Origin of the sequence: Halomonas ventosae, assembly GCF_004361885.1 — a bacterium.
In the GTDB taxonomy this organism is placed as follows: Bacteria; Pseudomonadota; Gammaproteobacteria; order Pseudomonadales; family Halomonadaceae; genus Halomonas; species Halomonas ventosae_C.
Genome location: NZ_SNWH01000017.1, coordinates 1 through 54,254, shown reverse-complemented (window position 1 = coordinate 54,254; position 54,254 = coordinate 1). Strand labels below are relative to the sequence as shown.

Genomic DNA, 54,254 nt, shown 5'->3' with positions numbered 1-54,254 from the left:
GCGGTCAGCGAGGTCTGATGATGGCAGCGATGGCACTGGTAGAGCCCCCGCGACAGCTGGCAGCCGGTGGTGTTGCCGCAGTCGGGGCAGACGAACCCCTTGGGCCAGCGATACTGATAGAGCGCCGCCCGACATTGCGCTTCTGTGCCGTACTGCTCGAGGAAGGCCGGCAGCGACAGGCCGGGCTGAAACTGGATCGGGTTGCATGCCATGACGTTACCTCCTCTACTGGATATAACCTCAGTATAGGACAAGCTGGCGGAATGGTGGCTGATCAACATGAGTAATCAAATTCCGCAAAGACCCTATTATCGGGACCAGAGGCGAGAATGCCAACGGCTGTGCTCCCGGACCGGACCGCAGAGACGCGCTCACCACCATGCCCAGCCTGCTCGGGGGGTGCCAGACCGCAGGCCCCTCACCGGCTCGTGCCTGGCCATCCAGGGCGCGCCGGCTTGGCCACAACGCTCGCTTGGCGTATGTTCGCCGCCAGATACCCACCCGCGAGGAACGCCATGAAAGGCCGCAACATGACGCGCTGGCGGGATCCTGCCAAGGATCCGCGCCAGGAACCCAAGAGCAACCTGATCACCGCCGAGGGGGCCGAACGGCTACGCGGCATCCTCGACCACCTCTCACGGGTCAAGCGCCCGGTCCTCTCGACCAAGGTGGGCGAGGCGGCGGCACTGGGCGACCGCAGCGAGAACGCCGACTACACCTACAACAAGAAGGAGCTCAACCGCGTCATCGCGCGCATCCGCTACCTGACCAAGCGCCTCGACGAGCTCACCGTGGTGGACCGCCTGCCAGCGGATACCGACAAGGTCTACTTCGGCGCCTTCGTCACCCTGGAGGACGAGGAAGGCGAGCAGATGCGCATCCGCCTGGTCGGCCACGACGAGACCGACACCACGAAGCGCTGGATCAGCGTCGACGCGCCGCTGGCGAAGGCCCTGCTCGGCAGGGCGCTGGACGACGAGGTGACGGTGGCCGCCCCGGGCGGCGAGACCACCTACGTGATCACCGAGATCGCCTATCGCGACCCGCAGGCCTGATCAGCCCGTCGATCGAACCTTGACCGCTCGATAGACCCGGAAGCGCCGATCGTCGGCCAGGATTTCGAAGGTGCCGAAGGCGCGCTCCAGCAGGTCCGGGTAGGGCAGGAAGGCGTTGGCCACCAGGAGCAGCTGGCCGCCGGGTCGCAGGTGCTCAGGGGCCTCGAGGATCAGCCGCCCCGCCGGGCCATAGTCGATCGCCCGCTCCTGGTGGAAGGGCGGGTTGCTAACGATGGCGTCGAAACGTCGCCCCCCCAGCGCCGAGTAGACGTCGCTGGCCACGACCTCGCTCTCGAGACCATTGGCTGCCAAGGTGCGCCGGGTCGCCTCCACCGCGAAGTGATTGACGTCCACTGCCGTGCCCCTTGCTCCATGCCCTGCCAGCCAGGCGGCCAGAATGCCGTCGCCGCAGCCCATATCTACAACATCGCCGAGCGCCGAGCGCCCTTCCACAAGAACCCTGAGCTGTTGCAGCAGCAGCCAGGTGCCGTCATCCAGCTTGCCATGGCCGAACACGCCCGGGTGGCTGATCAGGCGCAGTTTCTCGTCGCCCAGTTCGGCCTCGAAGGTGGTCCAGGCGTCGTCCGGGTCGATGCCCACCCGGTCCAGGCGGGTCGCGTAGAGGGCACAGCGTCGGGCGCTGTCCCGCTTGCGGCAGCCCAGCCCCAGGGCCGCCAGCGTCTTGAGAACGCGCCTGATGCCCCCCTGGTTTTCGCCCACCAGCTGCAGCGGGATGCCCGGCGGCAAGTGAGCACACAGCCACAGCAGCCACCATTCTCCCAGGGCGTGGCTCTTGGGCCAGAACAGCACCGCCCCCGGCGGGATCGGCTCGACATCCTCGAAGGGCGAGTGCGCCGGCCTACCCCGGGTCCGCCAGGCGGCGAGCACGGCCTCGTCGGCCGAGAGCAGGCTCCCCTGCCCGGCCTCCAGCCAGGCATCCCGGGGCGGCGCCACCCACAGCCAGCCGCGGTAGTCGACACCCTGGCGTTCCAGCAGTTGGCAGACGGGGGTCTCGGCACTCATGCGACGGCCTCCTCAGGAGGGTGTGTCGGGCACTCCAGGGTATACAGCAGGTAGCGGCCCAACCGCCAATGAGGATCGACGCGGCAATAACACTGCTCCAGCGCCAACAGGCGCTCCCGGTCGGCCTTGTTTGCGGGCGGTGCGCGCAGGTAGTCGGCGAAGACCCGGATGCCCGCCACCTCGCGAATCGCCAGGCCATTCTCGGCACTCCAGGCCACGACCTGGCCATGGGTCAGCGGTGAGATCGGCGTCAGGCGCTTGCGCAGCCCCCTGCCCTCGAGTCGGTCGGCCAGGGCCTTCTCCAGGTTACCCTTGACCACGTTGGAGAACCTGAGGGCATCGCGGTTAAAGACCATCAGCGAGAGCTGCCCGCCCGGCGCCAGCAGGCTGGCCAGAGTCGCCAGGGCAAGGCGCGGGTCCGCCAGCCACTCCAGCACGGCATGGCAGGCGATCAGCGACCAGGGGCCGGGCGCGAGCTCGGGCAGCGCCTGGAGCGGCGCCTGCAGAAGGTTTACCTCATGCTCGGCCAGCGCTTCCCGCGCCCGAGCTAGCATTTCGCCGGAGGGCTCGGCCAGGGTCACCGCGTGGCCGCGAGCGGCGAACCAGCCGGCCAGCTGGCCCAGGCCACCGCCCACATCGAGCAGCGGCTGTGTTCGCAGCTCGAGCATCTCGGGCAGCAGGTGGTCAAGCAGTGCCAGGCGCAGCTCACCGCGGACCCCGCCATAGAGGCTCGCGGCGAACTTGTCGGCCAGGCCATCGAAGTGACGGTCACCAGCCGGAGAAAGAGGAGAAGCGGAGTCTGACATGCCGGCCACCGGTCGCGGGTTTGCCGCGAATTCTACCTGGGAATCCCGCCGGACTCATCGCCCACGGCAGGGCCGCGAGCCACAGCGGGTTTATCTCGACGGTTCAGGCGCTTATAATGCGGCCCCGTCGCGCCCCCATAGCTCAGCTGGATAGAGCGTCCCCCTCCTAAGGGGAAGGTCTCAGGTTCGAATCCTGATGGGGGCACCAGTTCTTTGATATCAATGATTTACACTTACATCCCCGCCCGAGTACGAGGGTTAACGCGGATTTTGCTGAAAGCCCTATACGCGAGACGATCAGAAATCAGCCGCAATAAAAAAGTGAAACGACGAGCCCCGAGCCGAAAGACGTCACCAAAGGCGAGATCGCCGATTATTGCGCGCGCATCGCGGTGCCCTCCCGCGAACCCGGCAGGAAAGCCGCGCTGATGTCCAGCGCTCGGGAGGCGGCGGCCCGCCGAGAGGAACACGACCTATCCACGGCCCTGCCACACAACGATCTAGATCTAGATGATCCTCGAGGAAGAGGATGCCAGATAGCAACACATCTTGAGCACCCCTCCAGTACCCAACTGCAAGGCCCCCGGTATTCGCACCGAGAGCCTTGTCATGTCGTGGCGCAGGAAAGGGTTAACGACGATCCAACTTCTGCACCTTGAGCTCATAGTTGTTGACGCCGGTCATCGCGGAGCCGAACTTCTGGCCATCCACACGGATGCGATAGCGACCGGGTGCCAGCTCGGTGGTCAGGTCGACGTCGCCATCGAAGCCCTTGCCGGCATCCTTGGCAACCACACGACCCTGCTCATCGAGCACCTCGAGTTCGATCCGGTAGGTGTCTTCGTAGCCGGTCGGGTAAGTCGAGGTGGTGATGGCGACGGTGCCGCGATCAGCCACCTCGAAGGTCAGCACCTCACCACGCGTAAGTATCTTGACGTCGGTAACGATGGTTTCGAAGTGGCGCTGTGAGGCGCTCTGTTGCTGGGATGCAGGCGCTTGCGCTGTCTGGGCTGCAGAGGGTGATTCCCCGCTTCGCTCATCGGCGGCCTGCGGCGTGTCGGTTGACGACGCCTGGTTCGATGCGCCAAGGGTCGCCACGCTATCGGTATTACGAACGAAGACGCTGCGGCTGCCTTCCCGTCCGTTGCCGATGAAGACCAGCCCCTGGCCCTCGCTGATAGCATCCTCAATGGGTCGCCCCTGATCGTTCAAGCCAGCGACGGTGATATAGAAGCTGTTTCCCCTCCTGCTGCGAGTGCCGAACTTTCGGCCCTCCACGCGCAGTGTGTAGTCGCCAGGCTCAAGGTATTGACGCATGGCCAGGCCTCCGTTCTGGCCCAGCGCCTCGCTACGGGCAATCTCACGCCCCTGATCGTCCAGCAACACGGCGGCCACGCGGTAGTCACTTGACTCAGCAGCAGGCACGCTGCTCTCGAACAGGTAGGTGCCGGCCTTGTTGACTGTGAAGTCGTGTTCATGGGGCGTGCCGTAGAGAAAGCTGCGGCTACGGGCATCGTTTTCAGCCTGCAGGAAGCCCGTCAGGTCGAGCTGCTTGCCCTCCTCACGGAAACGCTCCTCCTTCTCGCTAGCTAGCGCCGACGTACTCGACAGCGCCAGGCCTACGATCAACACACTGACGGTGATAATCGGCTGTTTCATGAAACCTCACTTGGCTGCGTTAGCATTCAATGAAAAAGCCGACCCCGGAGGATCGGCTTTCGGTATCGAAACCCAGGGGGCAGGGTCAGGCCCTGCGACCACGAGGTTTAGAAGAGGTAGACGGCACCCACGGAAACACCATCGTCCAGGTTGTTTTCGCGATCGTACCAGGCGCCTTCGACGAAGGTATACATGGCCGAGGAGATGTTGTAGGTAGCACCGACAACAACTTCGTTGTAGCTCTCGTCCTCACTCTCGGTCGGCCAGTCATTGTTGGAAACAATGTTATCGGTGGTATCGAGGAAGTTGTCACCACCCACATCGACGTACTGGTAGGCGCCGTAGATGTCACCCATGCCGTAGCCGTAGCGGGCACCCAGGCCATAGAAGTTGGTGTCGGCAACATAATCGTTGTCGGACTGGAAGCGCTCCAGCTTCAAGGCCACGCGCAGGGTATCGATGGTGTACTGACCGGTGATACCGTACTGCTCACCTGAATCGAATTTACCAGAGATGGGGTTACCATCAGCATCCACACCGCTGTAGCTACCCTCGTTGTTGTCCAGGTTGTCGTAGACTGCGGCGATGGAGAAGGCGCCGGCGGTATACTTCACGCCACCGAAGAAGGAGGCGTTGCTACCGGTATCCTGATCGACATTCACGCTACCGCCATTAGCAATGTCAACATCCGCAGAACCATTGGACTCACCATCGCCCTCGTACTGGGTACCCACGGCGAACTGGAAGCCACTGAAGGACGGCGACATGTACTGCAGCTTGTTGCCTTCGCGCGAATCTTCAATGCCCACGATGCGGCCAGTGGAGTCGCTGGCGTCGAAGTATTCGTTGTTGGTGAGCGGATCCTGGATCCAGTCGTCGATCAGCGCATCCCAGGAGCCCAGACGCGCATCACCGAAGTTGCCCTTCAGACCCATGTAGGCCTGATCGCCGCGGTTGACGCCACGGCCGTTTCCCTTGGCTTCATCGGCGGTGAACTCCCACTCGCCCTTGAAGTAGCCGGTCAGGCCCTCGGAGATGGCGTGCTCACCGGTCACACCGATGGTTGAGCCGTTGTCGAAGATCTCGTCTTCGGTCTCGACTCTGCCATCATCCTGAAGTCTCTTCTCGCTCAAGTAGGCAATCTGGAGGTTGCCGTAGAGGTCGAGCTTGGTGCCGTCCTGGTTGTAGACGGTGGCGGCCTGAGCGCCGGAGGCAGCCAGGGCACCAGCGATAGCAGTCGCTAACAGTGTCTTTTTCATTGCGATGGTTCCTTATTGACTAGCTTGCTGTTTCGATCGTGGCTGCCCGTTCTTGGTGAGCGGGTCAGCGGGTTTGGCCGGTCTTGGTGCCGGTTCTCGTGCCTGCGAGGCTCCCTCACGGGAGGTGGCAGGACGCGAGCCAGACCTCGGCGAAACCTTGTTATAGTCCGATGCTCGCAGGAAGAACTCTATACCGGGATTTTCAGGAACGCAACAAGAAAAAACACTGTTTTCCTTCGCTGCGCCCCGCCTTTCCTGGGCACCTCTTGCTGCCCTTTGCTGCCCTGGAAAGTGTTGCGCCATTCCGGCGAGGCCCTTGCCCGGCCGGCCTGCCGAGACGATCCGACAAGCGAATCAGGCACCTGGCTCGATGAGCGCTTGCATCATGCCGCGCGAACATGACAAAGACAAGTCAGGCGATCAACGGGGGGTGTGCTTGGCGAGCAGCGCGGAGAGCTTCTCCTCCAGGGTGGCGGGCTCGCGGCCCGGCGTGGCGGTCTCCCCGGCACCGCCGGGCGGCGCCGGCGCGGGGTCCGGCCGCGACGAGTCTACCCTCTCGCCAGCAGGGCGGCTCGCCGCGTGCGAGGGCTTGTCTGCCTTGGCCGGATCACGCCCCTTGCCGCGCGGCCGGGCCGGGCGGCCCTTCTGCCGCCGGTCGGCCTGCAATCGCTCGAGCTTCTTGCGGGCATGCTCGGCGGCCGCGGCATCCACCCGCCCGGCCGGCTCGCCGGCCAGATCGAGGCGCTCGGCGCCCTCGCGCACCGACTTGAGGTAGCGCGGCAGATTCACATAGCAGGCCAGCGCCCGGCGCACCAGCTTCTCGGGCCAGGGCTCGCGCGCGGCCAGCTCCGCGTGAATGCCGACCTTGAGCGGCCGAGTGTGGCCCTTGAAGAAGGTCGAGGCGTAGCGCTGGTACCACTGGTCGAGCAGCGCCTGGGGGGAAGGCACCTCCTCGGAGGACGCCTCGCCCGCAGGCTTCGCTTCAACGGCGGGCTCGGGATCGGCCTGTGGCGGTTGCAGCGCTGCCGGGGCGGGCTTCTCGTGGGTAGCAGGCGGTTCGCTAGCGGTCTCGCCGGCGTCAGGCTGTCGGGGACGGTGGCCGATCAGCGCGGAGAGCCCTTGGGCGCGGCGCGCCTGGCGATGGAAGAGCGGCGTAGAGGCCTCGACGGGCTCGCGCTCGAGCAGGCGATGATTGTGCGCCTCGAGTTCGCGGTTCTGCTCCTCGAGTTCGCGGTTCTCCTCGGCGAGCTCCCGGCGGATGGCCTCCAGCTCGACAAGCCGCGCCTCCAGCTCACCGCAGCGCGTCGCCAGGGCGTCCTGCTGGAGGCGGGATTCCCGCAAGTCGCCCAGCAAGGCCGCGGCGCGGCTCTCCAGCTGTTCCAGCAGGCGGATTGAGCGTTCCTCGTTCACGTCCTGGTCCTCCAGCAGTGCGCCTTCCCGGTGATTCTTCGGGCCACGGCCGACTGTGGCCGGCCTCGGCACTTGCTGCTCAGTCTGTGCCAGGCGTGGCGCGGTGACAAATGTCGCCAGCCGGCGACGTCGTCAGTGACGATCCCTTCGATATCGACGGTACTGCACGAAATCGTAGGCCGGCTGGCCCTCGGTGGGCTTACCGGGCAGGCGCTGCACCTCCTGCCACTCGGCCATGTCGAGCGCGGGGAAGCGGGCATCGCCCTGCACCTCGATATCCACCTCGGTGAGGTAGAGCCGGCTGGCGAAGGGCAGCATTTGTTCATAGACCTGCGCGCCGCCCATCACCATGATCTCCTCGACGCCATCGATAGTGGCCTGCTGGTCGGCCAGCGCCAGCGCGGAGGGGAGGTCATGACAGACCCGCACGCCCTCGGGCTGGACGTCGGGGTCGCGGGTCAAAACGATGTTGAGCCGCCCGGGCAGCGGCCGGCCGATAGAATCAAAGGTCTTGTGTCCCATGATAATCGGCTTGGCCTGGGTCATGCGCTTGAAGAACCTGAGATCCTCGGGCAGGTACCAGGGCAGCTGGTTGTCCACGCCGATCACCCGGTTGCGGGCCATGGCAGCGATCATCGCCACCGGCACCAGGGTCGCGTCGATCAGGCCATGGGGCTGGCTCATACCGCCACCTCGGCCTTGATAGGCGGATGCGGGTCGTAGCCCTCGATGGCGATATGCTCGAAGCGGAAGGCGAAGAGCTCGTCGACGCTCGGATCGAGCACCAGGCGCGGCGCGGCGCGCGGCGTGCGCGAGAGCTGCTCCTCGGCCTGCTCGAGGTGATTGAGATAGAGATGGGCATCGCCCAGGGTATGCACGAAGTCGCCAGGGGCAAGCCCCGAGACCTGAGCGATCATCCGGGTGAGCAGCGCGTAGCTGGCGATATTGAAGGGCACGCCCAGGAAGATGTCGGCGCTGCGCTGGTACAGCTGGCAGGAGAGCCGCCCCTCGGCGACGTAGAACTGGAACAGGCAGTGGCACGGCGGCAGGGCCATCTCGTCGACCAGCGCCGGGTTCCAGGCCGAGACGATCAGCCGCCGAGAGTGCCGGTTGTCGCGGATCTGCTCGAGGAGCCGGGCGATCTGATCGACGTGGCCGCCGCGGGGATCGGGCCAGCTGCGCCACTGGTAGCCGTAGACCGGGCCAAGATCGCCGTGCTCGTCGGCCCATTCGTCCCAGATACGCACCCCGTGCGCCTTCAAGTAGGCGATGTTGGTGTCGCCGGCCAGGAACCACAGCAGCTCATGAATGATCGAGCGCAGGTGCAGCTTCTTGGTGGTCACCAGCGGGAAGCCGCGAGACAGATCGAAGCGCATCTGGTGGCCGAACAGCGAGCGGGTGCCGACCCCGGTGCGGTCGTCACGCTCCACGCCGCGGTCGAGCACCTGGCGCATCAGGTCGAGATAGGGCTGTTCAAGGGCGGGCAAGGTATCGTAGGTCACGGGGCATCGAGGCTGGAAAATGGGCAGAGGATTCTACAGGAACTCACTGAGGATGTTGATCCGGGAGAACCAACGGTTCAGGCAGCGAGGCATTCAGCGACATGCGCTGTTGCGCATAATCCCGGAGATGGTTATAGGTCGCCATCAGCATCATCGCGAAGCGACTGGCTGAATCCAGCGCTTCCGAGAAGGCAACCGGGTCTTGCATATATTCGTGAATCAACTGATTGCGGAGCTTGCGCGCCACCAGCCACGCTTCTGTGCTTTCCAGGACGCCCAGCCGCTCGGCACGGTCGAGGTTTTCGATCTGGCTCCCGGTCCGCTCCGCCAGGCTTTGCAGCCAGCGAGGAATCAACTTGTCGGCGATGGTGTCCTGCATGCGGCCAAAGCGCGACACGAACGCCTCAAGCCTGACGGCCTCCTCCGGATGCTGGTCGAGGCCAGCGACCCAGTCACTGTCCAGAACGTTACCACCGCCGAACAATGTCTCCCAGCTGTAGCGGAGATGACGTCCCTCGCGCTCGACGATATCCAGAGACCAGAGAAACCGATCGATAGGCAGCAGCTGTTTCTTGTCGTGGATCATAACCGTTGCCCTGTCTGTATGGCGTGGCGATGAACGGGATTCAAGGCGGTAGAGGGGTCGATCACCAGAATGTCTATCGGCCGATCCCCGATACGCCGTTGCAGTCGAGCCGTCAGGGTCAACATCTTGTCCACCTTGCTCTCGATCTCGCAAGGGCTTTCCACCAGGAGATCGATGTCCCCTCCCCTGGCGTCATCATCCAGTCGGGAGCCGAAGACTCTGACGTTCACTTCATCGCCAAATACCTCGGCAGTAGTCTGCTTGATGATCGCGATCTGCTCGGCAGAAAGCCGCATGCTCAACCCCCATTTCCATCATCGACATGCCGGGCCACCCTTACACCATGTGGCTAACACGTTGTATCCACCGGTTGGCCACGCGACCAGGCGATCAGCGCGATGCCCACGGCAATCATCGGCAGCGTCAGCAGCATGCCCATGGTCAGCCAGCCGAAGGCGATGAAGCCGAGCTGGGGATCCGGCAGGCGCACGAACTCCACCAGGAAGCGGAACACCCCATAGAGCAGCAGGAAGAGGCCGGAGACCAGGCCGCGGCGCCGCGGCCGGGCCGAGACCCACCACAGCACCACGAAGAGCACCGCGCCCTCCAGCAGCGCCTCGTAGAGCGACGAGGGATGACGCGGTGCCGAGTCCATCCCCGGGAAGGGCATGCCCCAGGGCAGCGTGGTGACGCGGCCGGGCAGTTCGTGGTTGATGAAATTGCCGATGCGCCCCGCCCCCAGGCCGATGGGCACCAGCGGGGCGACGAAGTCGGTGAGGGTGAAGAAGGCCAGCCGCTTCTTCCTGGCGAACCATAGCGAGGCGAGCAACACCCCGACCAGGCCGCCGTGGAAGCTCATGCCGCCGTCCCAGACGCGGAAGATCCACAGCGGGTCGGCGAGCCACTGGGGCAGGCCGTAGAAGAGCGCGTAGCCGAGCCGGCCGCCGACCACCACGCCGATGGCGGCATAGAAGAGCAGATCGCCCACGTCGTCCTGGCTCAGGCCAATGCGCTCGGCCCGCCGGCGTCCCAGCAACCAGGCGGCGATGAAGCCGACGACGTACATCAGGCCGTACCAGTGGACCTGGAAGGGGCCCAGCGAGATGGCCACGGGGTCGATGTCGGGATAGCTCAGCATGCAAGGCCCTTGTGTGGATCAGCGGTCAGAGGAGAAACTTGAGGCCCACCGCCGTCAGCAGCACGGCGAAGGAGAGGCGCAGCGTGCGCGCCGAGAAGCGATGGGCGAGCAGCACGCCGAGGCGTGCGAAGGGCACGCTGGCCAGCACGATGCACAGGAAGGCCGGCAGCATCACGAAGCCGATGGCCCCGGCGGGCAGCCGCGGGTTGCCCCACCCTACTGCCATGAAGGTGCCCGCGCCGAACAGCGCGATGGGCAGCCCGCAGGCCGAGGAGGTGCCCACGGCCTGGATCATGGTGGCCCCGCAGCGCGATAGCCAAGGCACACTGAGGGTACCACCGCCGATGCCGAACAGCGCCGAGACACCACCGATCACCGCGCCCGCCAGGCCCATTACGGCACGGCCGGGCGCCATACTGCCGGGCTTGGGGCCACGCCCCAGCGCCATCTTCACGGCGACCAGCAGCACGAACAGGCCGAACAGCGTTCCCAGCCGCCCGCCGGAGAGGCTGCCGGCGACGAAGACCCCGGCGATCGCGCCGAACATCAGTCCTGGCAGTAGGGCCAGCAACCAGTCGCGGCGGATGCTGCCGCGACGGTAATGCCCCCAGGCCGAGGAGGCTGAGGTGACCGCGATGGTGGCCAGTGAGGTGCCCACGGCCAGATGCATGGTCACCTCCGGGGCGACCCCCTGCAGCCCGAAGACAAAGGCCAGGGACGGCACGATGATCAGGCCGCCGCCCACGCCATAGAGCCCGGCCATGGTGCCGGCCAGCATGCCCAACATCAAGTAGCCTGCCAGGCTTTCCAGCAGGCTCATGCCGGCCGCTGCTCCGACGTACCCATCAGCCAGCGCTGCACCATGTCAACCAACGCCCGGGGACGATAGGGCTTGGTCAGGTAGTCGTCCATGCCGGCCTGGCGAAAGCGCTGGCAATCCTCGTCACTGGCGTTGGCGGTCAGCGCCACCAGAATGCTGTGCCGACCGGCAGCGTCCTCGGCCTCCCGTTCGCGCCAGTGGCGGCTGGTTTCCATGCCATCCATACCTGGCATGAAGATGTCCATCAGCACCAGGTCGAAGGGGGCCCCCTTCCGCCGCGACAGGGCCTGCTCGCCGCTGGTCGCCGTCTCGACATCAAACCCCTGACGCTCCAACACCTGGCGTGCCAGGATCAGGTTCACCGGGCCGTCGTCGACGATCAGCACCCGACCCTTGCCGGAAACAAGTGGCAGCGAGGTCACGGACGTGGCGCGGGACTCGTCGAGATTCTCCAGCAGCACCACGGCATCGGCGAGGTGTTCGCGTAGCATCAGCAGCGTGGCATGCTCACGAGCGCCGCGACACTGGCGCAGGGTCTCGCTCTCGAGCACCTCCGAGAGCGTGCTCATCAGCGGGGCCAGCGACTGCTGCAGGTGGCAGAGATAGCCGGACTTGAGGCGCGACTCCTCGCGGGCGCGCATCCGGCCGGCCTCCAGCCGTTCGAGCTGATCGCGCCGGGCCTGCAGGTCGCCGACCAGGCGCTGTTCAGTCGATCGGCGCACCTCGAGTTCGCGCTTCCAGCCCTCGAGCAACGACTCGCAGACCTCCGACAGGGCCGCCAGGCGCCTGGGGAGCGGCACCGCCTCGGCGGAGATGGAGCACTGATGGCGGGCCAGCCAGCCCTCGATACTGGCCAGGGCGTCATCGACCTCGCGCTGCATCCTGCGCAGGCGTGGTTTCAGTAGCGCCAGGAAGACCACCCCATTGAGGCTGCTGCCCACCAGCAGCGCCAGTAACAACCCGAAGGTTGCCCTCCAGGAGGCGTAGGAAGGCACCATCGACCCCAGCATGCCGGCAACCACCAGACACAGCACCACCAAGGCACCCTGGGCGAGCAGCACCGGCCAGAGGACCGGCCAGACTAGGCGCGACCAGAGGCGGTCGAGACGAGTGTGGTCCTGCATGGTCATCCCTGTGAGATCATGATGGTGAACAGAGTGTACGCGGCGATGCCGAGCCTGTCATGGCGATGCCTTCCCTCCGGCCGGCGGGCCGGCTAAGCTGGTGCCATGTGCCTGATTGCCTTCGACCATCGCCCTGGCAGTGCCTATCCGCTGCGCCTGGTGGCCAACCGTGACGAGTTCCATGCCCGCCCGACCGCCCCGCTGGGCGTCTGGCAGGATGCCCCCGAGATCCTCGGTGGCCGCGACCTGGAGGCCGGCGGCTCCTGGCTGGCGGTGCATCGCCGTGGCCGCGTTGCCGCCGTCACCAATGTGCGCGACCCGCGCCTCAAGGTTCCAGCGACGGCCCCCAGTCGCGGCACCCTAGTACGCGAAGCCCTGGAGTGCCATGACCTGCCGGCCTGGCTGGAGCAGCTGGCCGGAGGAGATGCCGGCCGCTATGCGGGCTTCAATCTGCTGGCGGGCGACGACGAGACGCTCTGGCACCTCCATCGGGGCCTCGACGGCATCTGGATCAAGCGCGTTCCACCGGGCCTGCACGGGCTCTCCAATGCCAGCTTGGATACCCCCTGGCCCAAATTGGTCGCCGCCCGACAGGGGTTGGCCGCCAGCCTGCGCCATGTCCGCTGGCCCGAGGATGCGCTGGCCGTGCTCGCCGAGACGCGTCCCGCCGATGACTCGCAGTTGCCGGACACCGGCGTGGGGCTCGAGATCGAGCGCCGGTTGTCGCCGCCCTTCATCCTCGGGCAGGACTACGGCACCCGCGCCACCACCTGGCTAACCTGGCACGACGACGGGCGGATCGAGATCGGCGAGCGACGCTTCGGGCCGGAAGGAGTCAGACTGGGGGAGACCCAGCTTTGCTTGGCGCCATAAGTTGCAACCGACGAAGCCGGGTCAATCGCGGGGGGGCAGCAAATGGGCGAGATCCCAGCCGGCAAGGCGCTCTGCCAGGTGACGGCGCACCTCAGCGGGTGAGTCGAATCTAAGGGTCTCGGCGACCAGCTCGCGGGCGCTATCGAGGGGCACCCGGCGAATCGCCGCCCTTACCCGCGGCAGGTTGGGGGCATTCATCGACAAGGCATCGAAGCCCATGCCCATCAGCAGCAGCGCGCCGGCGGGGTCACCGGCCATCTCGCCACACACCGAAGTGGGCATGTCCAGGCGTCGGGCATCCTCGGCAAGCTGGGCCATGGCCGAGAGTACGGCAGGGTGGCAGGCGTCATAGAGGTCAGCAACCCGCGGGTTATTTCGGTCCACGGCCAGCAGGTACTGGGTCAGATCATTGCTGCCCACCGAGAAGAAATCGACCCGCCGGGCCAGGGCATCGAGCTGGTAGAGGGTCGCAGGCACCTCCAGCATCACCCCCACCCGGGGCCGGTTGACCGGCACGCCCTCCTCGCCGAGCTCGAGGATGGCGCGGTCGAGCAGGCGCAGCGCATCGTCGACCTCGTCGACGTTGGTGACCATCGGCAGCAGCACCCGGAGGTTTTCCAACCCCTGGGAGGCCCGCAGCATGGCGCGCAGCTGCACCATCAGCACTTCGGGGTGGTCGAGAGTGACGCGAATGCCGCGCCAGCCCAGGAAGGGATTGGCCTCCTCGATGGGGAAGTAGGGCAGGTCCTTGTCGCCGCCGATATCCAGGGTCCGCATCACCACCGGCAAGGGCGCGAAGCTCTCGAGCTGGTCACGGTACAACCGCGTCTGCTCCTGCTCGCCGGGGAAGCGCTCGGTGATCATGAAGGGCACCTCGGTACGATACAGCCCCACCCCGCCGATCCGCGACTTGAGCGAGGCCACGGCATCCACCGACAGGCCGGTATTGACCATCAGCGGCATATCGTGACCATCCGGGGTGCGACTGGGCAAGTCCTGTTCGTGTTCCAGCACCGCCATCAACGCCCGCTCCTCGTCGATCAGGCTCTGATAGTAGCTCTCGAGCTCGGGGCTGGGATGCACGAAGAGGCGACCACGGTGGCCGTCTAGCACCACCCGGCTGCCGCCGAGGCGCGGCAGCGGCAGGTCAACCATGCCCGAGACGGTGGGGATGCCCATGGCCCGGGCGACGATGCCCAGATGGGAGGTGCTGGAGCCGCGCACCGAAACTAGGCCGGCGAGCTTCTCGCGAGGCACCTCGCCGAGCATCGCCACGCTGATCTCGTCGCCGATCAGGATGGTACTCTCGGGGTAGACCGCCGGGGTCTGGGGGGTCTCCTCCTGCAGGTGGGCCAGCACCCGTCGTCCCAGGTCGCGGACGTCGGCCGCCCGCTCGCGCAGGTAGTTGTCGTCGACCCGCTCCAGGTACTGGACGTGGCGACGCACCACGTCAGCCAGGGCGCCGGGCGCCCACTGGCCCTCACGGATGCGCTTCTCAACCTCCCGGGAGAGCGCTGCCTCACCGAGCATCTGCTGGTAGACATCGAACAGCGCCAGCTCCTGGGCGGAGATGCGGCTAGCCAAGCGCTCGCCGGCGGCACGGATCTCGTCGCGCACCCGGCCGATGGCCTCCTTGAGACGGGTGATCTCGTACTCCACATCGGTGGGGATGAGATCAGGCACGCTATTGAGATCTGCCGGCGCGGCGATCACCACCGCCTCGCCGATGGCCATGCCCGGCGAGGCCGCCACGCCGGTGAAGCGCGCCTGTTCGCCGGACATGCTCGACCGGTTGAGCCCGCCCGTTGCCAGAGCGTGGGCCAGCACCCCGGCCAGCTGGGCGGCCATGGTGACCAGAAACGCCTCGTCTTCCTCGTCAAAGCGCCGCTTGTCGGCCTGCTGCACCACCAGCACGCCCAGCATGCGCCGCTGGTGGATGATCGGCACGCCGAGAAAACTCGAGTAGCGCTCCTCGCCGGTGGCCTCGAAATACAGAAACTGGGGATGGGACTGGGCGTCTTCGAGGTTGAGTGGCTCCTCACGCTTGGCCACCAGCCCCACCAGGCCCTCGCCCACCTCCACGCTGACCCGCCCCACGGCCTGGGTTCGCAGGCCGATGGTTTCCATCAGCACCAGCCGTTCGATGGTCCTGTCGAAGAGGTAGAAGGAGCACACGTCGGTGCGCATCGCCTTGCGGATGCGCCGCACCATGGTGGCCAGGGCCGCATCCAGGTTACGTGCCCCGTTAACCTCCTGAATGATGCGTCGCAACACCTCGAGCATCGGCGTCTTGTTTTCCATTGTGGTGGTCTCTCGCCTTGCTGAGGAATGGCGCGGCCGTTAGACCCGCGGCTTATCCATGGCCAAGGGCCAGCCGCTGGGCCCGGGGGGAGAGCTCGCGCAGGGCGCGACGGTAAACCTCCCGCTTGAAGGGCACGACTTGCCCCAAAGGATACCAGTAACTGACCCACCGCCAGCCGTCGAATTCCGGCTTGCCAGACATGTCCATGCAGATCCGGCTCTCCTGGCAGCGAATTCTCAGCAGGAACCACTTCTGTTTCTGGCCAATACATACCGGCCGGGAGTGGGTACGAACCATGCGTCGCGGCAGGCGGTAGCGCAGCCAGCCCCGGGTGCAGGCAAGGAGCTCGACGTCCTCGGCGGTAAGGCCGATCTCCTCGTGCAGCTCGCGAAAAAGTGCCTGTTGCGGAGTCTCGTTCGCCTTGATGCCTCCCTGGGGAAACTGCCACGCGTTCTGTCCTACCCGACGCGCCCAGAGCAGCTGCCCCTGCTCGTTGGCAATAATGATGCCAACATTGGGGCGAAAGCCGTCAGCGTCGATCACGGACTTCACCTTATGAATTGAGTATTAACGCCATTCTTCCACAAGGCCACGAAGGGCATCAATACGACCAAGCTGTTAGCTCGCCGCTGGCTCGAAGCGCCACGCCACTTCTGCCATACTCCCCGACCGTGTATCGACCTTGAATCACGCTTGATCGCCATTACAGAGGTAACTTCAGTGAGCCTGGCCATCTTCGACCTGGACAACACCCTGCTGTCGACCGACAGCGACCATGCCTGGGGCGAGTTCCTGCTGGAACAGGGCGCCGTGGACCCGCTGGCCTACCGCGAAGCCAATGACCGCTTCCTGGCCGACTATCAGGCCGGCACCCTGGATATCCAGGCCTTCCTGGACGTGGCGCTGCGCCCGCTTGCCGAGCACAGCCCCGAGCAGCTCGCCGCCTGGCACCAGCAGTTCATGGCCAGCAAGATCGAGCCGCACATCCTGGTCAAGGGCGAGGAACTGGTGGCCCGTCATCGCGCCCGCGGCGACACCCTGCTGATGATCACCGCCACCAACCGCTTCATCACCGGCCCCATCGCCGAGCGCCTGGGCATCGACGAGCTGATCGCCGTGGAGCCCGAGATGGTCGACGGCCGCTACACCGGGCGCTCCACCGGCATCCCCAGCTACCGCGAAGGCAAGGTTCAGCGCCTGGAAGAATGGCTTGCCGACAAGGAGCTGACTCTGGACGACAGCTGGTTCTACAGCGACTCCCATAACGACCTGGCGCTGCTGGAGCAGGTTGACCATCCGGTAGCGGTGGACCCTGACCCTAGCCTGCGCGAGGTGGCCGAGGCACGCGGCTGGAAGATCATCAGTTTGAGGGACTGAGCGACAAGAGGCCAAGTCGTGTAGGCCGGACAGGCCGGAGGCGCATCCGGCGTGACGATAGTGCCCTCGCCATGCCCGGTGCGCTGGCGCTTATTGAGCCTACGACGAAGGCCTCCCAACAACAGCAACCCCCGGAGACCACGGCCCCCGGGGTTAGCTTTCACCTTGGTGCTTTCAGCTCTTTCAGCTCGGCGCTTGGTGCTGAGGTTCAGCCCAGCAGATGCTCGACGGCGGCGCGCTCCTCGCGCAGCTCGTCTTCGGTGGCTTTCATGCGGTCGCGGCTGAAGTCGTCGACCTCGAGGTCCTGGACGATCTCGTAGCCGCCGTTCTTGCACACTACCGGGTAGGAATACATGATGCCGGGCTCGACGCCGTAGCTGCCGTCGGCGGCAATGCCCATGCTCACCACCTCGTCGGTGCCCAGCGCCCAGTCACGCATGTGGTCGATGGCCGCGGAGGCCGCGGAGGCCGCGGAGGAGGCGCCACGCGCCTTGATGATGGCGGCGCCGCGCTGCTGCACGGTGGGGATGAAGTCGTTCTCGTACCAGTCGCGCTCGACCAGCTCGAAGGCCGGGGTACCGGCGACCTTGCAGTGAGACAGATCAGGATACTGAGTGGCGCTGTGGTTGCCCCAGACGATCATCGACTCGACGTCGGTGACGTGCTTGCCGGTCTTCTGGGCCAGCTGGGTCTTGGCGCGATTATGGTCCAGGCGCATCATCGCGGTGAACTGGCCGGCGTCCAGGTCCGGCGCGTTACAGGAGGCGATCAGCGCATTGGTGTTGGCCGGGTTACCCACCACCAGCACGCGCACGTCGCGGCTGGCGTTGTCGTTGATGGCCTTGCCCTGCACGGAGAAGATCGCCGCGTTGGCCTCCAGCAGGTCCTTGCGCTCCATGCCCGGACCGCGCGGGCGGGCGCCCACCAGCAAGGCGAAGTCGACATCCTTGAAGGCGGCATTGGCGTCGTCGGTGGCGACGATGTCATGCAGCAGCGGGAAGGCGCAGTCGTTGAGCTCCATCACCACGCCGTTGAGGGCGTCCATGGCCGGCGGGATCTCGAGCAACTGGAGAATGACCGGCTGATCCTTGCCCAGCATGTCGCCGGAGGCGATACGAAAGGCGAGCGAGTAGCTGATCTGGCCGGCAGCACCGGTGATGGCAATACGGACGGGATCTTTCATGGTGGCTCCTTGGGTTTGCAACGCGCGGGTTGTCGCCGTGAGGCTCTGCCGGGCGGCGTGCCGCCTGCCCTGGCCATAATCCGAATCGCCAAGATGGTAGGCCTGCACTGCACAAAACTCAATTCGACCTCAGGCTACCCCGGCGACACCACAGCCCACCCTGGGCTATGCTGGCCGCCTGCCGACCCGGCTTACCCAGCTCCACTCTCGAACCTCGCACTACACCAGGGAAGGTCCGAATGTCTCGTCGTCTGCCGCCGTTCCCCGTCCTGCTCGCTATTGGGCTGGCCTGCCTGCTGCTGGTCTGGCTGGTACTCGGTGATATCCAGGGCTTCCGCGATACTCCGCCCGAGGGCGACGAGGCCGAGGGGCCGGCACCGACCCGGGTCGAGGTGGTCGAGCGCCAGGCGCAGGCCCACGCGCCCCGGCTGGTGCTGCAGGGCCAGCTCGAGGCCTATCGCGAGGTGGCGCTACGCGCTCGGCAGATGGGCAGGGTGGAGGCCTTGCCCGTTGCGCTGGGCGAGCGGGTCAGCCGCGGGCAGACACTACTGGCGCTGGCCCGCGAGGAACTCCCCGCGCGGCTGGCACAGGCCGAGGCCGAGCTGGCCCTGGCACGAAGCGAGCTGGAAGGCGCCGAGCGACTGCGCCGTCGCGAGCTGATCTCCAACCCCGACTACCTGCGCCTGAAGAGCAGCGTCAACCAGGCCCTGGCCGAGGTTGCCAGCCTACACCGCCAGCTCGACGACACCCGCCCCGAAGCGCCCTTCGACGGCGTGCTCGACCGCCTCGATGTGGAGCTCGGCGACCTGGTCCAGGTCGGCGAGACCTGGGGCAGCCTGGTCGACGACTCGCGGCTCACGGCCATCGCCGCCGCACCCCAGCGGGAGGCGCTGGGGCTGGTGCCGGGGCTAGCTGCCAAGATCCGGCTGCTCGATGGCAGCCAGCTCGACGGAGTGCTGAGCTACGTAGCCAGCCGCGCCGACGACAGCACCCGCAGCTTCCCCGTCGAGGTGACCGCGGCCAACCCCGAACGCCGTCGCCTGGCCGGTGCCAGTGCCAGCCTGATGATCCAGCTGCCCAAACGCCAGGTGCATCGGCTCTCCCCGGCACTACTCGAGCTTAATGAGGATAACCAACTGGCGGTTAAGCACCTGAACGACGACGACCGGGTTCTGCTCACTCCGGTCGAGCTGGTCAGCGCCGATGCCGACGTCGCCCGGGTAGCCGGGCTGCCCGACCGCGTCAGGCTGATCACCCTGGGGGGTGGCTTCGTCGACCCCGGCGAGCGGGTGACGGCGGTCAGCGCCCCGTCGACTCCGGCGCAGAGCATACCGGGCGAGCAGCGGGACGCCCTCTGAGATGCGCACCTTAATCGAAGCGGCACTGGATCGCTCCCGCACAACCCTGCTGCTGCTCGTCGCGCTGCTGCTGGCGGGGCTCGCCGCCTGGCAGGCGATCCCCAAAGAGGCCAACCCCGACGTCACCATTCCCATCATCTATGTGTCGATGTCGCTGGAAGGGGTCAGCCCCGAGGATGGCGAACGCCTGCTGGTGCGCCCCATGGAACAGGAACTGCGCAGCATCGAGGGGCTGCGCAAGATGACCGCGCAGTCAAGCGAAGGCCATGCCGCCGTGACCCTGGAGTTCGATGCCGGCTTTGACCCCGACCAGGCGCTGACCGACGTGCGCGAGAAGGTCGACATCGCCCGCGCCGAACTGCCGTCCGAAGCCGAGGAGCCGCGGGTCATGGAAGTCAACGTGTCGCTTTTCCCGGTGCTCTCGATCGGCCTGGCCGGCCCCCTGGCGGAACGCCAGCGCCTGGCCGTGGCGAGCCGCCTGCAACAGGAGATCGAGGGCATCCCTGAGGTGCTGGAGGTAGAGATCGGTGGCGACCGCGAGCATCTGCTGGAGATCGTCGTCGACCCTCTGGTACTCGACAGCTACGAGATCGACTTCGATACCCTATTCAACCTGGTCAGCCGCAACAACCGCCTGGTAGCGGCGGGCAGCCTGGATACCGGGGCCGGACGCCAGCCGCTCAAGGTGCCGGGGGTGATCGAGCGACTCGAGGACGTGATGGCGATGCCGGTGAAGATCGACGGCGATCGGGTGGTGACCTTTAGTGACGTGGCCTGGATCCGCCCCACCTTCAAGGACCCGCAGGGCTTCGCCCGCATCGATGGCCAACCGGCGCTGGTGCTGGAGATCTCCAAGCGGGCCGGGGCCAACATCATCGCCACCGTGACTCAGGTGCAGGCGCTGCTCGACGAGGCGGCCGAGCGGATACCCGAGGAGCTGGAGATCACCACCATCCTCGACCAGTCCGAGACCGTGCGCGACATCCTCTCGGAGCTTCTCAACAACGTGGTCACCGCGGTGGTGCTGGTGCTGGTGCTGATACTCGCCGCCATGGGCCTGCGCCCGGCGTTGATGGTGGGACTGACCATTCCCGGGGCTTTTCTCACCGGCATCCTGCTGATCTGGGCGCTGGGTTACACGCTGAACATCGTGGTGATGTTCGCGCTGATCCTGGTCGCCGGGATGCTGGTGGATGGCGCCATCGTGGTCAGCGAGCTGGCCGACCGCCAGCTGCGCCAGGGACAGCCACCCCGGGAGGCCTGGATCCACGCCGCCACGCGCATGAGCTGGCCGGTGATCGCCTCCACCGCCACCACCCTGGCGGTCTTCTTGCCGCTGCTGTTCTGGCCGGGGGTGGTAGGCCAGTTCATGAAGTACCTGCCGATCACGGTGATCCTCTGCCTGCTGGCCTCGCTGGCCATGGCACTGGTGTTTCTGCCCACCCTGGGCGGCGTGTTCGGCGTGCAAAGCGCCGCGGCCAGCCACGACAGCGAGCTGATCACCGCCGGCGGACGGCTTTACCGGGGCGTGCTGGCGCGCCTGCTGGCCTGGCCGGGCCTGACCCTGCTGCTCACGCTGCTGCTGATGGCACTGATCTATACCGCCTATGCCCGCTTCAATCACGGCGTCGAGTTCTTCCCCAGCGTCGAGCCCGATACCGCGCAAGTGCTGGTGCATGCGCGGGGCGATTACTCCGCCCGCGAGATTGACGCCATCGTGCGCCGGGTGGAGGCGCGCCTTGCCGGCATGAGCGAGGTTCAGGCGCTCTATGCACGCTCCTTCGCGATGCCCGACCAGCAGCTCGGCGACGACGTGGTAGGGGTGCTGCAGTTCCAGCTGATCGACTGGCAGCAGCGTCGCCATGCCAGCGCGATCCTCGCCGAGATGGCCGCGCGCACCGCTGACCTGGCGGGCATCCGGCTGGAATTCCGCGAGCAGGATAAGGGACCCAGCGGCGGCAAGCCGATCGTGCTGGAAATCAGTGCCGAGGACCCGGCCCTCGCCGATCAGACCGTCGACGCGCTGCGCCGGGCCATGAGTGAGCTCGGCGGCTTTCGCGATATCGAGGATGACCGCAGCCTGCCGGGCGTGGAGTGGCGCGTGAAGGTAGATCGCGAAGAGGCTGCACGCTTCGGTACCGACGTGGCCAGCATCGGCAGTGCCGTACAGCTGATCACCACCGGTCTGCAGGTGGCCACCTATCGCCCTGCCGGCGTCGACGACGAGGTGGATATCCGTGTGCGACTACCGCGGGGCGCCCGGTCGCTGGACCAGCTGGGCCGGCTGACGCTGAACACTCAGCGCGGGCAGGTGCCGATCTCGCACTTCGTCTCGTTGGAACCGGCCCCCAAGGTGGGCACCCTGCACCGTATCGACGGGCGCCGGGCGATCACCCTGGAGGCCGATGTCACCGCCGAGCAGCGTCCCGATGAGCGCCTGGCAGCATTGAGGGCCGCCATGCCGGCGCCACCCGAGGGTGTGAGGATCAAGGTGGCCGGCGAGCAGGAGGACCAGCAGGAGGCGATGCGCTTTTTGGCCATGGCCTTCCTGGTGGCGATCGGCCTGATGACGCTGATCCTGGTCACCCAGTTCAACAGCCTCTACCAGGCGGCGTTGGTGCTCTCCGCCATCGTCTTCTCCACCGCCGGCGTGCTGCTCGGCCTGCTCATCAATGCCCAGCCCTTCGGCATCGTCATGGTGGGGATGGGCATCATCGCCCTGGCGGGCATCGTGGTGAACAACAATATCGTATTGATCGACACCTACAACCAGCTGCGCGGCGAGGGGCTCCCCCCCGGCGCGGCGGCGCTGGAAGCCGGCGGACTGCGCCTGCGCCCGGTGCTGCTCACCGCCGTGACCACGGTGCTCGGCCTCACTCCCATGGTGCTGGGGGTCAACGTCGACCTGATCACTCCGAGCCTGGGCATCGGCGCACCCTCGACCCAGTGGTGGACCCAGCTCTCCAGTGCCATCGCCGGCGGCCTGACCTTCGCCACCGGCCTGACCCTGCTGCTCACGCCCTGCATGCTGGTGCTCGGGTCACGGCTGGACCGCCGGCTCTAGCGCCGTCATGCCTCGCACCAGGCGGATACGGCACCCGCAACGACAACGCCCCATCGACCTCGGCAGCCGATGGGGCGTTGTCTTGCGGGAGGGCGTTGCGCTCAGGCCCGGGTATCGGCCTCGGCGCGAGCGGCAGCCGGCGAATGGGCCGCATGCAGGCGGGCGATCAGCTGATCCTCGAGGTTGAAGCGCTTGCTGAGCCCGCGGCTCAGGCGCTCAAGCCAGGCGGGGAGACGACGCATATGGTGCTGGGCGCGGGCGGGGCTGTCGTAGTCGCGGTCGAAGGAGAGCACCAGTTCGGTGGACATCTCCAGGCGCTCAAGCAAGCGTTCGGCGAGTTCCAGGGCCTGGTGGTCGCCAAAGGCCTTGGCTTCCTCCCGTAACTGCGGATAGATCTCGAAGTGCCCGGCACTGATGTAATCCATCAGCCGCTCGCCAAAGGCATCGACGCGCTTGGGGCTCACCGTTTCAAGCTCGGCGTCACAGGTCTGCTTCAGCGTGGCGAACTGGATCAACAGCTCACGGCGCTCGTGCAGCCAGCGATCGATCAACTCGTGTACGCCACCCCAGCGCTCCAGGGCATTGTTGCAATCTTCCAGCATGGATGCCTCCCTTGCTCGCTCGACATGGCCAGCCACTCGGGGCACTCGACCCCGGGAGGTGACAGACTCGCGTCTGCCGGGCCTGCTGTCAATCCACTCCTGCCGTCAGCTCGGCGGGCTCGGTCCTGCTGGGTTGATGGCCGGCTCACTGGCGGCGGGCGCTGACGAAACGAGCATTGCGTGCGTGTGCGCCCCGCCTCGAGCAACGCCGTAGGGCCTAGCCCTGCCAGCGATAGCCGCGGCGCGGGCGATTGGCCGCCAGCAGCAGGCCCACCGGGGCCAGGGCGAGTATCAGGAAGCCGGCCAGGGTCCAGCCGGGCAGCGAGATACCCAGCAGCCGAAAGCTGATCTCGGCACACTCACCCGAGCCGGAGAGCACCTGGGCCAGCACCTGCTGCAGGGGCAGGATCTCCAGCATGTAGCCGAGCCCCGGGCCGCAGCTCGGCACCTGGTCGGCAGGCAGCGACTGCAGCCACAGATGGCGCCCCGCCACGACGATGCCGCTGCCCACGGCGGCCAGCGACAGCAGGGCGTAGATCACCGCCCCCGCGCGACCGGCAGGATCATGGAGTGCTGCGACCAAAAACACCCCGGCGGCGGCCAGCACGGCCACCCGCTGGAAGATGCACAGCGGACAGGGCGCCAGCCCGACGACATGCTCGAGCCCCAGGGCCACGGCCATCATCAGCACGCAGAAGGCAAGGCCCGCGAGGCTCCATTCGCGGACCGAGAGGCGTCGAAGGTCGTCGATCATGACACCTCACCGGTGGGCAACGGAGAGAGGGTGCGCACCTCGCGGGCATGCGCGAAGTAGCGCGCCAGGAAGGCCTCGAAGTCCTCGGTCTCCCCCGCCTCGAGCTCGCGCTGCTGGGCCAGCGAGGTCGCCACCAGCTCGTCGAAAAGCGCCTCCCGGGAGGGGTCCATGGGGGTATCGCGGAACTCCTGCGCCTGTTCCCGGGCAAGGCCCAGCATGGCCTCGAGGAAGGATTCTCCGCTCGACTCGAGACGCGCCAACAACCGCGCAGAGGGGGTCAGAGCGGGGTCGTCGAGACGCGGCGTCAGCGCGGCCAGCGCCTCGGCATGGGGGCTGCCCGCCTCCAGACGGTCGAGCAACTCGGCCACCGCGCTCATCTCGGCAACGATCTCGCCGCCCCAGTCGGCGATGGAGCGATGCCGACCATCCTGCAGCAGCCGCAGCGCCGGGTCGCGACCACGCTCCACCACCAGGCGGCGGTTGTCGTCCAGCCGGTCACACTCGTCGTCGGGAATCCAGGGGCTCTCGCTGAGCAGGCACCACATCAGAAAGGTATCGATGAAGCGGATCTGCGGCTCGTCCAGCCCCAGCGGCAGGAAGGGGTTGAGATCCAGGCAGCGCACCTCGATGTACTCCACGCCGCGGGCCTCCAGCGCTTGGCTGGGGGTCTCGCCATGGTGCGTCACCCGCTTGGGACGAATGTCGCTGTAGTACTCGTTCTCGATCTGCAGGATATTGGCGTTGAGCTGGCGCCACTCGCCGTCCACCTTCACCCCCAGCCGCTGATAGTCCCGCCAGGGCGTGGCGATGGCGTGGCGCAGGGTATTAACGTAGTTGGAGAGCGAGTTGAAGCAGATCTTGAGCTGTTCCTGAACCTTGTTCTGGTAACCCAGGTCCGACATGCGCAGGCTGGTGGCATAACGCGACACCAGGGTCTGCTCGCCATGGCGCTGCAGCTTGTCGGGCAGCTCGCCGTCGGGCAGGAAGCTGCGATCCAGCGCCGGCGAGGCGCCGAACAGGTAGAGCAGCAGCCAGCTGTGACGGCGGAAGTTGCGGATCAGACCGAAGTAGCGCGCCGAGCGGTAGTCCTGCAAGGGGGTGTCGAAGTCACCCTCGAGCTCGCGCAACAGCTGCCAGAGCTCCTCGGGGAGCGAGACGTTGTAATGCACCCCGGCGATGGATTGCATGATTCGCCCGTAGCGCAGGTCCAGGCCCTTACGATAGACGGTCTTCATGGTGCCCACGTTGGAAGACCCGTAGTCGGCGATGGGCACGCTGTCGTTGCCGTGCAGGCGCGCCGGCATGCTGGCCGGCCAGATCAGCTCCTCGCCCAGGTGGCGATAGCTGAAGCGATGCAGGTCGGCAAGGAAGTCCATGGCATCGACCGGTCGACAATAGACCGGCGTGATGTACTCCAGCAGCGCCTCGGAGTAGTCGGTGGTGATGTGCGGGTGGGTCAGCTTGGAGCCCAGTGCGGCGGGATGCGGGGTGGCGGCGATGCGCCCCTCGCCGTCGACCCGCAGCCCCTCCTTCTCGATGCCGCGACGCAGGCGCCCGACCCGCCCCTGGTCGGCCAGGGAAATGAGTCGATCGACGCGGCTGGTGAACGATTCGGACAAGATGGTCACCCCATATGTGAAAAGGCGGGCGCCAAGGCGCCCGGTAATCGTCAGATTATGCTGCCGTCAGGCGACGCTTCAAGCTCAGCGTTGCTTCCTTTGTCAGCCTTTGTCAGCGACCCTTCTTTGCCTGGAGCAGGGCCGTGCCCAGGGCGCCCATCTGGCTGGCCGTCTCGGTTACCTTGCCGGCCGCTTGCCCCCGGCCCTTGTCATCACGACCGCGACGCGGTGCTTTCCCACCACCCGGCTCCCCGTGGTCGTCCGGCTGGTCGTCAAGGCGCATGGTGAGGCCGATACGCGAGCGCGCGAGATCCACGCTCATCACCTTGACCCGCACGATGTCGCCGGCCTTGACCACCGTGCGCGGGTCCTCGATGAAGCGATCGGAGAGCGCCGAGATATGCACCAGGCCATCCTGGTGGACGCCAATATCAACGAAGGCGCCGAAGTGGGTGACGTTGGTCACGCTACCCTCGAGGATCATGCCCGGCTCGAGGTCCTTGAGGGACTCGACCCCCTCGCGGAATTCTGCCGCCTTGAACTCGGGGCGCGGATCGCGGCCCGGCTTGTCGAGCTCGGCGAGGATATCGACGATCGTGGGTACGCCGAAGCGCTCATCGGCGAACTCGGCCGGCTTGAGTGACTTGAGGGTGGCGCTGTCGCCAATCAGCCCCGCCAGGTCGCGTCCACTGCGCTGGGCGATGCGCTCCACCAGCGGATAGGCCTCGGGATGCACGGCACTGGCGTCCAGCGGGTTGTCACCGCTCATGATACGCAGGAAGCCGGCGCACTGCTCGAAGGTCTTGGGCCCCAGGCGGCTGACCTCGAGCAGCGCCCGGCGGCTGGTAAAGGGTCCTTGCGCGTTGCGACGTGCGACGATGTTGTCGGCCAGCGCCGCATTGAGGCCGGCGACCCGCGAGAGCAGCGCGCTCGAGGCGGTGTTGAGGTCCACCCCCACGGCGTTCACGCAGTCCTCGATCACCGCCTCCAGGCTCCGGGAGAGCTGCAGCTGCGAGACATCATGCTGGTACTGGCCCACGCCGATGGACTTGGGCTCGATCTTGACCAGCTCGGCCAGCGGGTCCTGGAGGCGCCGAGCGATGGAGACCGCGCCGCGGATGGTGACATCAAGCTCCGGTAACTCCCGGGAGGCATACTCCGAGGCGGAGTAGACCGAGGCGCCCGCCTCGCTGACCATCACCTTGGAGAGCGCGCGCTTGCCCGCGAACCCTTTCACCAGCTCACCGGCTAGGCGGTCGGTCTCGCGGCTGGCGGTGCCGTTGCCCACGGCGACTAGCGCCACGTCGTGCTTCTCCACCAGCCTGGAAAGCTCGGCAAGCGACGCCTCCCAAGCATGGCGCGGGGCGTGGGGATAGATCGTGGCGTGCTCGAGGAACTGGCCGGTGGCATCCACTACCGCCACCTTGCAGCCGGTGCGCAGGCCCGGGTCGATGGCCAGCGTGGCCTTCTGGCCCGCCGGAGCGGCCAGCAGCAGATCCTTGAGGTTGGCGGCGAACACCTCGATGGCCTCGCGCTCGGCGCGCTCGCGCAGCCGGCCCATCAGTTCGGTCTCCAGGTGAGTGTAGAGCTTAACCCGCCAGGTCCAGCGCACCACCTCGGCGAGCCAGCGATCGGCGGGGCGGCCCTGGTCGCCGCTCCCGTTGAAAATATCGAAGTGCCGGGCGATGGCCACCTGGGCTGGATGCAGCGGTGCCTCGTCCTCGCCGGGCAGGCGCAGGGAGAGCGCCAGCACGCCCTCGTTGCGGCCGCGGAACATCGCCAGCGCACGGTGCGAGGGCACCTTAGAGAGCTGCTCGTTGTGCTCGAAGTAGTCGGAGAACTTGGCGCCCTCCTGCTGCTTGCCGGCGATCACCCGGGAGGAGAGCTCACCCTCGCGCCACAGCCGCTCGCGCAGCTGGCCGACCAGCTCGGGGTCCTCGGCGAAACGCTCCATGAGAATCTGCTTGGCGCCATCCAGGGCCGCCTTGGCGTCCTCGACGGCGGGGATGTCGCCCTCGGCGGCGCGAAGGTACTTGGCCGCCTCATCCTCGGGGACCAGGGTCGGGTCGGCCAGCAGGGTTTTAGACAGCGGCTCGAGCCCCGCCTCTCGGGCGATCTGCGCCTTGGTGCGCCGCTTCTTCTTGTAGGGCAGATAGAGGTCTTCCAGGCGCTGCTTGGTGTCCGCGGCCTGGATCTGGGCGGCCAGCGCGTCACTGAGCTTGCCCTGCTCGTCGATGGCGGAAAGCACCGCCGCGCGGCGCTCCTCCAGCTCACGCAGATAGGCGAGACGCTCGTGGAGCGCTCGCAGCTGGATGTCATCGAGCCCGCCGGTGAGCTCCTTGCGGTAGCGGGCGATGAAGGGCACAGTAGCTCCGCCGTCGAGCAGCTCCACCGTCGCCTTGACCTGCGGCGGGCGAACGGTGAGCTCCTCGGCGAGGCGACGGATGATCTTGTCGTGTGCGTCCATGAAATCCTTGGCCATCAAACGTCCAGATGATCGCGAAAATGTACCACAAACGCCATCGAGGCGCCGCCAGGGCTATTACAGATAGTTCTATCGCTCGAGGCTGATCCGGCGGCAAGCCTGCGAGGAGGCGCTGTGAATACTTCCCTGTACGCTACCGATGCCATCCATGGCATAGGACCTCTTCTTCGGCTTGCCTCCAGCGCCTCTCTCTATGCGTAACTGAGAGCCTTGGGGGTGCCCGTCTAGGCCGGCACGAAGGTCAGCGCCAGGCCATTATTGCACCAGCGCAGCCCGGTGGGCTCGGGTCCGTCGTCGAAGACGTGGCCCTGGTGGCCGCCGCAGCGCGCACAGTGGTATTCGGTGCGGGGAATGAGCAGCACGAAATCGCGCTCGGTCAGCAGGTGCCCCTCGACGTGGTCGAAGAAGCTCGGCCAGCCGGTCCCGGAGTCGTACTTCATGTCACTGGTGAACAGCAGCAGATCACAGCCGGCACAGCGGTACTCGCCTTCGCGGGTCTCCTTGTCCAACGGGCTGGAGAAGGCCGGCTCGGTGCCTCCCTCGCGCAGGATCTCGAACTGCTTATCGCTCAGGCGCTCCCGCCACTCGGCCTCGGAGAGCTTGAGTACCTCGAGCCCCTCGGCACGCGAAAGATCCAGCTTGGGTCGTGCTGCAGCCAGCCCCGGCAGCAGGCCAGCCAGGCTGCCGCCCCCCAGCACACCGAGAAAATGCCGTCGCTTCATGTCTCTCTCCGTTGGTGGTCAGATTCAGACGCTCCCCCCATGGCGCAGGACGCCAACGGGGGAAGGACGTGCGTCCTTCCCCCGCTCAGACCGCCGCTTTTAGCGCCGGTTCGCCTTGTCTCTCCTCCGCTGCTCGCCTCAGGTCAGGCTGGGGCCCGCCTTGATGATCGCCTCGTTGACACCCTCGAACTTCTTGAAGTTGTCGACGAACTTGGCTACCAGTTCGCCCAGATGACGATCATAGGCGGCCTTGTCTTCCCAGGTCTGGCGCGGATCGAGCAGGCGGGAGTCGACACCCGGCACGGCGGTGGGCACCGCCAGGTTCAGACCCTCGACCTGGCGCGTCTCGACATCGCGCAGCACTCCCGCCTGGATGGCACTGATGATGGCGCGAGTGGTGGGAATCGAGAAGCGCGCGCCGCCCTCGCCGTAGGCGCCACCGGTCCAACCGGTATTGACCAGATAGACCTGGGCATCTTGCTCGGCCACGCGCTTGATCAGCAGGTCAGCGTATTCACGCGCCGGGCGCGGGAAGAAGGGCGCGCCGAAACAAGTAGAAAAGGTTGCCTCGAGGCCGGCGGAAGAGCCCACCTCGGTGGAGCCCACCTTGGCGGTGTAGCCGGAAAGGAAATGGTAGGCGGCGGCTTCCTTGGAAAGCACGGAAACCGGGGGCAGCACGCCGGACATGTCGCAGGTCAGGAAGACGATGGCGCTCGGCTCGCCGGCACGATTCTCGGGCACGCGCTTCTCGACGTGCTCCAGCGGATAGGCGGCACGCGAGTTCTGGGTCAGGCTGTCATCGGCGTAGTCAGGCTCACGGCGATCGTCGAGGACCACGTTCTCCAGCACGGTGCCAAACTTGATGGCCCGCCAGATGATCGGCTCGTTCTTCTCGGAGAGGTCGATGCACTTGGCGTAGCAGCCGCCCTCGATGTTAAACACGGTGCCAGGCCCCCAGCCGTGCTCGTCGTCGCCGATCAGGTAGCGTGCCGGGTCGGCGGAGAGGGTGGTCTTGCCGGTACCCGAGAGGCCGAAGAATAGCGTGGTCTCGCCATCCTCGCCGACGTTGGCGCTACAGTGCATGGGTAGCACGCCGACGCTTGGCAGTAGGAAGTTTTGTACCGAGAACATCGCCTTTTTCATCTCGCCGGCATAGTGCATGCCGGCGATCAGCACTTTCTTCTGGGCGAAGTTGAGGATCACGCAGCCATCAGCATTGGTGCCGTCGCGGGCCGGGTCACAGGTGAAATACGGCGCATTGAGGAGGGTCCACTCCTCCTTGACGGCCGGATTGTAGGCCTCGGGACGCACGAACATGGTACGGCCGAACAGACTGTGCCAGGCGGTCTCGGTGGTGACGCGCACCGGCAGGTAGTGTTGCGGATCACTGCCCACGTGGAGCTCGGACAGGTAGTGCTCAGCGCCAGCCAGATAGGCATCGACGCGGGCCCACAACGCATCGAACCTTTCGGCATCGAACGGGCGATTGACGCTGCCCCAATCGATCTGACCGCTGGTGCTCGGCTCGTCGACAATGAAACGATCCTTGGGCGAGCGGCCGGTGCGTGCGCCGGTGTTCACCACCAACGCGCCATTGGCGGCCAGACGCCCTTCCCCATTGGTCACTGCCCGCTCGATCAGCTCGGCACTGCAGAGGTTGACGTGGGAAATGGCGGTTTGCTGGGGGACGGCTTGGGTCGTGGTCATGTCGTATCCTGGGCCTTGCGGCCGCTTTTCTTTCGTGTGCAGGGGCGTCTGTGACGCAACATGGTCATTGCCGTCTAGCTAGGAAGTGGGCGGTCGACCGATGATAAACGACACCATTATGACAAAAACGCCGCTGCCGGGAAACGCCGCTAATGGGCGAAGTTCTTGTAGTTTTTCTACAACATCGCAGCCGTTGGTCATCGCACTTCCGCGGCATCTGCTGCGCTGCGGCCTTAGTACATCACGCCTTCAGTGCAGGATCGGGGGCGAGCCCTCGCCGTCGTTGAGCATCGCCTCAACGTCGGCCACCGTGAAATGGTAGCGGGTGTGGCAGAAGTGGCACTGGGTCTCGATACCGCCCTGCTCGGCCAGCACCTCGCGCAGCTCCTGTGAACCCAGGGTCATCAACGCCGAGGCGATACGCTCACGCGAACAGGTACAGCCGAAGCGCAGCGGCTTGGGGGCGAAGACCCGCACCGTCTCCTGATGATAGAGCCGTCGCAGCACCTCGAGGGGGGCGAGATCGAGCAGTTCCGCATCCTTCAAGGTGTCGGCCAGCAACACGGTGCGCTCCCAGGCGTCGGCATCCTGGTTACGCGAATCGTCGGGTAGACGCTGGAGCAGCAGACCGCCGGCACGCTGCCCGTCGGCGGCCAGCCACAGTCGTGTCGGCAGCTGCTCTGACTGGGCGAAGTAGGCGGCCAGGCAGCCGGCCAGGCTGTCGTGCTCGAGGGCCACGATACCCTGATAGCGGTGGCCATCGGTGGGGTCCAGGGTGATCATGATCTGCCCGTTGCCCACCAGTTCCCGGAAGCCGGCATGCTCGCCGGGGATCGGCGCATCCTCGGCCAGGCGGGCGATGGCGCGCAGCTCGCCGCCGGGATTGGATTCGGCCATCAGCAGGGCCAGGGCCCCCTGGCCGCGCACCTCGATGCTCAGGGTGCCGTCGAGCTTCACGGTATCGGTGAGCAGCGCCACCGCGGCGAGCAGTTCGCCGAGCAGATGGTTCACCGCGGGGGGATAGTCATGGCGCTCGAGCACCTCGCCGTAGGCGTGCTCCAGGCTGACGATTTCGCCACGCACGTTGGTGCCATCAAAAAGAAAACGCTGGATCTGATCGGTCATGAAAACATTACTCCTCGCCGCTTTCCTTGAAGCGTCGAATATCCCGCCGCTGCTTCTTGTCGGGACGCTTGAGGGGGTGCTGCATCGCCTGGTGGGTGAGCCGCCGTGCCTCGGCCTCGCGCTCGCGGCGCGCCACGCTCTCCTCGGTCTCGCGGTAGAGCGCACGGGCCTCGGGGGCACCGCGACGCTGGTCGGAGAGCGCCAGCACCTCTACCTCCAGGATGTCCCAGCCCTGGGGCACACGGATCAGCGCGCCGACCTCGACGGCCTTGCTGGTCTTGGCGCGCCCGCCCTGGTAGTGGACCTTGCCGCCCTCGATGGCCTTCTTGGCCAGCGCCCGGGTCTTGAAGAAGCGCGCCGCCCACAGCCACTTGTCGAGCCTGACGCTATCCATGGCTATCTCCTTCGCCCGCCGCGGGCGGCAGGTTATCGGGCAGGATGCTGGCGAAGCGGTCCAGGGCGATGAATTCCTCGAGCTCCCGCTCCGGCCGGCGGCTGTCGGGCTGCTTGATGCCCAGCAGGTGGCGGATGCCGAACTCCCGGGCACTCTGGAGCACTGCGGCGTTGTCGTCGATGAAAAGTGTCCGTGTGGGGTCGAAGGGTTCGACCTCCTGCAGGGCGAACCAGAAGCCCTGTTCCTCCTTGGGCACACCGAGGTCCTCCGAGGAGACGATGGCATCCAGATACGCCTCCAGCCCGGTCAGCGGCAGCTTGAGCGCCAGGCTCGCGCGGTCGGCGTTGGTGGCCAACACCACCCGGGGGTGGGCCGCCTTGAGCCAGCGCAGGAAATCCAACGCATCGCCGCGCAGGCCGATCAAGTGCTGTACCTCGCGCTTGAGTGCCACCACGTCGATCCCCAGCTCGCGACTCCAGTAGGCCAGGCTGTACCAGTTGAGGGTACCCTGCTCGCGGATGATCCGGGCGCGCAGCGCCTCCTGGGTCGTCTCGTCGAGGCGATGCAGTTCCATATAGCGTCGCGGCAGATGCTCGAGCCAGAAATGGCTGTCGAAATGCAGGTCCAGCAAGGTGCCGTCCATGTCCAGCAGGACGGTATCGATGGCGCGCCAGTCGATCATCGCTACTCCAAGGGTGAGTCGAGAGCGTTTGAAACGTAGTATTGTAGCGAATCACCAACACGGAATCCCGCCCATGTCCGACAAGCAAGACGCCTCCCAGCCCTGGCCCGTCAAGCCGCACATCCTCGACCGGCGCAGCGTGGCGAGAAGCCGCCTGTTCCACGTCGAGGAACTGGACCTGCGCTTTGCCAACGGCGCTGAACGCACCTTCGAGCGGCTCACCGGCACCGGCCAGGGCATCGGCGCGGTGATGATGGTGGCCATGCCCGACCCAGAGCATGTGCTGCTCATCCGTGAATATGCCGCCGGCTTCGAGGACTATGTGCTGACCTTGCCCAAGGGGCTCGTCGATCCGGGTGAGGATCTCGTCACCGCGGCCAATCGCGAGCTGATGGAGGAGTGCGGCTTCGGTGCCAACCGCATCGAGCCGCTGGTGGAGTTGTCGTTGGCCCCCAACTACATGCGCCACCGCATGCAGGTCGTGCTGGCCAGCGATCTCTACCCGAAGCGCCTGCCCGGCGATGAACCAGAGCCGCTGATCGTCGAGACCCACGCCATCGACGAACTTTCGGCCCTGCTGGCCCGGGAGGACTTCCACGAGGCGCGCGCCATCGCCGCACTGTTCATCGCCCGGGACAAGCTGCGCAGCGAGGCGCCGATGGATGCCGGTCTCTGGTGAGCCCGACGCCGGTCGGCGAGTATTGGCGGCGTAGAAGGCGGGGTAGTCGCCCGGGATCATCGGCGCCTCAAAGCTCGCCAGACCAGTGATCCGGCAGAGCGGGCCGTGCCACGGCTTGCACGCCCCTCGATCAAAGATGAAGATTGACGCAACGTGTCATCCCCCACCAATAGCCATTGCGATGCATCAGCAAAGCACCACGTCGGAAGACACTCTAGACGCCATTCGCCATCTGGCAATGGTGAGAGAGGATATCGCCGCCCTATGGTTGTACGGCTCACGGGCTCGGGGCGAGCACCAGGCCGCGAGTGATTTCGACCTGGCCGTGGCGTTCACCACCTGGCTCAATGACCCGCTGGAGCGGCGCCTGCGCCCCGAGCTGCTTGCCCTGGACTGGCAACATGCCCTGGGCATGAGCGAGGACATGCTGAGTGTGGTGGACCTGGCCATCGCCCCGATTCCCCTGGGCTGGAGCATTCTCGATCAGGGCCGTCTGCTGGTCGATCTCCACCCACAGATTCGCATGCGCCAGGAATCGCGGATCCTGTCACGCTGGGAGATCGACTACCTGCACCCGGAGGGCATTCATGCCTGACAGTTCCCACCAAAGCGCCTATCTGAATGCCCAGCGCCAGCATCTCGACGAGTGCGAACACGACATTGCCAGCCTCGCCGCCATCCTGCGAGAGCGCGCCTGGAGCCGGATAGAGCGGCACGGGGCCGAACGTACCCTGCAGATCCTGATCGAGGCCTGTATCGGCCTGGCCAAGCATTGGACCCGCCAGGAGACCGGGCGGGTCAGCCGGGATGCGGTGACCGGCTTCGAGCGGCTTCGGGATGCCGGCAAGATCGACGTCAATACTCCCTGGCGAAAGATCATTGGCCTGCGCAACGTGCTGGTTCACGACTATCTCGACGTCGACCCTGAGATCATCGAGAGCGTCATCGCCGATGGTTATTATCGTACGATGCTCGACTTCGGCCGCCAGGCGCTGGAGGCACTGGAACACTCCAGGTAACCAGCTTCATGCCGAGCATACCGCCCCGGGTAGGCCCGGTAAGCGATAGCGCACCGGGCAGTTCACCCACCCCCTCGGGAAGGCTGATCAGCCGAACACCACCTTGGCCACGTCGCGGTAGTGGCTGGCGAAATGCACCGTCACCCCCTCCTTGAGGAAGTCGGGCAGCTCGTCGTAGTCGCGCCGGTTGGCCTCGGGCAGGATCAGCTCGAAGATGTCGCTACGCCGCGCGGCGATCACCTTCTCACGGATGCCACCCACCGGCAGCACCTGGCCGGTCAGGGTCAGCTCGCCGGTCATCGCCATGGGCCGCTCGATGGCGCGGTGCTGGGCCAGCGACAGCAATGCCGTGGTCATGGTCACGCCGGCCGAGGGACCATCCTTTGGCGTGGCCCCTTCCGGCACGTGCAGGTGGACGAAGGCCGAGTCAAAGAAGTCTGCATCGGCGCCGTACTCGCCCAAGTGGCCGAGCACGTAGCTGTAGGCGATGTTGGCCGACTCCTTCATGACGTCACCAAGCTGGCCAGTGAGCTTGAAGCCGCGGTCCAGGGCATGCACCTTGCCGGCCTCGACGGAGAGCGTGGCGCCACCCATCGAGGTCCAGGCCAGGCCGGTGACCACGCCCTCTCCTTTCATCACCTGCTCCTTGCGGAAGAGCGGCGGCCCCAGGTACTCCTCAAGGTTATTCACCGAGACCTTCACGGACTGCTGGTCGTTCTCCAGCAGCTTCACCGCCGACTTGCGCACGATGCGGTGCAGCTGCTTCTCGAGCTGGCGCACCCCCGCCTCTCGGGCGTAGCCCTCGATCACTTGGCGCAGCGCCGCCTCGGTGAGGTTGATGCGCTTCTTGGGCATGCGGTCGCGCTGGAGCAGCTTGGGCCACAGGTGGTGCTTGGCGATGGCCATCTTCTCCTCGGCAATGTAGCCGGACAGACGAATCTGCTCCATGCGATCCAGCAACGCCGGGGGAATCGAATCCAGGGTGTTGGCAGTACACACGAACAGCACCTTGGAAAGATCCAGGCGCACGTCGAGGTAGTGGTCGAGGAAGTCGACATTCTGCTCCGGGTCGAGCACCTCGAGCAGCGCCGAGGCGGGGTCGCCCTGAAAGGACTGGCCCATCTTGTCGATCTCGTCGAGCATGATCACCGGGTTCTCGACCTCGACCTCCTTGAGGGCCTGGGCGAGCTTGCCGGGCATGGCACCGATGTAGGTACGGCGATGGCCCTTGATCTCGGCCTCGTCGCGCATGCCGCCCACCGAAAAGCGGTAGAACTCGCGGCCCAGGGCGTCGGCGATGGAGCGCCCCACCGAGGTTTTGCCGACCCCCGGAGGGCCCACCAGCAGCAGAATGGAGCCGCCCACGTCGCCCTTGAAGGTGCCCTCGGCGAGAAACTCGACGATGCGCTCCTTGACATCCTTGAGGCCATCATGATCGCGGTCGAGCACCTGGCGCGCATGCACCAGGTCGAGCTGGTCCTGGCTATGCACGCCCCAAGGCATGGCGGTGAGCCAGTCCAGGTAGTTGCGTGTGGTGCCGTATTCCGGCGAGCCGGTCTCCAGCACCGATAGCTTGTCGAGCTCCTCGTCGATGCGCACCATGACCCGCTCTGGCACCACGCGTCCCTCGAGACGGCCACGGAAGGTGTCGACATCGTTCTCGCGGTCATCCTTGGAGATGCCCAGCTCACGCTGGATCACCTTGAGCTGCTCGCGCAGGAAGAACTCCCGCTGGCGCTCCTGCATCTGGGCATTGACCTGGTCGCTGATCTCGCTCTGCAGCTGGGCGACCTCAATCTCCTTGCGCAGCAGCGGCAATACCTTTTGCATGCGCGACATCACCGGCAGGGTCTCGAGCACGTCCTGCAGCTCGGGGCCCTTGGCCGAAGTGATGGCGGCGGCGAAGTCGCTCAGCGGGCCGGGCTCATGGGGGCTGAAGCGGTTCAAGTAGTGCTTGAGCTCCTCGCCATAGAGCGGGTTGATCGGCAGCAGCTCCTTGATGCCGTTGATCAGTGCCATGGCATAGGCGCGGGTCTCGTCCTCCTCGACGTTTACCGGCTCGCGGGGGTAGCTCACCTCCACCAGATAGGGCGGCTTGCGGGAGAGCCAGCGCTGGATGCGAAAGCGGCGCATGCCTTGGGCGATAAACTGGATCTGCTGCTCCTCGCCCTGCAGCTTGTGTATCTTCACGGCGGTGCCGATCTCGGGGAAGTCCTCGTCACCGAGCTCCTCGACCCCGGTCTCGCCGACGAAGGCCAGGCCCACGGTATGATGCGGCGTGTTGCCGACGCGGCGAATGGTCTCCTCCCAGCGCTCGCGGTTGACCACCAGGGGCTGGACCTGGGCGGGAAAGAAGGGACGGTTATGGATCGGCAGCAGGTAGATACGTTCAGGCAGCGAATCGCTGGCGGGCACCACCGCGTGGTGGTGTGTTTCAGCCGGCTGCGTATCTCGTTGCTCGTCGTTGTTGGCCTGGATCCAGTCCAGACCCTCCGGTGCTTGGTGATCGTCGCTCATGCGTTCCTCATTGCTAATCGTCGGGATGAGTTCCCGTGTCTGTGCTGTGAATGCGGGCAGCGATGGCCGACTTCAAGTCACTGCAGACGTTCGAGCGCCGGCGGCAACGGGCGACCGTTGATCCGCACCCGGCCGCGCACCACGTCGATTTCCAGATCCTGGGTATCCAGTGGCAGGCCAAGCCACAGAACCACCACCTTGGGCACCTGATACCAGGTGAGGTCGCCGTAGAGACGCTCGCGCCAGCGCGCCTGCTCGCGGGGGGCGTCGAGGTCGAGCGGGCTCAGCTCGGCGAGCTCGCGCGGGTCGAAAAACAGCGCGCCGTCGGCACGCGCGGCGAGTCCCAGCATCGGGCTATCCAGCACGACCTCCTGGATGTCCAGCCGAGGCGAATCCTGAAGCATGGCCCGCAATGGCGCCTCCAGACGTGCGGGCAACGCATGGCCGTGCTGGGCAGCATCGCCACGCGCCTCGTCGCGTAGCGCCGCCAGCACGCCGCGCAGGGCGTCGGCGTTGATTCGCGATAGCTCCAGGATCACGCGGCCAGTGAGCAGCACCTGCTCCGCCGTGACCAGCCGATCCAGGCTCAGCTGGCTCACCAAGCGCAGCTCTTGCTCGTCGAGCACCGTGCGACTATGCAGGACCAGCTGATAGGCATCCAGTTCGAGTTCCGGTTGGTGCCAGGCCAGCCGCTCCACCTTGAGCAGGTCCTGCTGGCTGAAATGATAGGCGCCCTCGGTATAGGCGTAGCGGCTCTCCAGGGTGGTGGGCCCCACTTCCAGAGTGGTCGGCCCGTCGCTGAGTCGCCAGGGGGCGAGGCTCGCCTGCAGCCGCCAGTCGCCATAGACGCCGTCGAAGGTGATCCGCCCCCCGCCGAAGTCGAGTTCACGGCCAGCTTGGCTGATCAGGAAAGGCGCCAGCTTGAGACGCCCCTCCAGGGTCGCGCCGAAAGTAAGGTAGCGGGCCTGCCAGCGAGGGGGGGTTGACGTCAGGACATCACTAAACAGGCGGCGTCCATCCGGCCCGAGATATGGCTTCAGTTCGCCGTCGATGCGGGTACTGATTACGCCATGCCGCGCCACATAGGGCAGCTCGAGATGCCAGGCCTGGCCGAAGCGCGGGGCCAGGTGGAGCGTGCCGCGGGACTCGAGCCAACCCTGCTCGACGTCGCGACGCGACACCCTGAGCTCGCCACGGGCGGCGAGATCCACGAGGCCGCGGGCCAGCTCGCGTTCGAACAGCAGGCTGGAGAGATACTGGGCGATGCCCCAGAGCAGCGCCAGCCCGACCAGCAGCGGGACAATCAATCGTTCCTTGCGCATCATGGCATTCCTTACCCGCGCCTTGTCCGAACCACCCCTGTGTCACCGAGACGCTGGAAAACTTTCGTTCTTCGCAGACTTGCATGGGCGTTGACCGCAGGATACCGACTCTGGCCACCCAACCCCTGTAGGCCCGGTAAGCGCCAGCGCACCGGGCGTGGCAAGGGCACCATCGCGCCGGATGCGCCTACGGCTTATCCGGCCCACGCCTCATCATCGTTTTCACGCCGACTCGCGATGCCCCAATACTATCAATGGAGCCAGAACCACAGATGCATGGTGCTCCATGCATAGGCGGCAGCGAGCACATCGTCGATCATGATGCCGAAACCGCCGGCGACCCGCCGGTCCGCCCAGCGGATCGGCCAGGGCTTGAAGACATCGAAGACCCGAAAGACCACGAACCCCCACAGGGCCGTATCCCAGGAAAAGGGCACGGCGGCCATGGTCAGCCAGTAACCGACGAACTCATCCCAAACGATGCCCGAATGGTCATGGACCCCCAGGTCGCGGGAGCTCTTGTCACACAGCCAGATGCCCCAGAAGAAGGTCACCGTCACCAGGCCCAGGTACCAGCCCAGCGGCAGCTCGGACAGCAGCCAATAGAAGGGAATTGCGGCCAGGGTCCCGAAGGTACCGGGCGCGAAGGGAACACTGCCGCTGCCCATCCCGAAGGCCAGGAAATGCACCGGACGCCGCCAGACGCTGGCGGGAGCCCGATTCATGGGGCAGCGCCTCGCGTGAAGTGCTGCCAGCCTCGCTCGCCCTCAAGGGGCACGCCGCGCACGCCGGGTTCGTCGCTGACGCGGCCGATCACGCTGAGGGCCAGGCCCTGGGCGGCGAGCCGGGCGCGGGCTGTCTCCAGGTGGTCAGGGCTAAGGCCGAGCAGCAGCTCGTAGTCATCCCCACCGTGCAGCGCCGCCTCGCGGGCGCCCGGCTCGCCCAGTGCCGCCACCAGGCCCTCGGCCAGCGGCAGGCTATCGGTGATTAGCTCGGCCCCGACGCTCGAAGCCTCGAGAACATGCCCGAGATCGGCCAGCAAGCCATCGGAGATATCGATAGCGGCGCTAGCCAGGCCGCGCAGGGCCACGCCTGCCGCGAGGCGTGGCTGTGGTTGAAGGTAGCGCTCGAGCAGCGGATGGCCGAGGTCCCGCTCGCCACGCCGCCATGCGTGCAGCCCCCCAGCCCCACCGCCCAGCGCGCCGGTCACCGCCAGCAGGTCGCCCGGCCGGGCGCCGCGGCGAGTCAGCGCCTGCCCGTCAGGCACCTCGCCCATCACCGTTACGCCGATGGCCAGCTTGCCGCGGGTCACATCGCCGCCCACCAGTGCGGTCCCGGTGGCAGCGCACAAGGCATGGAAGCCGCGGGCGAAGTTCCCCAGCCAGGCATCGTCATCGGCGGCCGGCAGGGTCAGCGACATCAGACACCAACGGGCGCGGGCCCCCATGGCGGCGAGGTCGCTCAGGCTGACCGCCAGCGCCCGGTGGCCGACCGCCGCGGCCGGGGCATCGGCAGGAAAGTGGCTACCGGCTACCGAGGTATCCACGCTGACCGCCAGCCGCTGACCGGGTGTCGGCGCCAGCAGGGTGCAGTCGTCGCCCACGCCCAGCGTCACGCCGGCCTCCGCCCCCGGCGGGTCGGGGGTGAAGAAGCGGGTGATGAGTTCGAATTCGCTGTGCATCTGGGGCGGGCCTTCAGCGGCGGCGAGCGGCGACCTCGGCGGATCGCAACCGCCCGGCGAGCTTGTCGAGGATGCCGTTGACGTACTTGTGGCCGTCGGTGGCCCCGAAGGACTTGGCCAGTTCGACCCCTTCGTTGATCACCGCGCGATAGGGTACCTGGGGGCGGCGCGAGAGCTCGTAGGCGCCCAGGCGCAGAATCGCCAGTTCGATGGGGTCGAGATCCTGGAGGCGACGGTCGAGCAGCAGCGCGATGGCGGCATCGAGCTCACCGCACTCGCCCACCACCCTGTGCAGCAACTCGTGGAACAGCGCCATGTCGGCGATCTCCATGACCTTGAGCCAGTTCTCGTGATCCTCGAGATCATCATCAGCTACCTGGCTGCGAAACTCGGCCTCCACGGCGCTGATCGACTTGCCGGTCATCTGCCATTGATAGAGGCCCTGCACCGCCAGCTCACGGGCCGCACGGCGGGATTGCTGGGTCTTCGATGGGGCCCGCGAACGCTCGCCGCTCATGCCTCACTCCCCTCGCCGCCATCATCGCCGAAGCAGCGCAGCAGCGAGACCATCTCCATCGCCGCCATGGCCGCCTCGGCGCCTTTATTGCCGGCCTTGGTGCCAGCGCGCTCGATGGCCTGCTCGATTGACTCCACGGTCAACACGCCGTTGGCCACCGGGGTATCGAACTGCAGCTGCAGGGTGCCCATGGCGGTGTTGCAACCCCCGGCGACGTACTCGAAATGCGGGGTGCCGCCGCGAATCACCGCCCCCAGGGCGATCACCGCATCGGGGCGTGCCACCTGCAACACGCGCTTGATGGCCAGCGGCAGCTCCCAGGCGCCGGGCACGTGGACGATATCGATGGCCAGCGGGTCGACGCCATGGCGCACCAGGCTGTCCACGGCGCCCTCGACCAGGCTGTCCACCACATGATGATTGAAGCGGCCGACCACGATCACGTAGCGGCCATCGACGTCGACGAAACTGCCTTCGACTTGGGAAATCGGTTGCATGGTTCGGTGTCCTGAAAGGTCCGGGGCTTGAGGGTCCGGAAGGGCTGGTCCGGCGGCCAGGCCAGGATATGAAAAGCGACAGCGCTAGTCGTCGCCCTGCCCGGCAGTCGCCTGCTCGCCGGGTTCCAGACGCTCTACCACCTCGAGGTCGAAGCCGGAGAGGGCCGAGAACTTCCAGGGCGAGCTGAGCAGGCGCATCCTGCCCACGCCCAGGTGGCGCAGGATCTGCGAGCCGGTACCGATGGTCAGGTAGTTGCCCGCGCCGTCGGAGTCGCTGGTGCGCGGCGGTCGGCGACGCTCGAGGAACACCTCGAGCAGGTCATGGAGATCCTGGCGCGGACGCCCGTCATCGAGCAGCACGAAGACTCCCTGCTCAGCGCGCGCCACCTCGGCGACCGCCTGCTGGGCGGTCCAGCTCGGCTTGTCGCCCTGCTGAAGGGCTAGCAGGTCGCGCAGTACGTTGGCCAGATGCACGCGTACCGTGGTCAGCGCTGCGGGGTGCGGATGTCCCTTGACCAGCGCCAAGTGATGGACGCCCTGGATGCTGTCGCGGAAGACGTGCAGGTTGAGCTCGCCGAAGGCGGTCTGCACCGGCACCGACTCCACCGGCTGCACGGTCTGCTCGTTGTGGATGCGGTAGTGGATCAGATCGGCGATAGTGCCCATCTTCAGGCCATGCTCGACGGCAAAACGCTCAAGCTGCGCCCGGCGGGCCATGCTGCCATCCTCGTTCATCACCTCGCAGATCACCCCGCTGGGCTCGAGGCCGGCCAGGGCGGCGAGATCACAGGCCGCCTCGGTATGGCCGGCACGACGCAGCACGCCGCCCGGCTCGGCCATCAGCGGGAAGATGTGGCCAGGCTGGACGATGTCGGCGGCCACCGCGTCACGGGCCACCGCGGCACGCACGGTGCGCGCCCGGTCAGCGGCGGAGATGCCGGTGGTCACCCCTTCGGCGGCCTCGATGGAGAGCGTGAACTTGGTCCCGAAGCCCGAGCCGTTGTCGCGCACCATCAGCGGCAACTGGAGACGCTCGCAGCGCTCGCGAGTCATCGGCAGGCAGATCAGGCCCCTGGCGTGGCGCGCCATGAAGTTGATGTGCTCGGCCTCGACTTTCTCGGCGGCCATGATGAGGTCGCCTTCGTTCTCGCGATCCTCGTCATCCATCAGGATCACCATCCGCCCCTGACGGATGTCCTCGACCAGTTCTTCGATGGGGGCCAGGCCCCCGGAGGAGGAGTGCTCCATGGAATCTCCATTGATTCAGCGTGGTGGCTGTCGTCATCCGACGACGCGCGAGTCGCCATCGAGCGTCGCCACCTTGAAACCGCCTCAGGGTACCGTGGCGCGTCGTCGGGCGCCAGTAAACAGCTGCGTCGTCGGGCGCCGGCCGTAGGCCCGGTAAGCCATCGGAGCCTGAACGACTGCCTCGCCCGATGCGCCTCCGGCTTATCGGGCCTACCCAGCCTGCGGACGATGTGCCTACCGCTCTTTCGAACCTTGTCGGGGCCTGGCAGTAATCCGCCAATCCTGGCCCACGGCGCGGATATCGTGGATATCCAGTCCCTTCTTCTGGGCCATGAGAGTCAGGCCCGGCAGCGCGAAGAGTGGCCGCGCCTCGCCGCCAAGCAGGGTCGGCGCCACGAACAGCTGCATCTCGTCGATCAGCCCGGCGGCGAGCATGGCCCCGGCCAGCGTCGCCCCGGTCTCCAGCAGCACCTCATTGGCCTGCTCGGCCGCGGCCAGGTGGCGCAGTAGAGCATCGAGATCGATGCGGCCATTGGCGCCCGCGGGCATCGCCACCACCTCGGCACCGGCAGCCTGGAGCCGCTCGCACCGCTCGGGGTCGTGGCCTTTTAAGGTGACCACCAAGGTACGACCGAGCTCGCGCAGGCAGGCCGCGGCCAGCGGCAAGCGCAGCCGTGAGTCCACCACCACGCGCAGCGGCTGGCGGGTCGTGAGCGCCTCGCCCGCGGGCAGTTCAAGCTGCTCAGGGCGCACGGTGAGCCGGGCGTTGTCGAAGATGATCGTCTCGACCCCGGTGAGGATGGCGCTGGAGCGGGCACGCAGGCGCTGCACCTCGCGGCGGGCCTGGGGCCCGGTGATCCACTGGGATTCACCGGAGCGCATGGCGGTGCGACCATCGAGGCTCATAGCCATCTTCAGGCGCACGAAAGGGCGACCGTGGGACATGCGCATCACGAAGCCGGGATTCAGTGCCAGCGCCTGCTCCTCGAGCACCCCCACTGCCACCTCGACACCGGCCTCGCGCAGCCGGGCGATGCCTTGGCCGGCGACACGGGGATTGGGATCCTGCATGGCCACCACCACCCGCGCCACACCGGCCTCGACCAGCGCCAGGGCGCAGGGGCCGGTGCGCCCCTGATGGGAACAGGGCTCCAGGGTCACGTAGGCGGTGGCGCCGCGGGCACGGCCCCCCGCCGCGCGCAGGGCATGAATCTCGGCATGGGGCTCGCCGGCGCGTTCATGCCAGCCCTCGCCGACCACTCGGTCATCCTTGACCAGCACGCAACCCACGCAAGGGTTGGGGTCGGTGGTATAGCGCCCACGACGCGCCAGTGTCAGGGCGCGCGCCATCCAGGCCTCGGGGAAGCAGCGCTGCGCCATCACGATGCTTCCCCAGGGTCCATGGAAAAGCTCGGCTCCTGGGCCAGCCGGTCGATCTCGGCACGGAACTCGTCGATGTCTTGGAAGCTACGATAGACCGAGGCGAAGCGGATATAGGCTACTTGGTCGAGGCGTTTGAGAGCCTGCATGACCTCCTCGCCGATATCCCGGGCGTGAATCTCGCGTTCGCCCCGGGCGCGCAGGTGCTGGCGAATGCGCTCCACTGCTGCCTCGATGGACTCGGCGCTGACCGGGCGCTTCTCCAACGCCCGCAGCATGCCGGCACGCAGCTTGGCCTCGTCGAACAGCTCCCGCGTGCCGTCGGACTTGATCACCCGCGGCATCACCAGCTCGGCGGCCTCGTAGGTGGTGAAGCGCTCACCACAGGCCGCGCACTGGCGCCGCCGCCGAACCTGGTCGCCCTCCGCCACCAGGCGCGAGTCGGTCACGCGGGTGTCATTAGCGCCACAGAAGGGGCAATGCATAGGGATGAAACCCGAGGTCGTTGGAAAGGTTGTTGCCGCATTGTAACGGCTCACAGTAAGCGCGCACAGCGGCGGCCAGCTGCGGACAAGGCAATCGCAGTTACTCGAAGTGAAAGGCGCCGAACCCAGCCGCACGGCCTCATTGACCGGCAGGGGAATCGCCTCGCCCCGGGGGCATCTGCATGACGCGTCATCCACCGCTAATGGGCCGTGACCGGATGGGAACTCTCAGGCTCCCCCGCAGGTCCTTCTCACAACCCCACGATAATGTCTTATCGACAGGATACCGCCATGCGCCCTTTTTCCTTCTCCCTGGCTGCCGGCCTGGTCACGATCTCTTTCAGCTCGCTGCTCTTCGCCGACCAGCACTGGCCGGCCCCGGTCCAGGCCTTGGTGGACCAGGGCCTGGAAATCCATGGCAAATTCGCGGCACCAGGCGGGCTCAGCGGCTATGCGGCCAGCCACCGCGGGCGCGAGATGGCCGTCTACCTTACGCCGGACGGCAACCATGTCGTGGTCGGCACCCTGCTCGATGCCCAGGGCAAGGACCTCTCCGCCGCCCCCCTGGATGAGCACCTACGCAGCGGCCAGGAGGCCGAGGTGTGGCAGCGGCTCAAGGAGAGCCACTGGATCCAGGACGGCGACCCGCAAGCAGAACGCGTGATCTACACCTTTACCGACCCCAACTGCCCCTACTGCGCGCGCTTTCACGAGCAAACCCGCCCTTGGATCGAGGCCGGCGAGGTGCAGCTGCGCCACATCATGGTCGGCATCCTGCGCAGCGATAGCCCGGCCAAGGCGGCTGCCTTGCTCGGCGCCGAAGACCCCGCCGCCGCGCTGCAGTCACACCAATCCAGTGACAGCGGCATCGCCGCCGCTGCCCAACCCCGCGAAATCGAGCAGCAGGTCTACGCCAACAACCAGCTCTTCGAAAGCCTGGGGCTAATGGCCACGCCCACCAGCTACTACCATAACCAGGCCGGCCGCCTGAAAAAGATCGAAGGAGCACCCGACGCGGCGAGCCTCGAGGCGATGATGGGCTCACCGCGCTCCTGACGCCTCTAGAGAAACTTCCCGGCGGCGATGACAAGCCCCCCCACCGTCGTGATAAAACCGATGAGCCACAAGAAGTGGCGGTCATGGCGACGGAGCATCTCGTCGAATCGGTCGTCGACCTGCTCGAATCGCTTGTCGACCTGCTCGAATCGCTTGTCGACCTGCTCGAATCGCTTGTCGACCTGCTCAAAGCGCTTGTCGACCTGATCAAAGTGCTTGTCAACCTGCTCAAAGCGCTTATCGACCTGATCAAAGCGCCTGTCGACCTGCTCGAATCTGGCCAACATATCCTCGCGCAGCTCCTCGTGGCGTTTCTCCGCCAACGTGAAGCGCTTGTCCATCTGCGCAAACCCCTCGCGCATCAATTCACGTTGATGCTTCAACTCCTCCTCGACCCGCACCATGCGCTCGCGCAGTTCTATCTCGTAGACAGCCGGTGGTCGAGCCAGGCTCTGCTCGGCCAGCCAGTCGCCCATATGAGTCTTGATGAAGGTGATGTCCTCTTCTGTCAGCGCCATCGACTACACCCTTTTTGGTCAAATGAACGACGAATAACGCTGCATCTAGCGACCAGCGCAGCCTTCAGCAAGTCGGAACGCTGCTCCTCGATAACGACCTCGGACGATGGCAGTTTGCGAATTCGCCATTTACCGAGGTAGTGTCATTAAAGGCTCATCACGGCCGTGTCAAGGAACAGCGCCTTGGGGACCCATGGATTAATGCTGGGCTCAGTGAGCCTGCTTGGAGGGAAGCTTCTCGGCAAGCGCACGCGCATAGGCAGCACGAGCCGTCTGATAGATGGCCAACTGCTGATTGAGCCTGGCAATTTCCTGGTCGGTGATGCGCAGGTTGACGACCTGAGCACGAGCTTCCTCTGAGAGCTCGGAGAGCTGATATTCCACGCCATCGATAGTGATGGCCTGTTTAGCCTGGTCCTGCTCTGCGGTGACTTGCGGCTGATCCGTCATGTACGGCTTCTCCTGATGAAGGGTGTTTGGCTTACAAGAAGATGTTGCACAGCGCAGTGTCTCACTGATACTCGTCAATCCCAAGCGCCGAGACACACCCGCCGACATATCACCAGCAGGCACCTACGACAAACCCAAGCACCTGCGACAAACTACGGCAAACGAACACGCCGATCAGTGGCGTCGGCGCAGACCCTACCCTTCGTCAGTATAACGCCCTTTATCCATTAGCTAGATACGATCAATCACCAAAATCAAAGGTCAGGTCGTCATCGCCTCCTTCCAGCAAGCTATCGATGTCTTGCCCGACAGGCTCGCCGGCCTGCTGTGCGTGGTGCCTTTCATGAAACCTCGCCCGCTCGGTCAACTGTGCGAGCTGGCTCATCGAGAACAGCTGGGCGTAGGCCAGCACCAGTGCGCCGTGCTTGCGCAGGTCGGCGAAGGCGTCAGCGGCAAGCTCGTTGAGGGCCTTTTCGTTGATGCGATAGAGCCCTTGAACGGCCCGCGGCTCCTTGCCTTCGCCACGTTCGACCTTGAGCGGCCATGGCTCGATCAGACCTGTCTCGCCCAGTCGCTGGCTGGCCGCCCGGGTGACCTGGCGATTCTGATCACATTGAGTGAGGAAGTTCAGCGTCTGCTGAACCTTGTCGGTAAGGTTGCCGTCGTCGTCGAACAGTGCCTCGCCCTGGTGACCTTCCAGCAGATGGTCCTGCGCGATACACAGCACCTGTTGCCGGTCTTGCGTATTGGCCAGGGTGAACGGATAGCCACGCAGACCGGCCGGCACGTAGCTACCCAGCCAGCGCCCATCGGGATGTACGTAAAGATTCTGCTGCCCCCCCAAGCTGGTCAGCGCTACCGGTTGGTAATCTTGACGAGAATCCTCGTCCTGCTGGATGAAACCCAGCGCATAGTGCGGCAGCAGCTTGGTGAGTTCCGCGATCAGGATAGGAACCACCGGATCCCGGGCGGCAAAGCCATAACCCTGGCGCGGCAGATAATGGCTATCGGCGTGTTCGGTGCGAGAGATGGCGGACCATTGCGGCATAATGTCTCCGGTTGGCTCCGGTTAAGAAAGGACAAAAACGGTGATTTTAGCATCTTGACCTACCTCTCGACGCAAACATCAACGTCTCATCACCACTATGTCAAACAGCACGTTCAAACGCCAAGCACGGCCCGCCCCCGAAACGTCGCAAGCGGGCCGCGAAAATGGCTACATGCCTCAACCCAGCTCGCGTCCCTCAGCCTGGCCATATTGCAGCCAATGCTCCAGCGGGTTAATACCGACCGCTTCGACATCCGGGTTGGCCGTCAGATAGGCATCGGTATCGAATTCGGCGGAGGGGTCGCGGCCTTCCTTCCATCCATAGCGCGAGTAGTGCTCCACCGGGTTAATTCCAGCATTGGCGACGTCTGTATTCTGGCTCAGGTACCAGTCGACATCGAACCAGTCATTTGGGTCTCGGCCTTCATTGATTCCATAGTTCATAAAGTGTTCAAGTGGATCGATACGAGCCGCCGCGACATCTGGATTGCGGTTAAGGTACCCCTCGCTATCGAACCAGTCATCGGAGTTAGGCCCCTCTTGCCAATCATAACGGTCATCATAACGATCATTTATGTCGTTGACTGTATCATCCTCTTCGTGACTAATAAAAAAGGCATCACCCTGCCCCACGACCTCAGAAGCCGCTGACTGGGCGCTGGGCTGACCCGCCTCGCGAGCTTCAATATTCACTAGAAGCGCCTGAAGGTCGTCGGATGAGGTGCCGCTGGGCAACAAGTCCTCTCCGACAATCTGCTCAACCGTCACATCCCCCAGGAAATTGGAGCTAGACGTCACGGCGCTCTGTATCTGCGCCAGCGAAAAGGTGTCGCCACCAAGTTGAAACGACTCGATCTGACGTGCCGGATCCTGCCAGTCAGTGATCGCTAACTGCTGGTCCGTTAACGTATTCTGCAACAGAAGATGCCGCCCTTCGACAGTTCGCGCATAGGTGTTATTGCTATACAGCCCGATACCGTCGGCGACAACGGTATCGAACCCGCCACTGTCGACCATCGTGATCGCTGAGTCGCGGCCAGCGACATAGGTGTCATTGCCCGCGCCTCCGGCTAGAAAGCTGTATTCGCTGTCGGCATCGGCGCGTAAGGTATCGTCACCGCTCAAGCCGTAGACAACCTGGTAACCGCCGGTGCGTACGTTGTCGTCACCTTGAGTGGCAAATTTTTCAGGAAAGGTAAGTGTAGCCATAAGAGCCTCCGCTCATTAAATTTACTTTAATTCCATCAACTTACATCGAGATCCATCCAGTGGAGCCCAACGTCAAGACAGCCTTGACCTTTCGCTTACGGCAAACTCAGACAAACTGCCCGTCGCATCAGACCGTGTTCACGGCAGAAGGTTCCCCAACAACGCATTGGACTCAGGGCAATCACACATCCATAATGATTCTCAAACGTCGAGCGATACCACCATGCAGGAGCTCAGTTTACTGAGCGATTGGCGCTGCCAGGCACCCGGGTATCGCTGATATATCGCGCAGCAAGCTGTGCTCCTGCAACATCACCGCTTTTTACACATGGATAGGGCTCCCATCAGGACGAAAGCGCTTTCCCCCGACATTAACTACTCTGTTCTTGAGATCGCCCTGTGCCTGTATTGATGTTTGACGTTTTCCTCAGGATTTCCATAGTAAATTACTATGGAGTAACGCGATGTTTTCCAGCCCTTCTTGAAGGCTAAAATGATGACCGTTTTGGTAAATAAGGCTAAAACTTCATCTGACCGGATCAACAGGAGGAGTAGCACATGACGATGAACACGCGAAAACTGGGTTCACAGGGGCTGGAGGTCTCGGCCCTTGGCCTTGGCTGTATGGGTATGTCGGAATTTTATAGCGGGCGCGATGAGGCGGAGGCGATCGCCACCATCCATCGCGCCCTCGAGCTTGGTGTCACCCTATTGGACACCGCCGACATGTACGGCCCCTTTACCAACGAAATTCTGGTGGGTAAGGCGATCGCCGACCGTCGCGACCGGGTGGTGCTGGCGACCAAGTTCGGCAACGTCCGCGGTCGCAATGGCGAGTTTCTCGGTATTCGTGGCGACGCCGACTATGTGCGCCAGGCCTGCGATGCCTCACTCAAACGCCTGGGGGTCGACCACATCGACCTTTACTATCAGCACCGGGTGGACCCGGACACACCCATCGAGGAGACGGTGGGCGCCATGGCCGATCTCGTCCAGGCCGGCAAAGTCCGCTACCTGGGCCTGTCGGAGGCGGCGCCGGACACCATTCGCCGCGCCCATGCCGTCCACCCGATCACGGCGTTGCAGACCGAATACTCGCTCTGGAGTCGTGATCCTGAGGACGAGATCCTGCCGACGGTGCGTGAACTCGGCATCGGCTATGTGGCTTACAGCCCCCTTGGGCGCGGTTTTCTCACCGGGCAGATCCGTCATATCGAGGATCTCGCCGAGGACGATCATCGCCGGAACTCGCCGCGTTTCCAGGGAGAGAACGTCCAGAAGAACCTCGATCTGGTCGCCGAAATTGAAAAGATGGCGCGCGAGAAAAACTGCACGCCTTCTCAACTGGCGCTCGCCTGGCTTCTCGCCCAGGGCGAGGACATCGTGCCAATTCCGGGAACCAAGAAGCGCACACGGCTTGAAGAGAACGTGGCAGCGCTGGACGTGCAGATCACGGCCGAGGATTGCGCTCGGATCGACCGCATCCTGCCACCCGGAGCTGCCGCCGGAGAGCGCTATGCGGCACCCCAGATGCAGGCCCTGAACCGCTGATTGGCGACTAATGAAAGCTCAAGGTCACCATCCTCACTGGCGGTAGCCGCGGCCTGACCCGACCCGCTACTGGGAGGTTCATCGTGTTCGTTGAGCGCACGAACCGGCTGACCCTCTGAACCGATAGGCTCAGCGCAGCGGGAATGGTAAGGCCCTCATCCTCATGCCGGACGCGCATCCAGCGTATACGTCATACGCGACATTCGCGTTGTTTTCACGCCAGCTTGCGAAGAATCTACTAGAAGACCAAGCCGTGTGTGGTGATCGGCACCAACGTCAACGATCCTTCCTGGAGGCGGCTTCTCGCCCCACGGGCCGTCCCAGGGGAGCACTGGAATCCGAGATCATCATCTAAGCATTTAAGCGGCTGTCCTTTCCGGTCCTGTGGTTTTCGCTTTTATTTTGGCTACGGGCAGCGCGGTGCCTTGCTTGCCACCAGGATTCAGAACTCCAGGCAAATTTTGCCGAAATGGCGTCCCGCTTCCTGATGACGGAAGGCATCAGCAATCTCATCGAGTGCGAATGAGCGGTCGATCACCGGGCGCAGGCCACCGGCCTCGATGCCACGCACCATCTCCTGCTGATGGTTACGGCTGCCCACGATCAGCCCCTGAAGCCGGGCCTGCTTGGCCATCAGCTTGGCGGTGGGTATCTCGCCGCCGCGCCCGGTGAGCACGCCGATCAGCGAGATGTATCCGCCGATACGCACCGCATCGATGGACTGCGGCAAGGTACCCGGCCCACCGACCTCGATAACGTGATCGACGCCGCGCCTCTCGGTCAGTTCGCGTACACGCTTGCCCCACTCCGGCTCGGCCTTGTAGTTGAGAGTATAATCAGCACCCAGTTCCTTGAGGCGCTCAATCTTTTCGTCCGACGAAGATGTCGCGATGACCCGCGCGCCCATCATCTTGGCGAACTGCAGGGCGAAGATCGACACCCCGCCGGTCCCCAGCACCAGCACCGTATCACCCGCCTTGAGCCCGCCATCGACCACCAGCGCACGCCACGCGGTGAGACCGGCGGTGGTCAGCGTGGCCGCCTCGGCGTAGCTGTAGCCGCTGGGGGCATGGGTGAACCAGTGGGCCGGGCGCACCACCTGCTCACGGGCGTAGCCGTCGACGCCATCGCCCGGCACGGTAGTGAAGTCCCCGATCCGGGCAGGACCGTCCAGCCAGTGCGGGAAGAAGGTGGAGACGACCGCATCGCCGACCTCAAACTCCTCGACATTCTCACCGACCGCCTCGACCACGCCGGCCCCGTCGGACATAGGAATGCGTCCATCAGCGGCAGGCATAGCGCCGGAGACCACGCCGTAGTCATGATAGTTAAGCGAGCTGGCGTGGATGCGCACGCGGATCTCGTCCGGCCCCGGCTCACCGGGCGCGGCCTGGTCGGTGATATCCAACTGATCCAGCCCGCCGGGCTGGCGTAATGTGACAACCTTCATCGAACTCTCCTTGTGATGTCCTGTCGTAAACATCGTCTTGAAACATTTCGAAACGCTCTCGGCACTTCAGGCACAATACGTTAACGAAGCCGACAGAGTTTCGCGTAACTTATCAGCGTAGCAGCGATCAGGGTAGGAAGCTTAAACATTCCCTCCTTGTCTTCATCGTCGTGTTCGCGCTCATGGCGGACGTTCAGCTTCCTCCTTCAGCGCATCGTCGATGACCGCCATCATATTGCCGACATCGACAGGCATGCTGACACTGGGGGGATACGGATTCGAGCAGATCATCGACACTCTGTTTGGCTGCCCCTTAGTTCCACCCCTTAGTTCCGAAGAACAAAGTAAGTAGCCTTTCTTTTTCTGCTTTATTTTTTCTGAAACGTCGAACGGGGCAGCACAAGAAAGTCTTTGATACTTGATTACGCCATCCAACCGTCATCATCGATGAGAGTGCGCACCGCCGTCAACTGAGCCACACCCTCTCCAAAGCTCCCGCCCACCGGATTAAAAACGTCTAGATACAGCATTTCATCGGCTTCGGGAATATCATCGCCGATCACTTCCACCGCGATCGTTGCTTGCCTTTCACCAGGATAGAGAATCAGTGTATCAGCCACGGGCAAGTAATCTTCCCCGCTGGTGGCTGTACCATTACGTGTAGCATAGTCAACACTCAGCCACTGATCCGAGTGGTCGCGTACGCCGTTAAATTCCAAAAGGAAGTACACCAAAGAGGTGCCGATATCGCCTTCAGGAATCGTGGTTTCAACGTCTTCTCGCCGAGCAGGTGAGTCAGGATCGGCCGCACGCAGGCTTTGGTCGATCCACTGCTGATAATAGCTGACTCGCTGAAACGAGGCAATTTCGCCGAAGCTGCTGTTTAGAACATCATTGATATCAGGAGATTGGCCGTTACGATTAAACGACGCCGTGTAGGTGGCAACGCCCACCACCTTATCTTCAATAAACGCCGGGCCGCCGCTATCACCGGGGGCAATTAGCCCTTCCATTACCCCTCTTCCGGCGTCATGCAGACCCATCAGAACACCCAGCGCGTCGTTTTCAGGGTTGCCGTTATCAAAGTCGATAATCAGCTGGGAATCGAGTAAGGGATCCCAGGCAATACCACCTCCCAAGGCGTCTTTCATTACCTCCCCTGTGGTATCGAAACGGTTCTCGGCAAAATACTTGGTGGGCGCTACTCTAGCGCTTTCCACGTACCCGCTAAGGCCATCGCCGGGGAGGCCATAACCAACCAGGGTGATGTCACTGCCTACCTCATCGCTATCGCGGTAGAGGGTGCTTCGCTTAGCACTTATGGGCCCTGGCTCAACCAGCCACACTAGGGCCAGATCGCCATCGCCATCGCCATTGGCAGTATCAAAAAGAGGATGAAGCACGTACTGCGAGGCCGGCACAGAAATGCGCCCGCTTGGCGTGTCAAAACGTACTGTTACGTCACCAGAGCCCTCTATCACATGCGCAGACGTCAGCACAGCCCGTCCACCGTTCAGCAGGACACCAGAACCATAAAATCCTTCGGCTGAAACCTGGACAACACCGTCATAGCTTTCCCCAGGCAGCACCCGATAACGATAAGGATCGCGGGTGACAGTTACCATACCTTTTCACCTCCGATTGGATACATCACATGCACGGTACCCACCACCGCCGGATAATAGCACGACTATGGCAGCTCATAACCTGGCTCTCAATGAACTCGATGCACTTTTTCTGGGTTACCTGAGTCCGTGATCCCGAACCCCAAGTCTTCCCTATCTCACCTCCCGAACGATTTTTAATCACCGGCATCCCCTTTCTCGGTGCTGGTGATGACTGACCAGGGCGATATCGGCCTCCTTGCCCCCCTTTGACGGCCTGTTTTACTACCCTTTCACCGCCATTTGCGACAGCCAGGCACGCCTTGCCCGCCGGCCAGTGTGGCAGCGTCGGTTTGCTGATTCTCCGCCAGGATCGCCCGGTCAGCATGGCGCGGCCTTGGGATAGCGGTCGGGTAGACCGGGCGATTGCTCGTCCCGGCCTCCCACAGATCCGAGCGTGCGCGATTGACGCACTCGGCTCCTCAATCATCAGCTTCACTGAAAGACCTGCCGATGTACGATCCTTGCCTTGGGCAGCGGTAGGCGCTTGAGCAGCAGGTTAGCCTTCGCCCAGGAGAAGTAGTCTCTCTGGGAACGACGCCTCAACCATTTGACCCAAATGCGTTGCGCTTGATAGACGACATCGCGTAACGCTCGATCGCGTCAGCGCCACCTTGGTATCCTTGCGCGAGGCCCCTTTTTTCACCCGCTTGGCGTGGATATGGGCCATCACCACCAGCGCGAAGACGTTGTCACTGGCTTCCAGCTCCGCTCAGCGCGCTTCCCAGTCGATCAGTTTAGCCGTGGGGAAGGTAAAGGTCAGCTCGCACCCCCAGCGCTGATAGCGGAAGGTCGTGGGCTCGGGGTCGCCCGAAGAAGAACAAAGTGAAGAACAAAGTGGGTGTCCTTTCTTAAAGAACAAAGTGAACAAAGTGGGTGTCCTTTCTTAAAGAACAAAGTGGGTGTCCTTTCTTCAGCATAGAACGCCGCACGGGGCGGCGCTGGGCTTGCTGCTCCGGTGTGGAAGATCAGTGCCTGTCTTCGCCACGCAGGGCGTCGACCTCGGCCACCGTCAAACCCGTGGCTTCGGCGATCTGCTCGTCACTCAGCACGCCCAGCTTGATCAGGTGTCGCGCCGTCTCTTGCTTGGCTTCCAGGCGGCCTTCCTCACGGCCTTCCTCACGGCCTTCCTCACGGCCTTCCTCATGACCTTCCTCACGACCTTCCTCACGACCTTCCTCAACCCACCGCTCGGGCCACTTCTTGATGCGTTCGGCCAGCATGTCATGTACCTCGTGAAGATCCTGCAATTCGTTGAACTCGGGAAGCTCCATCCCCGGTGCTCGGTTGGGCAGCAGCACCCGACGTATCCACACCACGAAGGCGCGCCGCAA

50 protein-coding genes, 1 tRNA gene and 1 pseudogene are annotated in these 54,254 nt (G+C 64.9%); 11 read left to right on the top strand and 41 right to left on the bottom strand.

Going from position 1 to position 54,254, the window contains the following annotated elements; all coding sequences use genetic code 11:
• On the bottom strand, positions 1 to 212 hold a 212-nt coding region (locus tag DFO68_RS12115; protein ID WP_133483894.1), incomplete at its 3' end, for a transposase.
• Positions 213 to 515: 303 nt separating this feature from the next.
• Between DFO68_RS12115 and greB the strand changes: the two genes are divergently transcribed.
• Positions 516 to 1,055, top strand: a complete 540-nt coding sequence (greB, locus tag DFO68_RS12110; protein ID WP_133483893.1) for a transcription elongation factor GreB — start codon at positions 516 to 518, stop codon at positions 1,053 to 1,055.
• Here the strand turns inward: greB and DFO68_RS12105 are convergent, their stop codons facing one another.
• Both DFO68_RS12105 and DFO68_RS12100 read right to left on the bottom strand, forming a co-directional pair.
• Complete coding sequence (locus DFO68_RS12105; protein WP_133483892.1) at positions 1,056 to 2,078, bottom strand: class I SAM-dependent methyltransferase; 1,023 nt, start codon at positions 2,076 to 2,078, stop codon at positions 1,056 to 1,058. It lies immediately after the preceding gene.
• A complete protein-coding gene (locus tag DFO68_RS12100) occupies positions 2,075 to 2,884 on the bottom strand; it encodes a methyltransferase domain-containing protein (RefSeq protein ID WP_133483891.1) in 810 nt (269 codons plus the stop codon). Before DFO68_RS12100 ends, DFO68_RS12105 begins: the two co-directional genes overlap by 4 nt.
• Before the next feature lie 131 nt (positions 2,885 to 3,015).
• Between DFO68_RS12100 and DFO68_RS12095 the strand changes: the two genes are divergently transcribed.
• Positions 3,016 to 3,092, top strand: a tRNA-Arg gene (locus tag DFO68_RS12095).
• 422 nt (positions 3,093 to 3,514) lie between these two features.
• Here DFO68_RS12095 and DFO68_RS12090 read toward each other — a convergent pair.
• From DFO68_RS12090 to DFO68_RS12045, 10 genes are all read right to left on the bottom strand, one after another.
• Complete coding sequence (locus tag DFO68_RS12090) at positions 3,515 to 4,543, bottom strand: hypothetical protein (RefSeq protein ID WP_133483890.1); 1,029 nt, start codon at positions 4,541 to 4,543, stop codon at positions 3,515 to 3,517.
• Between the two features lie 107 nt (positions 4,544 to 4,650).
• Positions 4,651 to 5,802 (bottom strand): porin, encoded by a 1,152-nt coding sequence (locus DFO68_RS12085; RefSeq protein WP_133483889.1) that lies wholly within the window; start codon positions 5,800 to 5,802, stop codon positions 4,651 to 4,653.
• A 420-nt stretch (positions 5,803 to 6,222) separates the two neighbouring features.
• The gene (locus DFO68_RS12080) at positions 6,223 to 7,212 is read right to left on the bottom strand and encodes a ProQ/FINO family protein (protein ID WP_243726507.1); all 990 of its coding nucleotides are present in this window, start codon (positions 7,210 to 7,212) and stop codon (positions 6,223 to 6,225) included.
• A gap of 132 nt (positions 7,213 to 7,344) precedes the next feature.
• Positions 7,345 to 7,896: a dihydrofolate reductase gene (locus tag DFO68_RS12075; RefSeq protein ID WP_133483888.1), complete on the bottom strand. Its 552-nt coding sequence runs from the start codon at positions 7,894 to 7,896 to the stop codon at positions 7,345 to 7,347.
• A complete protein-coding gene (locus DFO68_RS12070) occupies positions 7,893 to 8,666 on the bottom strand; it encodes a thymidylate synthase (protein ID WP_243726508.1) in 774 nt (257 codons plus the stop codon). Before DFO68_RS12070 ends, DFO68_RS12075 begins: the two co-directional genes overlap by 4 nt.
• A 91-nt stretch (positions 8,667 to 8,757) precedes the next feature.
• Complete coding sequence (locus tag DFO68_RS12065) at positions 8,758 to 9,300, bottom strand: hypothetical protein (RefSeq protein ID WP_133483886.1); 543 nt, start codon at positions 9,298 to 9,300, stop codon at positions 8,758 to 8,760.
• Positions 9,297 to 9,596 carry a nucleotidyltransferase domain-containing protein gene (locus DFO68_RS12060; protein WP_133483885.1) on the bottom strand — a complete coding sequence of 100 codons (300 nt, stop codon included), beginning with the start codon at positions 9,594 to 9,596 and terminating at the stop codon, positions 9,297 to 9,299. The genes DFO68_RS12065 and DFO68_RS12060 overlap by 4 nt, the downstream gene beginning before the upstream one ends.
• A gap of 53 nt (positions 9,597 to 9,649) precedes the next feature.
• On the bottom strand, positions 9,650 to 10,438 hold the full coding sequence (gene lgt / locus DFO68_RS12055; protein WP_133483884.1) for a prolipoprotein diacylglyceryl transferase: 789 nt from the start codon (positions 10,436 to 10,438) through the stop codon (positions 9,650 to 9,652).
• A 25-nt stretch (positions 10,439 to 10,463) separates the two neighbouring features.
• A complete protein-coding gene (locus tag DFO68_RS12050; RefSeq protein ID WP_133483883.1) occupies positions 10,464 to 11,258 on the bottom strand; it encodes a sulfite exporter TauE/SafE family protein in 795 nt (264 codons plus the stop codon).
• Positions 11,255 to 12,382: a response regulator gene (locus DFO68_RS12045; protein WP_133483882.1), complete on the bottom strand. Its 1,128-nt coding sequence runs from the start codon at positions 12,380 to 12,382 to the stop codon at positions 11,255 to 11,257. Before DFO68_RS12045 ends, DFO68_RS12050 begins: the two co-directional genes overlap by 4 nt.
• A gap of 105 nt (positions 12,383 to 12,487) precedes the next feature.
• Between DFO68_RS12045 and DFO68_RS12040 the strand changes: the two genes are divergently transcribed.
• Positions 12,488 to 13,255 carry an NRDE family protein gene (locus DFO68_RS12040; protein WP_133483881.1) on the top strand — a complete coding sequence of 256 codons (768 nt, stop codon included), beginning with the start codon at positions 12,488 to 12,490 and terminating at the stop codon, positions 13,253 to 13,255.
• Positions 13,256 to 13,276: 21 nt separating this feature from the next.
• On the opposite strand, the gene ptsP is transcribed toward DFO68_RS12040, so the two are convergent.
• Together ptsP and DFO68_RS12030 are read right to left on the bottom strand one after the other, a co-directional pair.
• Entirely contained in the window at positions 13,277 to 15,538 is a 2,262-nt protein-coding gene (gene ptsP, locus DFO68_RS12035; RefSeq protein WP_133483899.1) for a phosphoenolpyruvate--protein phosphotransferase, read from the bottom strand.
• Positions 15,539 to 15,608: 70 nt separating this feature from the next.
• Complete coding sequence (locus DFO68_RS12030; protein WP_133483880.1) at positions 15,609 to 16,100, bottom strand: RNA pyrophosphohydrolase; 492 nt, start codon at positions 16,098 to 16,100, stop codon at positions 15,609 to 15,611.
• 177 nt (positions 16,101 to 16,277) lie between these two features.
• Between DFO68_RS12030 and DFO68_RS12025 the strand changes: the two genes are divergently transcribed.
• Positions 16,278 to 16,934 carry an HAD family hydrolase gene (locus DFO68_RS12025; protein WP_133483879.1) on the top strand — a complete coding sequence of 219 codons (657 nt, stop codon included), beginning with the start codon at positions 16,278 to 16,280 and terminating at the stop codon, positions 16,932 to 16,934.
• Between the two features lie 208 nt (positions 16,935 to 17,142).
• On the opposite strand, the gene DFO68_RS12020 is transcribed toward DFO68_RS12025, so the two are convergent.
• Positions 17,143 to 18,117 (bottom strand): malate dehydrogenase, encoded by a 975-nt coding sequence (locus tag DFO68_RS12020; RefSeq protein WP_133483878.1) that lies wholly within the window; start codon positions 18,115 to 18,117, stop codon positions 17,143 to 17,145.
• A 239-nt stretch (positions 18,118 to 18,356) separates the two neighbouring features.
• Here DFO68_RS12020 and DFO68_RS12015 point away from each other — a divergent pair, with 239 nt between their 5' ends.
• Together DFO68_RS12015 and DFO68_RS12010 are read left to right on the top strand one after the other, a co-directional pair.
• A complete protein-coding gene (locus DFO68_RS12015) occupies positions 18,357 to 19,475 on the top strand; it encodes an efflux RND transporter periplasmic adaptor subunit (protein WP_133483877.1) in 1,119 nt (372 codons plus the stop codon).
• 1 nt (position 19,476) lies between these two features.
• Positions 19,477 to 22,539 (top strand): efflux RND transporter permease subunit, encoded by a 3,063-nt coding sequence (locus DFO68_RS12010; protein WP_133483876.1) that lies wholly within the window; start codon positions 19,477 to 19,479, stop codon positions 22,537 to 22,539.
• Between the two features lie 101 nt (positions 22,540 to 22,640).
• Here DFO68_RS12010 and rsd read toward each other — a convergent pair whose 3' ends face one another.
• The 9 genes from rsd to yrfG all read right to left on the bottom strand — a co-directional run bounded on the left by rsd (position 22,641) and on the right by yrfG (position 32,629).
• A complete protein-coding gene (gene rsd, locus DFO68_RS12005; RefSeq protein ID WP_133483875.1) occupies positions 22,641 to 23,141 on the bottom strand; it encodes a sigma D regulator in 501 nt (166 codons plus the stop codon).
• 217 nt (positions 23,142 to 23,358) lie between these two features.
• Entirely contained in the window at positions 23,359 to 23,895 is a 537-nt protein-coding gene (locus tag DFO68_RS12000) for a disulfide bond formation protein B (protein WP_133483874.1), read from the bottom strand.
• The gene (gene gshA / locus DFO68_RS11995) at positions 23,892 to 25,523 is read right to left on the bottom strand and encodes a glutamate--cysteine ligase (RefSeq protein WP_166637566.1); all 1,632 of its coding nucleotides are present in this window, start codon (positions 25,521 to 25,523) and stop codon (positions 23,892 to 23,894) included. The genes DFO68_RS12000 and gshA overlap by 4 nt, the downstream gene beginning before the upstream one ends.
• Positions 25,524 to 25,626: 103 nt before the next feature.
• Entirely contained in the window at positions 25,627 to 27,981 is a 2,355-nt protein-coding gene (locus tag DFO68_RS11990; protein ID WP_133483898.1) for a Tex family protein, read from the bottom strand.
• 242 nt (positions 27,982 to 28,223) lie between these two features.
• A complete protein-coding gene (gene msrB, locus DFO68_RS11985; protein ID WP_133483872.1) occupies positions 28,224 to 28,721 on the bottom strand; it encodes a peptide-methionine (R)-S-oxide reductase MsrB in 498 nt (165 codons plus the stop codon).
• Positions 28,722 to 28,859: 138 nt separating this feature from the next.
• Entirely contained in the window at positions 28,860 to 30,428 is a 1,569-nt protein-coding gene (locus DFO68_RS11980; RefSeq protein ID WP_133483871.1) for a phosphoenolpyruvate carboxykinase, read from the bottom strand.
• Between the two features lie 249 nt (positions 30,429 to 30,677).
• The gene (hslO, locus tag DFO68_RS11975) at positions 30,678 to 31,553 is read right to left on the bottom strand and encodes an Hsp33 family molecular chaperone HslO (RefSeq protein WP_133483870.1); all 876 of its coding nucleotides are present in this window, start codon (positions 31,551 to 31,553) and stop codon (positions 30,678 to 30,680) included.
• 7 nt (positions 31,554 to 31,560) lie between these two features.
• Positions 31,561 to 31,947 carry a ribosome-associated heat shock protein Hsp15 gene (gene hslR, locus DFO68_RS11970; RefSeq protein WP_133483869.1) on the bottom strand — a complete coding sequence of 129 codons (387 nt, stop codon included), beginning with the start codon at positions 31,945 to 31,947 and terminating at the stop codon, positions 31,561 to 31,563.
• Positions 31,940 to 32,629, bottom strand: coding sequence for a GMP/IMP nucleotidase (gene yrfG / locus DFO68_RS11965; RefSeq protein ID WP_133483868.1), 690 nt, complete (start codon positions 32,627 to 32,629; stop codon positions 31,940 to 31,942). The genes hslR and yrfG overlap by 8 nt, the downstream gene beginning before the upstream one ends.
• Positions 32,630 to 32,702: 73 nt before the next feature.
• Between yrfG and nudE the strand changes: the two genes are divergently transcribed.
• The 3 genes from nudE (at position 32,703) to hepT (ending at position 34,327) form a co-directional block, all read left to right on the top strand.
• Complete coding sequence (gene nudE / locus DFO68_RS11960) at positions 32,703 to 33,308, top strand: ADP compounds hydrolase NudE (protein ID WP_133483867.1); 606 nt, start codon at positions 32,703 to 32,705, stop codon at positions 33,306 to 33,308.
• Positions 33,309 to 33,489: 181 nt separating this feature from the next.
• On the top strand, positions 33,490 to 33,903 hold the full coding sequence (locus tag DFO68_RS11955) for a nucleotidyltransferase domain-containing protein (RefSeq protein ID WP_243726506.1): 414 nt from the start codon (positions 33,490 to 33,492) through the stop codon (positions 33,901 to 33,903).
• Complete coding sequence (gene hepT / locus DFO68_RS11950; protein ID WP_133483866.1) at positions 33,896 to 34,327, top strand: type VII toxin-antitoxin system HepT family RNase toxin; 432 nt, start codon at positions 33,896 to 33,898, stop codon at positions 34,325 to 34,327. Before DFO68_RS11955 ends, hepT begins: the two co-directional genes overlap by 8 nt.
• Positions 34,328 to 34,414: 87 nt before the next feature.
• On the opposite strand, the gene lon is transcribed toward hepT, so the two are convergent.
• The 9 genes from lon to nrdR form a co-directional block, all read right to left on the bottom strand.
• A complete protein-coding gene (gene lon, locus DFO68_RS11945; RefSeq protein WP_133483865.1) occupies positions 34,415 to 36,844 on the bottom strand; it encodes an endopeptidase La in 2,430 nt (809 codons plus the stop codon).
• Positions 36,845 to 36,921: 77 nt separating this feature from the next.
• Positions 36,922 to 38,166 (bottom strand): DUF945 family protein, encoded by a 1,245-nt coding sequence (locus DFO68_RS11940; protein ID WP_133483864.1) that lies wholly within the window; start codon positions 38,164 to 38,166, stop codon positions 36,922 to 36,924.
• Positions 38,167 to 38,417: 251 nt separating this feature from the next.
• Complete coding sequence (locus DFO68_RS11935; RefSeq protein WP_133483863.1) at positions 38,418 to 38,891, bottom strand: phosphatidylglycerophosphatase A family protein; 474 nt, start codon at positions 38,889 to 38,891, stop codon at positions 38,418 to 38,420.
• Entirely contained in the window at positions 38,888 to 39,847 is a 960-nt protein-coding gene (gene thiL / locus DFO68_RS11930) for a thiamine-phosphate kinase (protein WP_133483862.1), read from the bottom strand. Before thiL ends, DFO68_RS11935 begins: the two co-directional genes overlap by 4 nt.
• Positions 39,848 to 39,860: 13 nt before the next feature.
• Positions 39,861 to 40,364, bottom strand: a complete 504-nt coding sequence (gene nusB / locus DFO68_RS11925) for a transcription antitermination factor NusB (RefSeq protein WP_133483861.1) — start codon at positions 40,362 to 40,364, stop codon at positions 39,861 to 39,863.
• On the bottom strand, positions 40,361 to 40,861 hold the full coding sequence (gene ribH / locus DFO68_RS11920) for a 6,7-dimethyl-8-ribityllumazine synthase (RefSeq protein WP_133483860.1): 501 nt from the start codon (positions 40,859 to 40,861) through the stop codon (positions 40,361 to 40,363). Before ribH ends, nusB begins: the two co-directional genes overlap by 4 nt.
• An 84-nt stretch (positions 40,862 to 40,945) precedes the next feature.
• Positions 40,946 to 42,109 (bottom strand): bifunctional 3,4-dihydroxy-2-butanone-4-phosphate synthase/GTP cyclohydrolase II, encoded by a 1,164-nt coding sequence (gene ribBA / locus DFO68_RS11915; RefSeq protein ID WP_133483859.1) that lies wholly within the window; start codon positions 42,107 to 42,109, stop codon positions 40,946 to 40,948.
• A 234-nt stretch (positions 42,110 to 42,343) separates the two neighbouring features.
• A complete protein-coding gene (gene ribD, locus DFO68_RS11910; protein ID WP_133483858.1) occupies positions 42,344 to 43,489 on the bottom strand; it encodes a bifunctional diaminohydroxyphosphoribosylaminopyrimidine deaminase/5-amino-6-(5-phosphoribosylamino)uracil reductase RibD in 1,146 nt (381 codons plus the stop codon).
• Positions 43,489 to 43,974 (bottom strand): transcriptional regulator NrdR, encoded by a 486-nt coding sequence (gene nrdR / locus DFO68_RS11905; RefSeq protein WP_133483857.1) that lies wholly within the window; start codon positions 43,972 to 43,974, stop codon positions 43,489 to 43,491. The genes ribD and nrdR overlap by 1 nt, the downstream gene beginning before the upstream one ends.
• Before the next feature lie 291 nt (positions 43,975 to 44,265).
• On the opposite strand from nrdR, the gene dsbG reads away from it, so the two are divergent.
• Positions 44,266 to 45,030, top strand: coding sequence for a thiol:disulfide interchange protein DsbG (dsbG, locus tag DFO68_RS11900; RefSeq protein ID WP_243726505.1), 765 nt, complete (start codon positions 44,266 to 44,268; stop codon positions 45,028 to 45,030).
• 5 nt (positions 45,031 to 45,035) lie between these two features.
• On the opposite strand, the gene DFO68_RS11895 is transcribed toward dsbG, so the two are convergent.
• The 4 genes from DFO68_RS11895 to DFO68_RS11880 all read right to left on the bottom strand — a co-directional run bounded on the left by DFO68_RS11895 (position 45,036) and on the right by DFO68_RS11880 (position 48,255).
• On the bottom strand, positions 45,036 to 45,548 hold the full coding sequence (locus tag DFO68_RS11895; protein WP_133483855.1) for a hypothetical protein: 513 nt from the start codon (positions 45,546 to 45,548) through the stop codon (positions 45,036 to 45,038).
• A 210-nt stretch (positions 45,549 to 45,758) separates the two neighbouring features.
• Positions 45,759 to 45,998, bottom strand: coding sequence for a DUF6447 family protein (locus tag DFO68_RS11890; RefSeq protein ID WP_133483854.1), 240 nt, complete (start codon positions 45,996 to 45,998; stop codon positions 45,759 to 45,761).
• Between the two features lie 241 nt (positions 45,999 to 46,239).
• Entirely contained in the window at positions 46,240 to 47,046 is an 807-nt protein-coding gene (locus DFO68_RS11885; protein WP_133483853.1) for a SapC family protein, read from the bottom strand.
• A 177-nt stretch (positions 47,047 to 47,223) separates the two neighbouring features.
• The gene (locus DFO68_RS11880; protein ID WP_133483852.1) at positions 47,224 to 48,255 is read right to left on the bottom strand and encodes a hypothetical protein; all 1,032 of its coding nucleotides are present in this window, start codon (positions 48,253 to 48,255) and stop codon (positions 47,224 to 47,226) included.
• Between the two features lie 558 nt (positions 48,256 to 48,813).
• Between DFO68_RS11880 and DFO68_RS11875 the strand changes: the two genes are divergently transcribed.
• Complete coding sequence (locus tag DFO68_RS11875; RefSeq protein WP_243726504.1) at positions 48,814 to 49,806, top strand: aldo/keto reductase; 993 nt, start codon at positions 48,814 to 48,816, stop codon at positions 49,804 to 49,806.
• A gap of 442 nt (positions 49,807 to 50,248) precedes the next feature.
• Here DFO68_RS11875 and DFO68_RS11870 read toward each other — a convergent pair whose 3' ends face one another.
• The 3 genes and pseudogenes from DFO68_RS11870 to DFO68_RS11855 form a co-directional block, all read right to left on the bottom strand.
• Positions 50,249 to 51,256: a zinc-dependent alcohol dehydrogenase family protein gene (locus DFO68_RS11870; protein WP_133483851.1), complete on the bottom strand. Its 1,008-nt coding sequence runs from the start codon at positions 51,254 to 51,256 to the stop codon at positions 50,249 to 50,251.
• A 422-nt stretch (positions 51,257 to 51,678) separates the two neighbouring features.
• Positions 51,679 to 52,881, bottom strand: a complete 1,203-nt coding sequence (locus DFO68_RS11865) for a Calx-beta domain-containing protein (RefSeq protein ID WP_133483850.1) — start codon at positions 52,879 to 52,881, stop codon at positions 51,679 to 51,681.
• 1,007 nt (positions 52,882 to 53,888) lie between these two features.
• Positions 53,889 to 54,254: pseudogene (locus tag DFO68_RS11855) on the bottom strand (Rpn family recombination-promoting nuclease/putative transposase); the annotation flags it as partial.

What these genes read in the sequence shown, in the direction of transcription:
- greB (WP_133483893.1), top strand. Translation starts at nt 516, where the DNA reads ATGAAAGGCCGCAACATGACGCGCTGGCGGGATCCTGCCAAGGATCCG.
- DFO68_RS12105 (WP_133483892.1), bottom strand. Translation starts at nt 2,078, where the DNA reads ATGAGTGCCGAGACCCCCGTCTGCCAACTGCTGGAACGCCAGGGTGTC.
- DFO68_RS12100 (WP_133483891.1), bottom strand. Translation starts at nt 2,884, where the DNA reads ATGTCAGACTCCGCTTCTCCTCTTTCTCCGGCTGGTGACCGTCACTTC.
- DFO68_RS12090 (WP_133483890.1), bottom strand. Translation starts at nt 4,543, where the DNA reads ATGAAACAGCCGATTATCACCGTCAGTGTGTTGATCGTAGGCCTGGCG.
- DFO68_RS12085 (WP_133483889.1), bottom strand. Translation starts at nt 5,802, where the DNA reads ATGAAAAAGACACTGTTAGCGACTGCTATCGCTGGTGCCCTGGCTGCC.
- DFO68_RS12075 (WP_133483888.1), bottom strand. Translation starts at nt 7,896, where the DNA reads ATGAGCCAGCCCCATGGCCTGATCGACGCGACCCTGGTGCCGGTGGCG.
- DFO68_RS12070 (WP_243726508.1), bottom strand. Translation starts at nt 8,666, where the DNA reads ATGCGCCAGGTGCTCGACCGCGGCGTGGAGCGTGACGACCGCACCGGG.
- DFO68_RS12065 (WP_133483886.1), bottom strand. Translation starts at nt 9,300, where the DNA reads ATGATCCACGACAAGAAACAGCTGCTGCCTATCGATCGGTTTCTCTGG.
- DFO68_RS12060 (WP_133483885.1), bottom strand. Translation starts at nt 9,596, where the DNA reads ATGCGGCTTTCTGCCGAGCAGATCGCGATCATCAAGCAGACTACTGCC.
- lgt (WP_133483884.1), bottom strand. Translation starts at nt 10,438, where the DNA reads ATGCTGAGCTATCCCGACATCGACCCCGTGGCCATCTCGCTGGGCCCC.
- DFO68_RS12050 (WP_133483883.1), bottom strand. Translation starts at nt 11,258, where the DNA reads ATGAGCCTGCTGGAAAGCCTGGCAGGCTACTTGATGTTGGGCATGCTG.
- DFO68_RS12045 (WP_133483882.1), bottom strand. Translation starts at nt 12,382, where the DNA reads ATGCAGGACCACACTCGTCTCGACCGCCTCTGGTCGCGCCTAGTCTGG.
- DFO68_RS12040 (WP_133483881.1), top strand. Translation starts at nt 12,488, where the DNA reads ATGTGCCTGATTGCCTTCGACCATCGCCCTGGCAGTGCCTATCCGCTG.
- ptsP (WP_133483899.1), bottom strand. Translation starts at nt 15,538, where the DNA reads ATGCTCGAGGTGTTGCGACGCATCATTCAGGAGGTTAACGGGGCACGT.
- DFO68_RS12020 (WP_133483878.1), bottom strand. Translation starts at nt 18,117, where the DNA reads ATGAAAGATCCCGTCCGTATTGCCATCACCGGTGCTGCCGGCCAGATC.
- DFO68_RS12015 (WP_133483877.1), top strand. Translation starts at nt 18,357, where the DNA reads ATGTCTCGTCGTCTGCCGCCGTTCCCCGTCCTGCTCGCTATTGGGCTG.
- DFO68_RS12010 (WP_133483876.1), top strand. Translation starts at nt 19,477, where the DNA reads ATGCGCACCTTAATCGAAGCGGCACTGGATCGCTCCCGCACAACCCTG.
- rsd (WP_133483875.1), bottom strand. Translation starts at nt 23,141, where the DNA reads ATGCTGGAAGATTGCAACAATGCCCTGGAGCGCTGGGGTGGCGTACAC.
- DFO68_RS12000 (WP_133483874.1), bottom strand. Translation starts at nt 23,895, where the DNA reads ATGATCGACGACCTTCGACGCCTCTCGGTCCGCGAATGGAGCCTCGCG.
- DFO68_RS11990 (WP_133483898.1), bottom strand. Translation starts at nt 27,981, where the DNA reads ATGGACGCACACGACAAGATCATCCGTCGCCTCGCCGAGGAGCTCACC.
- msrB (WP_133483872.1), bottom strand. Translation starts at nt 28,721, where the DNA reads ATGAAGCGACGGCATTTTCTCGGTGTGCTGGGGGGCGGCAGCCTGGCT.
- DFO68_RS11980 (WP_133483871.1), bottom strand. Translation starts at nt 30,428, where the DNA reads ATGACCACGACCCAAGCCGTCCCCCAGCAAACCGCCATTTCCCACGTC.
- hslO (WP_133483870.1), bottom strand. Translation starts at nt 31,553, where the DNA reads ATGACCGATCAGATCCAGCGTTTTCTTTTTGATGGCACCAACGTGCGT.
- hslR (WP_133483869.1), bottom strand. Translation starts at nt 31,947, where the DNA reads ATGGATAGCGTCAGGCTCGACAAGTGGCTGTGGGCGGCGCGCTTCTTC.
- yrfG (WP_133483868.1), bottom strand. Translation starts at nt 32,629, where the DNA reads ATGATCGACTGGCGCGCCATCGATACCGTCCTGCTGGACATGGACGGC.
- nudE (WP_133483867.1), top strand. Translation starts at nt 32,703, where the DNA reads ATGTCCGACAAGCAAGACGCCTCCCAGCCCTGGCCCGTCAAGCCGCAC.
- DFO68_RS11955 (WP_243726506.1), top strand. Translation starts at nt 33,490, where the DNA reads ATGCATCAGCAAAGCACCACGTCGGAAGACACTCTAGACGCCATTCGC.
- hepT (WP_133483866.1), top strand. Translation starts at nt 33,896, where the DNA reads ATGCCTGACAGTTCCCACCAAAGCGCCTATCTGAATGCCCAGCGCCAG.
- lon (WP_133483865.1), bottom strand. Translation starts at nt 36,844, where the DNA reads ATGAGCGACGATCACCAAGCACCGGAGGGTCTGGACTGGATCCAGGCC.
- DFO68_RS11940 (WP_133483864.1), bottom strand. Translation starts at nt 38,166, where the DNA reads ATGCGCAAGGAACGATTGATTGTCCCGCTGCTGGTCGGGCTGGCGCTG.
- DFO68_RS11935 (WP_133483863.1), bottom strand. Translation starts at nt 38,891, where the DNA reads ATGAATCGGGCTCCCGCCAGCGTCTGGCGGCGTCCGGTGCATTTCCTG.
- thiL (WP_133483862.1), bottom strand. Translation starts at nt 39,847, where the DNA reads ATGCACAGCGAATTCGAACTCATCACCCGCTTCTTCACCCCCGACCCG.
- nusB (WP_133483861.1), bottom strand. Translation starts at nt 40,364, where the DNA reads ATGAGCGGCGAGCGTTCGCGGGCCCCATCGAAGACCCAGCAATCCCGC.
- ribH (WP_133483860.1), bottom strand. Translation starts at nt 40,861, where the DNA reads ATGCAACCGATTTCCCAAGTCGAAGGCAGTTTCGTCGACGTCGATGGC.
- ribBA (WP_133483859.1), bottom strand. Translation starts at nt 42,109, where the DNA reads ATGGAGCACTCCTCCTCCGGGGGCCTGGCCCCCATCGAAGAACTGGTC.
- ribD (WP_133483858.1), bottom strand. Translation starts at nt 43,489, where the DNA reads ATGGCGCAGCGCTGCTTCCCCGAGGCCTGGATGGCGCGCGCCCTGACA.
- nrdR (WP_133483857.1), bottom strand. Translation starts at nt 43,974, where the DNA reads ATGCATTGCCCCTTCTGTGGCGCTAATGACACCCGCGTGACCGACTCG.
- dsbG (WP_243726505.1), top strand. Translation starts at nt 44,266, where the DNA reads ATGCGCCCTTTTTCCTTCTCCCTGGCTGCCGGCCTGGTCACGATCTCT.
- DFO68_RS11895 (WP_133483855.1), bottom strand. Translation starts at nt 45,548, where the DNA reads ATGGCGCTGACAGAAGAGGACATCACCTTCATCAAGACTCATATGGGC.
- DFO68_RS11890 (WP_133483854.1), bottom strand. Translation starts at nt 45,998, where the DNA reads ATGACGGATCAGCCGCAAGTCACCGCAGAGCAGGACCAGGCTAAACAG.
- DFO68_RS11885 (WP_133483853.1), bottom strand. Translation starts at nt 47,046, where the DNA reads ATGCCGCAATGGTCCGCCATCTCTCGCACCGAACACGCCGATAGCCAT.
- DFO68_RS11880 (WP_133483852.1), bottom strand. Translation starts at nt 48,255, where the DNA reads ATGGCTACACTTACCTTTCCTGAAAAATTTGCCACTCAAGGTGACGAC.
- DFO68_RS11875 (WP_243726504.1), top strand. Translation starts at nt 48,814, where the DNA reads ATGACGATGAACACGCGAAAACTGGGTTCACAGGGGCTGGAGGTCTCG.
- DFO68_RS11870 (WP_133483851.1), bottom strand. Translation starts at nt 51,256, where the DNA reads ATGAAGGTTGTCACATTACGCCAGCCCGGCGGGCTGGATCAGTTGGAT.
- DFO68_RS11865 (WP_133483850.1), bottom strand. Translation starts at nt 52,881, where the DNA reads ATGGTAACTGTCACCCGCGATCCTTATCGTTATCGGGTGCTGCCTGGG.